At 73.3% G+C, this 57,671-nt stretch carries 46 protein-coding genes, 1 tRNA gene and 3 pseudogenes (2 of these 50 running past the window's edge); 24 read left to right on the top strand and 26 right to left on the bottom strand.

Going from position 1 to position 57,671, the window contains the following annotated elements; translation table 11 throughout:
• Positions 1–503, bottom strand: partial view of a hypothetical protein gene (locus ACZ6S5_RS10050; protein WP_465999635.1) — the 5' portion only. The gene continues 190 nt to the left of window position 1, outside the view; the window shows 503 of its 693 coding nt (coding positions 1–503); the start codon lies at positions 501–503; its stop codon lies off the left edge, out of view.
• A gap of 90 nt (positions 504–593) precedes the next feature.
• On the opposite strand from ACZ6S5_RS10050, the gene ACZ6S5_RS10055 reads away from it, so the two are divergent.
• A complete protein-coding gene (locus ACZ6S5_RS10055) occupies positions 594–1,286 on the top strand; it encodes an alpha/beta fold hydrolase (RefSeq protein ID WP_465999636.1) in 693 nt (230 codons plus the stop codon).
• 81 nt (positions 1,287–1,367) lie between these two features.
• On the opposite strand, the gene ACZ6S5_RS10060 is transcribed toward ACZ6S5_RS10055, so the two are convergent.
• Together ACZ6S5_RS10060 and ACZ6S5_RS10065 are read right to left on the bottom strand one after the other, a co-directional pair.
• The gene (locus ACZ6S5_RS10060) at positions 1,368–2,582 is read right to left on the bottom strand and encodes a tyrosine-type recombinase/integrase (protein ID WP_465999637.1); all 1,215 of its coding nucleotides are present in this window, start codon (positions 2,580–2,582) and stop codon (positions 1,368–1,370) included.
• A gap of 247 nt (positions 2,583–2,829) precedes the next feature.
• Positions 2,830–2,913: transfer RNA gene (locus tag ACZ6S5_RS10065), tRNA-Leu, on the bottom strand.
• A 94-nt stretch (positions 2,914–3,007) separates the two neighbouring features.
• Between ACZ6S5_RS10065 and ACZ6S5_RS10070 the strand changes: the two are divergent.
• The 7 genes and pseudogenes from ACZ6S5_RS10070 to ACZ6S5_RS10100 form a co-directional block, all read left to right on the top strand.
• Positions 3,008–3,319 (top strand): annotated as a pseudogene (locus ACZ6S5_RS10070) (hypothetical protein); the annotation flags it as partial.
• A 1,956-nt stretch (positions 3,320–5,275) separates the two neighbouring features.
• Entirely contained in the window at positions 5,276–6,202 is a 927-nt protein-coding gene (locus ACZ6S5_RS10075) for a fibronectin type III domain-containing protein (RefSeq protein ID WP_465999679.1), read from the top strand.
• Positions 6,203–6,352: 150 nt separating this feature from the next.
• On the top strand, positions 6,353–8,980 hold the full coding sequence (locus ACZ6S5_RS10080; RefSeq protein ID WP_465999638.1) for a fibronectin type III domain-containing protein: 2,628 nt from the start codon (positions 6,353–6,355) through the stop codon (positions 8,978–8,980).
• A gap of 29 nt (positions 8,981–9,009) precedes the next feature.
• Complete coding sequence (locus ACZ6S5_RS10085) at positions 9,010–10,005, top strand: AAA family ATPase (RefSeq protein ID WP_465999639.1); 996 nt, start codon at positions 9,010–9,012, stop codon at positions 10,003–10,005.
• 10 nt (positions 10,006–10,015) lie between these two features.
• Positions 10,016–11,212, top strand: a complete 1,197-nt coding sequence (locus ACZ6S5_RS10090; RefSeq protein ID WP_465999640.1) for a DUF58 domain-containing protein — start codon at positions 10,016–10,018, stop codon at positions 11,210–11,212.
• 110 nt (positions 11,213–11,322) lie between these two features.
• Positions 11,323–13,536, top strand: a complete 2,214-nt coding sequence (locus ACZ6S5_RS10095; protein ID WP_465999680.1) for a transglutaminase TgpA family protein — start codon at positions 11,323–11,325, stop codon at positions 13,534–13,536.
• Positions 13,537–13,566: 30 nt separating this feature from the next.
• Positions 13,567–13,824 carry a hypothetical protein gene (locus ACZ6S5_RS10100; protein ID WP_465999641.1) on the top strand — a complete coding sequence of 86 codons (258 nt, stop codon included), beginning with the start codon at positions 13,567–13,569 and terminating at the stop codon, positions 13,822–13,824.
• A 499-nt stretch (positions 13,825–14,323) separates the two neighbouring features.
• Here the strand turns inward: ACZ6S5_RS10100 and ACZ6S5_RS10105 are convergent.
• The 3 genes and pseudogenes from ACZ6S5_RS10105 to ACZ6S5_RS10115 form a co-directional block, all read right to left on the bottom strand.
• Positions 14,324–14,503, bottom strand: a pseudogene (locus ACZ6S5_RS10105) (IS5/IS1182 family transposase); the annotation flags it as partial.
• A 443-nt stretch (positions 14,504–14,946) separates the two neighbouring features.
• On the bottom strand, positions 14,947–16,050 hold the full coding sequence (locus ACZ6S5_RS10110) for a lactonase family protein (RefSeq protein ID WP_465999642.1): 1,104 nt from the start codon (positions 16,048–16,050) through the stop codon (positions 14,947–14,949).
• A 585-nt stretch (positions 16,051–16,635) separates the two neighbouring features.
• Positions 16,636–16,980, bottom strand: coding sequence for a VOC family protein (locus ACZ6S5_RS10115; RefSeq protein ID WP_465999643.1), 345 nt, complete (start codon positions 16,978–16,980; stop codon positions 16,636–16,638).
• Positions 16,981–17,241: 261 nt separating this feature from the next.
• Here ACZ6S5_RS10115 and ACZ6S5_RS10120 point away from each other — a divergent pair, with 261 nt between their 5' ends.
• Entirely contained in the window at positions 17,242–17,454 is a 213-nt protein-coding gene (locus ACZ6S5_RS10120) for a zinc ribbon domain-containing protein (protein WP_465999644.1), read from the top strand.
• 60 nt (positions 17,455–17,514) lie between these two features.
• Here ACZ6S5_RS10120 and ACZ6S5_RS10125 read toward each other — a convergent pair whose 3' ends face one another.
• From ACZ6S5_RS10125 to ACZ6S5_RS10145, 5 genes are all read right to left on the bottom strand, one after another.
• Positions 17,515–17,901, bottom strand: coding sequence for a VOC family protein (locus tag ACZ6S5_RS10125; RefSeq protein ID WP_465999645.1), 387 nt, complete (start codon positions 17,899–17,901; stop codon positions 17,515–17,517).
• The gene (locus ACZ6S5_RS10130; RefSeq protein ID WP_465999646.1) at positions 17,898–18,188 is read right to left on the bottom strand and encodes an ArsR/SmtB family transcription factor; all 291 of its coding nucleotides are present in this window, start codon (positions 18,186–18,188) and stop codon (positions 17,898–17,900) included. The genes ACZ6S5_RS10125 and ACZ6S5_RS10130 overlap by 4 nt, the downstream gene beginning before the upstream one ends.
• A 127-nt stretch (positions 18,189–18,315) precedes the next feature.
• Positions 18,316–19,212, bottom strand: coding sequence for an aminoglycoside phosphotransferase family protein (locus tag ACZ6S5_RS10135; RefSeq protein ID WP_465999681.1), 897 nt, complete (start codon positions 19,210–19,212; stop codon positions 18,316–18,318).
• 80 nt (positions 19,213–19,292) lie between these two features.
• The gene (locus ACZ6S5_RS10140; protein ID WP_465999647.1) at positions 19,293–20,090 is read right to left on the bottom strand and encodes an SDR family oxidoreductase; all 798 of its coding nucleotides are present in this window, start codon (positions 20,088–20,090) and stop codon (positions 19,293–19,295) included.
• Between the two features lies 1 nt (position 20,091).
• On the bottom strand, positions 20,092–21,072 hold the full coding sequence (locus tag ACZ6S5_RS10145; RefSeq protein WP_465999682.1) for an LLM class F420-dependent oxidoreductase: 981 nt from the start codon (positions 21,070–21,072) through the stop codon (positions 20,092–20,094).
• A gap of 160 nt (positions 21,073–21,232) precedes the next feature.
• On the opposite strand from ACZ6S5_RS10145, the gene ACZ6S5_RS10150 reads away from it, so the two are divergent.
• Positions 21,233–22,447, top strand: a complete 1,215-nt coding sequence (locus ACZ6S5_RS10150) for a low temperature requirement protein A (RefSeq protein ID WP_465999648.1) — start codon at positions 21,233–21,235, stop codon at positions 22,445–22,447.
• Positions 22,448–22,486: 39 nt separating this feature from the next.
• A complete protein-coding gene (locus ACZ6S5_RS10155) occupies positions 22,487–23,323 on the top strand; it encodes a DUF1028 domain-containing protein (RefSeq protein WP_465999649.1) in 837 nt (278 codons plus the stop codon).
• A 6-nt stretch (positions 23,324–23,329) separates the two neighbouring features.
• On the opposite strand, the gene ACZ6S5_RS10160 is transcribed toward ACZ6S5_RS10155, so the two are convergent.
• The gene (locus tag ACZ6S5_RS10160; protein ID WP_465999683.1) at positions 23,330–24,001 is read right to left on the bottom strand and encodes a maleylpyruvate isomerase family mycothiol-dependent enzyme; all 672 of its coding nucleotides are present in this window, start codon (positions 23,999–24,001) and stop codon (positions 23,330–23,332) included.
• 109 nt (positions 24,002–24,110) lie between these two features.
• Here ACZ6S5_RS10160 and ACZ6S5_RS10165 point away from each other — a divergent pair, with 109 nt between their 5' ends.
• A complete protein-coding gene (locus ACZ6S5_RS10165) occupies positions 24,111–24,560 on the top strand; it encodes a YbhB/YbcL family Raf kinase inhibitor-like protein (protein ID WP_465999650.1) in 450 nt (149 codons plus the stop codon).
• On the opposite strand, the gene ACZ6S5_RS10170 is transcribed toward ACZ6S5_RS10165, so the two are convergent.
• Entirely contained in the window at positions 24,561–25,448 is an 888-nt protein-coding gene (locus tag ACZ6S5_RS10170; RefSeq protein ID WP_465999651.1) for a phosphatase PAP2 family protein, read from the bottom strand.
• A gap of 84 nt (positions 25,449–25,532) precedes the next feature.
• On the opposite strand from ACZ6S5_RS10170, the pseudogene ACZ6S5_RS10175 reads away from it, so the two are divergent.
• Positions 25,533–25,767, top strand: a pseudogene (locus tag ACZ6S5_RS10175) (DUF3159 domain-containing protein); the annotation flags it as partial.
• A 280-nt stretch (positions 25,768–26,047) separates the two neighbouring features.
• Here the strand turns inward: ACZ6S5_RS10175 and ACZ6S5_RS10180 are convergent.
• Complete coding sequence (locus tag ACZ6S5_RS10180) at positions 26,048–28,945, bottom strand: glycoside hydrolase family 48 protein (protein ID WP_465999684.1); 2,898 nt, start codon at positions 28,943–28,945, stop codon at positions 26,048–26,050.
• Between the two features lie 858 nt (positions 28,946–29,803).
• On the opposite strand from ACZ6S5_RS10180, the gene ACZ6S5_RS10185 reads away from it, so the two are divergent.
• Complete coding sequence (locus ACZ6S5_RS10185) at positions 29,804–31,303, top strand: GH1 family beta-glucosidase (protein ID WP_465999652.1); 1,500 nt, start codon at positions 29,804–29,806, stop codon at positions 31,301–31,303.
• A gap of 51 nt (positions 31,304–31,354) precedes the next feature.
• On the opposite strand, the gene ACZ6S5_RS10190 is transcribed toward ACZ6S5_RS10185, so the two are convergent.
• The 3 genes from ACZ6S5_RS10190 to ACZ6S5_RS10200 form a co-directional block, all read right to left on the bottom strand.
• Positions 31,355–31,777 (bottom strand): roadblock/LC7 domain-containing protein, encoded by a 423-nt coding sequence (locus ACZ6S5_RS10190; protein ID WP_123239419.1) that lies wholly within the window; start codon positions 31,775–31,777, stop codon positions 31,355–31,357.
• The gene (locus tag ACZ6S5_RS10195; protein ID WP_465999653.1) at positions 31,774–34,401 is read right to left on the bottom strand and encodes a sensor histidine kinase; all 2,628 of its coding nucleotides are present in this window, start codon (positions 34,399–34,401) and stop codon (positions 31,774–31,776) included. Before ACZ6S5_RS10195 ends, ACZ6S5_RS10190 begins: the two co-directional genes overlap by 4 nt.
• Before the next feature lie 108 nt (positions 34,402–34,509).
• On the bottom strand, positions 34,510–35,913 hold the full coding sequence (locus tag ACZ6S5_RS10200) for an FGGY family carbohydrate kinase (protein ID WP_465999654.1): 1,404 nt from the start codon (positions 35,911–35,913) through the stop codon (positions 34,510–34,512).
• 259 nt (positions 35,914–36,172) lie between these two features.
• On the opposite strand from ACZ6S5_RS10200, the gene ACZ6S5_RS10205 reads away from it, so the two are divergent.
• Positions 36,173–38,092, top strand: a complete 1,920-nt coding sequence (locus ACZ6S5_RS10205) for a chorismate-binding protein (protein WP_465999655.1) — start codon at positions 36,173–36,175, stop codon at positions 38,090–38,092.
• A gap of 69 nt (positions 38,093–38,161) precedes the next feature.
• On the opposite strand, the gene wrbA is transcribed toward ACZ6S5_RS10205, so the two are convergent.
• The gene (wrbA, locus tag ACZ6S5_RS10210; protein WP_465999656.1) at positions 38,162–38,779 is read right to left on the bottom strand and encodes an NAD(P)H:quinone oxidoreductase; all 618 of its coding nucleotides are present in this window, start codon (positions 38,777–38,779) and stop codon (positions 38,162–38,164) included.
• A gap of 377 nt (positions 38,780–39,156) precedes the next feature.
• Between wrbA and ACZ6S5_RS10215 the strand changes: the two genes are divergently transcribed.
• Both ACZ6S5_RS10215 and ACZ6S5_RS10220 read left to right on the top strand, forming a co-directional pair.
• Positions 39,157–39,891 carry a YsnF/AvaK domain-containing protein gene (locus ACZ6S5_RS10215; RefSeq protein WP_465999657.1) on the top strand — a complete coding sequence of 245 codons (735 nt, stop codon included), beginning with the start codon at positions 39,157–39,159 and terminating at the stop codon, positions 39,889–39,891.
• A 108-nt stretch (positions 39,892–39,999) separates the two neighbouring features.
• Positions 40,000–41,103: a winged helix DNA-binding domain-containing protein gene (locus tag ACZ6S5_RS10220; protein ID WP_465999658.1), complete on the top strand. Its 1,104-nt coding sequence runs from the start codon at positions 40,000–40,002 to the stop codon at positions 41,101–41,103.
• 12 nt (positions 41,104–41,115) lie between these two features.
• On the opposite strand, the gene ACZ6S5_RS10225 is transcribed toward ACZ6S5_RS10220, so the two are convergent.
• The gene (locus ACZ6S5_RS10225; RefSeq protein WP_465999659.1) at positions 41,116–41,712 is read right to left on the bottom strand and encodes a nucleotidyltransferase family protein; all 597 of its coding nucleotides are present in this window, start codon (positions 41,710–41,712) and stop codon (positions 41,116–41,118) included.
• A complete protein-coding gene (locus ACZ6S5_RS10230; protein WP_465999660.1) occupies positions 41,709–42,821 on the bottom strand; it encodes an XdhC family protein in 1,113 nt (370 codons plus the stop codon). Before ACZ6S5_RS10230 ends, ACZ6S5_RS10225 begins: the two co-directional genes overlap by 4 nt.
• Before the next feature lie 71 nt (positions 42,822–42,892).
• Between ACZ6S5_RS10230 and ACZ6S5_RS10235 the strand changes: the two genes are divergently transcribed.
• From ACZ6S5_RS10235 to ACZ6S5_RS10245, 3 genes are read left to right on the top strand one after another with little or no spacing between them, the layout of a single operon-like run.
• A complete protein-coding gene (locus ACZ6S5_RS10235) occupies positions 42,893–43,435 on the top strand; it encodes a 2Fe-2S iron-sulfur cluster-binding protein (protein ID WP_465999661.1) in 543 nt (180 codons plus the stop codon).
• Positions 43,432–44,427: an FAD binding domain-containing protein gene (locus ACZ6S5_RS10240; RefSeq protein ID WP_465999662.1), complete on the top strand. Its 996-nt coding sequence runs from the start codon at positions 43,432–43,434 to the stop codon at positions 44,425–44,427. The genes ACZ6S5_RS10235 and ACZ6S5_RS10240 overlap by 4 nt, the downstream gene beginning before the upstream one ends.
• Positions 44,424–46,532 carry a xanthine dehydrogenase family protein molybdopterin-binding subunit gene (locus ACZ6S5_RS10245; protein ID WP_465999663.1) on the top strand — a complete coding sequence of 703 codons (2,109 nt, stop codon included), beginning with the start codon at positions 44,424–44,426 and terminating at the stop codon, positions 46,530–46,532. The genes ACZ6S5_RS10240 and ACZ6S5_RS10245 overlap by 4 nt, the downstream gene beginning before the upstream one ends.
• Positions 46,533–46,620: 88 nt before the next feature.
• Here the strand turns inward: ACZ6S5_RS10245 and ACZ6S5_RS10250 are convergent, their stop codons facing one another.
• From ACZ6S5_RS10250 to ACZ6S5_RS10270, 5 genes are all read right to left on the bottom strand, one after another.
• Positions 46,621–50,298 carry an NACHT N-terminal Helical domain 1-containing protein gene (locus tag ACZ6S5_RS10250; RefSeq protein ID WP_465999664.1) on the bottom strand — a complete coding sequence of 1,226 codons (3,678 nt, stop codon included), beginning with the start codon at positions 50,296–50,298 and terminating at the stop codon, positions 46,621–46,623.
• A gap of 123 nt (positions 50,299–50,421) precedes the next feature.
• On the bottom strand, positions 50,422–51,630 hold the full coding sequence (locus ACZ6S5_RS10255) for an ABC transporter ATP-binding protein (RefSeq protein ID WP_465999665.1): 1,209 nt from the start codon (positions 51,628–51,630) through the stop codon (positions 50,422–50,424).
• A 9-nt stretch (positions 51,631–51,639) separates the two neighbouring features.
• Complete coding sequence (locus ACZ6S5_RS10260) at positions 51,640–52,476, bottom strand: carbohydrate ABC transporter permease (RefSeq protein WP_465999666.1); 837 nt, start codon at positions 52,474–52,476, stop codon at positions 51,640–51,642.
• Between the two features lies 1 nt (position 52,477).
• Complete coding sequence (locus ACZ6S5_RS10265; RefSeq protein ID WP_465999667.1) at positions 52,478–53,473, bottom strand: carbohydrate ABC transporter permease; 996 nt, start codon at positions 53,471–53,473, stop codon at positions 52,478–52,480.
• Positions 53,470–54,759 (bottom strand): ABC transporter substrate-binding protein, encoded by a 1,290-nt coding sequence (locus ACZ6S5_RS10270; protein ID WP_465999668.1) that lies wholly within the window; start codon positions 54,757–54,759, stop codon positions 53,470–53,472. Before ACZ6S5_RS10270 ends, ACZ6S5_RS10265 begins: the two co-directional genes overlap by 4 nt.
• Before the next feature lie 225 nt (positions 54,760–54,984).
• On the opposite strand from ACZ6S5_RS10270, the gene ACZ6S5_RS10275 reads away from it, so the two are divergent.
• The 4 genes from ACZ6S5_RS10275 to ACZ6S5_RS10290 all read left to right on the top strand — a co-directional run bounded on the left by ACZ6S5_RS10275 (position 54,985) and on the right by ACZ6S5_RS10290 (position 57,387).
• Positions 54,985–55,563, top strand: a complete 579-nt coding sequence (locus tag ACZ6S5_RS10275) for a DsbA family protein (RefSeq protein ID WP_465999669.1) — start codon at positions 54,985–54,987, stop codon at positions 55,561–55,563.
• Between the two features lie 138 nt (positions 55,564–55,701).
• Positions 55,702–56,406 carry a VOC family protein gene (locus ACZ6S5_RS10280; protein ID WP_465999670.1) on the top strand — a complete coding sequence of 235 codons (705 nt, stop codon included), beginning with the start codon at positions 55,702–55,704 and terminating at the stop codon, positions 56,404–56,406.
• A 226-nt stretch (positions 56,407–56,632) separates the two neighbouring features.
• The gene (locus ACZ6S5_RS10285) at positions 56,633–57,064 is read left to right on the top strand and encodes a RusA family crossover junction endodeoxyribonuclease (protein WP_465999671.1); all 432 of its coding nucleotides are present in this window, start codon (positions 56,633–56,635) and stop codon (positions 57,062–57,064) included.
• 47 nt (positions 57,065–57,111) lie between these two features.
• Positions 57,112–57,387, top strand: a complete 276-nt coding sequence (locus tag ACZ6S5_RS10290) for a hypothetical protein (protein ID WP_465999672.1) — start codon at positions 57,112–57,114, stop codon at positions 57,385–57,387.
• A 112-nt stretch (positions 57,388–57,499) separates the two neighbouring features.
• Here ACZ6S5_RS10290 and ACZ6S5_RS10295 read toward each other — a convergent pair whose 3' ends face one another.
• Positions 57,500–57,671, bottom strand: the end of a protein-coding gene (locus ACZ6S5_RS10295; RefSeq protein ID WP_465999673.1) for an AMIN-like domain-containing (lipo)protein. It continues 539 nt past the right edge of the window; the window shows 172 of its 711 coding nt (coding positions 540–711); its start codon lies off the right edge, out of view — the gene reads right to left on this strand; its stop codon occupies positions 57,500–57,502.

Consider the following 57,671-nt stretch of genomic DNA (forward strand, 5'->3'; position numbering starts at 1 on the left):
GCTTCAATGATGGCGGTCTTGGGGCCCATAGAGATGTTCGGCCGAGGGATCCCGTGGCGCTCGAACCAGCCCGGCGGATCGGAGAGCAGCTTAAGCATTCGCACGTGAGTCGGGGTGAACCTGTCGATCATGTCGAAGAAGAGCTGCTGCGTGTCGATGTCCGGCGCGTCGGGCATCACGGAGTTGACGACCGAGTTGCGCAGCACCTCGAGCTTCTCGGCGCGTGAGGTGCGGTCGGCGATCTGCGCGGCGGTGGTCAGCGCATCCATGAACGCGTCCTCGCTGGTGAGCTTCGCGAAGTCACCGACCTGATCTTCGAGCTCGTGCACCTTCGCAGCGAGGTCGTTCAGCCAGCGGGTGCGCCGGTCGGCAAGGCGCCGGCCAGCGAGCTCGTTGAAGGCGACCTGGAGGACACTGCCCGCCACGGGCACGAACGAAATGGCCATCTCGGCGGACTTCGCGAGCCCTTGCCTTCGGTCGCTGTCCTCGGGGTACGGTTCCACGCTGGGCATGATGCCCCACTGCCGCAACCCTGGTCGGTAGGTAGGCGCTCGGTTGCCTGCCCGACCACCGGGATGTACCAGGATGGGATTGTGCTCGCCGAACCGACGATCCTCCTCGTCCACAGTCCGCTACTCACCTCGGCGACGTGGGACGCCCTGCGGCCGTACCTCGAAGCTGCGGGGTTGCGCGTGGCGGTACCGGACCTTCGCCCTTTGGTCGAGGCGCCGTCCTTCCATGCGGCGGTCTGCGCGGCAACGGCTGCCAGCGTCGCCCCTGGTACGCCCACCGTCATCGTCGGCCACAGCCGCGCGGGCGCTTACTTGCCCGGCATCGCCGACGCGGTCGGCAGCGGCCGGCTAGACGTCGTCTTCCTGGACGCCCGCCTGCCGCACCCGGGCACCAGCTGGATTGGGTCACTGCCGCCCGAGCGGGCCGCGTGGCTGCGGGAGATGGCGGTGTCGGGCCGGCTGCCGACGTGGGACACCTGGTTCCCCGCCGGCTCCCTCGACGATGTCCTGCCTGACCCCGATCAGCGGCGCCAGGTGTTGGACGGCCTACCCGAGCTGTCGTGGAAGGTCGTCTCCGAGGTGCTGCCCACGCCGGGCGGGGCGTGGGACTCCGCCAGGCACATCTACCTCCAGCTAAGCGCTGCGTACCGACCAACGGCAGGGCAGGCGGAACAATGTGGATACCGAGTCCGGCGCGTGCGCAGTGATCACCTGGCGATGGTCACGCAGCCCGCGATGGTCACAGATCTACTTCTGTCGGCTTTGCGGGCATAGCCAGCGATAGCTGAATCCAACACCGAGCCGACACGGCGGCGAGCCCCCCGCTGGCTCGCCGCCCGCTGCTGTGCGGGACCCCTACCGAGCGGCCGTCAGCTCATCAACGCCCAGGAAGCCCCCGACGATCTGCCGCACCGGCTCGTGGTGCCGCCGGGTCGCGTGCACGTACACGTTCATGGTCGTGGTCACGCTCGCGTGCCCGGCCATCGTCCTCAGCGCGGCCAAATCGACGCCCTCGGTGGCGAGCAGCGTCAGCAGCGAGTGCCGCAGCCCGTGCATGGTCATCCGGCGCGGCAGGCCCTTCTCCCGGGCCAGGTCGCGGATCTTCACCCACCGGTCCGTGTAGAAGTCCTCGTACCGCCAGTGGTTGCCGCGCGGCGCGACGAACACGAACTCGCGCGGCTTCGCAGCCCGGTCGGCGACCATCCGCATCACCGACGCCGGCAGCGGCACCTCCCGGTAACCCTGCTTCGTCTTCGGCTTGGGCTCGACCACCCACCGCCGGTTCACCTTCCTCAGGACCTGCACGATGGACACCGTGCCCCGGGCGACGCTCACCGCCCGGGGCGGCAGCGCCGACACCTCACCCCAGCGCAGCCCGGTCGACAGCTTGCACAGCAGCAGGTCCGCCGCCTCCGGGTCGACCGCGTACGCCGCCTCGAGGAACAGCCGAGCCTCGTCCGGGCTCTCCAGGATGTCCCGCTCGGCGCGCGGGCCCTCGGGCAGCGCCAGGCCGTCCATCGGGTTCGACGTCCGCACGGCGGGCTCGCCGTCCTCGCCGGGCCGGCACGCCGCCTTGAAAATCGGCACCACGCTCTCGCCCCGAATGTTGGCGATCGTCTTCGCCGACAGCCCGGCGTCGCGCAGGTCCTGCTGCCACTCGCGCATCTCCCGCCGGGTGATCTCGGCGATCGGTCGGTCGCCCACCCGCGGAAAGACGTGCTTCTCCAGGCGCTCCCGGTACTTGCGCACCGTCTCCGGGTGCGGCTTCACCAGCTGGCCCAGCCACTCCTCCGCGTACGCGCGGAAGGTCAGCGGCTGCTCGCCGGGCTCCGGCGCCGGGGCGGCCACGCCGGCGGGAAGGAGCTCGGCGAAGCCGGCCTCGGCCAGCTGCTCCGGCGTCGGCATCCGCTCCCCGGCGGACTCGACCAGCGTCCTGAACCGCTTGGCGTCGGCCAGGTACTCGAACGTGCGGCTGCTCCACGGGTTCTCGCGGCGGCCGCCCTCGCGCCACTTCACCCGCCACCGGCTGCTCTTGCCGTCCTTCGTGGTCCTCTTCTCGACTGATGCCACCGTTCCTCCACGTGAACGCGGCGGCCTCGCCCCGGGTCCTGCGGGCTCTGCCGCCGACGCACCTGTATGCGCAACAGTGGGACCGTAACCGTCTCGCCCGACCGGCACAAGATCGCCCCGGCTGCGGGGCTCGTCCAGGCCCGTGTTCCCACGGTGTTCCCACGGCGGCATCAGCCCAGGAAACGACGAAGGCCGCCAACCTGAGTAATGCCAGGTCAGCGGCCCAAAGCCTGCGTGTTCGATCTTGTGTCCGAGGGGGGACTTGAACCCCCACGCCCTATACGGGCACTAGCACCTCAAGCTAGCGCGTCTGCCATTCCGCCACCCGGACTTGCTCGTCCAGCCTACCCTGTCGGCCGAGGTGATCTTCTCACCGGTTCGGCCGGCTCGGCGGGCCGCACGGGGCATTACTGTACACGGCCCGGATGGATCATGCACATCGCCGCCCGCACCCCACGTTTCCCCAGTTCAGAGCGGTGGGAGGCAGACACTTCGTGACGGGCCGAACCGGATCCGCCGGCCCGGGTAGCGTGCGAGCACCCATTCCGGGCAGCATTGCTCACGTGTCACACCCCTCCCCCCTGACCGCCGCACAACACCAGGCCCTCGCCCTGCGCTCCGCGGGCGATCTGGCCACCGCCCGCCGCCTGCTCACCGACGCGATCGCGGCGGCCCGACCGGCGTACGGGGAGGACCATCCGGACGTGCTGGCCACCGGCCACATGCTGGCCCGGCTGCACCGGGAAGCCGACGACCCGGCCGCCGCCCGGCGGGTGCTGGAGGAGACGTACGCGGCCGGCGAGCGCCGCCGCGGCGAGGCCGACCCGCTGATGCTCGCGCTCAGCTTCGACCTGGCGGGAGTCGCGGAGGAGTTGGGCAACCGGCACGAGGCCCGCCGCAACTACTACCGCGTGGCCACCGCCGGGCCCGCGGTGCTCGGTCCGGATCACCCCGCGGTACGCACGGCCCACCAGTACCTCGGCGGCTCCGCCGCCGCTCCCGCTCCGCAGTCCGGCGCCACCGCCCTCTCCGGCCCGACGGTCTCCATGCCCGTCATGCCCCAGCCGCCGACGGCTCCCCCCGCGCCGGCCGCTCCGACCCCGCCCCGCCCGGCGCCACCGGCTCCGCACGGATCGAACGCCCCACACGCCGGGCCGCCGATGGCCGGCGCGCAGTGGGGCCCCCAGGCTGGACCGGCTCCGGTGCCAGGCCACGGGTCCCCCTGGGCGCCCCCGACCGGCGCGCCGGCGAACCCGCTGCCGCCGGCCGCCGTTCCCGGGCCGCCCGGGCCCGGGGCGACCTTCGCCGCACCTCCCCTTCCCCCGCCCCCGGTCATCCCGGCCCCGCACGCCGTTCCGCCGGCCTCCGGTCCGATGCCGCCCGCTCCCCCGCCCTCGCGGGTCGCGCCGCCGGCCGTTCCGGCGCCGCATCCCGCTGCCGGGCCGTCGCATCCCGTCGCCGGGCCGCCGGCCTCCGCACCGCGCGCCGCCGCGCCGCACGCCGCTGGGCGCCAGCCGATGTCCATGCCGTACCGGAGCGCCCCCGCTGACCCGGCGCAAGCCGCGAGGCCGGCCCCGCCCGTCGCGCCGCCGTTCTCCAATCCGTCCGCGGGCGCCCGCACGCCACACCCGGCGCCACCCGTTCCCGGTCCTCACCCCACGGTCCCGGGCCCGGCTGGACTGGCCCCCGCCCAGCCCGTCTCCGGGCCTGGCGCGCCGGCTCCGCCGCCGGCGGTGGCTCCGCACCCGGGCGCCACGTTCCCGCCGCTGGGGGCCGGAGCACCCGCACCGGCTTCGGCGCCCGCGCCGCCGCCGGCCGCGCCCCGTCCGACCGCTCCGCTGCCGCCGGCACCCGTGATTCCGGTTCCGGCGGCACCGAGCACCAGCGCGCCGGCCGACGCGGCCACGTCGTCTTCCCCGGCGCCGATCTCCGCCCCGCCGGCCGCCCGTACGCTCCCTCCGCCGCCGGTCATCCCGGCACCGCCGGCCCCGAACCCGGCACCGACCCCCGGGCCGCCCTCGGCCGCGCCCGTCTCGGCCGCGCCCGTCTCAGCGCCGCCCGTCTCTGCACCGCCGGCCTCGGTGTCCCCGGCCGCGCCCGGACCGGGACCGATCGCGCCGTCTCCGGCCACGGGCGGCGAGCCCGCCCCAGTGGACGGGCCGGAACTTTCGCCGTCCGGGTCGGGCCGGCAGGCCGATCCGGGCCGATCCGGCTCGTCCGACGAAGTGGTGTCCGCGCCGGCTGCCCCGGCGCCCGGCTGGGACAAGCCGACCATCCAGGTCCAGCAGATCGGCCCGCTGCTTCAGGAGGAGATGGAACGGGTCGCCGCGTCGCCGACCTCGGCCACCCCGGCGGACCTGACTGCGCCGGTCAGTGGTCCACCCGTGAGCGGTCCGCCGGCCGGTGCGGCGCCGGTCAGTGGCCCACCCGCCGGTGCTCCCCCCGCTCGCGGGCCGGAGCACGATGGCCACGCGGGCGAGGCGCCGCGGGTCGGCGGTGCCCCTGGGAACGCCGCGCCGGTGAGCAGGGCACCGGCGGGTGCGGATCCCGTCAGCGCGCCGGTGGCTGCACAACCGGTCAGCGGACCGCCGGTGACTTCCCCTGCGGCGGGCGGCGGGCCGTTCAGCGCGCCCCCGGTGAGCGGGCCGCCACAGAGCGGACCGCCCTACCAGGCGCCGTTCAGCGCGCCCCCGATGAACGCTCCGCCACCGAGCGGACCGCCCTACCAGGCGCCGTTCAGCGCGCCGCCCGTGGCGGGTCCGCCGACGCCGCCGGTCAGCGCGCCGCCGGCGCCCGGGTATCCGGTGAGCGGGCCGCCGTCGGCCGCGCCGGTGAGCGCGTCGCCGGTGCCGCCGTGGGGGTTGACCGCCCCGCCGTGGAGCAGCGTCGGGCCGTCGCAGCCGGTCGCCGACCGGCCGGTCGATCCGCGGCCGGAACCGCCGTCGGACGAGGGCGCCGAGCCGGACCGGGGCCCGGTCGACCCGACCATGCCGAAGGCCGACGAGCCGGCGGACGAGCGTCCCCGGTCGCTGCCGGTCTATGACGAGCTGCTGGAGTTCCCCGAGTCGGCGCAGCCCACGCCGCAGGTGTACCCGGAGCAGGGGGCGTGGCCGGCGGTGCCGGCACCGTTCCACCAGCCGCCCGCGTACCCGGTGGCCGAGGCGGAGCCGGAGCCGCGCGGCCGCAACCGGGCGGTGGTGGCCGTGGCGGTCGGCGCGGCGGTGGTCGCGGTGGCGGCGGCGGTGGGGGTGGGCGCGGTGGTGCTGAACCGCGACGCGGCGCCGCAGCCCGGGCCACCGCCCGCGACGGGCGGGGTGAAGCCGAAGGTGAGCGGCCCGCCGCCGGGTGACCTGAAGCTGCGGGACGACAGCACCACGATCACGGTGACCTGGACGGACCCGAGCAACGGCGGGGTGCCGTTCGTGGTGGCCGGTGGCCGGGCGGGGCAGAAGCTGGGCGTCATGGCCACAGTGGACGCCGGGACGACCACGTACACGGTGAACGGGTTGAGTCCGAAGTTGGACTACTGCTTCACGGTGCTGGCGGTCTACTCGACGGACACCTACGCCACCTCGGGTCAGGTCTGCACCGACCGGGAGCGGGGCACGACCACGAACTGACCAGTCGTCCACCGGCGACACGCTGGGTGTCCACAGCGGTGACGGTACGGGTTACCCGATCCTCGGCCGGCCCCTATGATGGCTCCCGGCTCTGGGGAGGGTCGACCACGCGAGGACGCCTCCCCCACCGACCTGGGGAGGCAGCCCGCTGTGGCAACCATCGAGGACGTCACGAGCACCGGGGCAGACGCGCCCCGTACCCGTTCCCAGCGAATGCGGGGCGGGCTGGTCACCATCGGCACCGTGGCGGCGCTGCTGGCCGCGATGGGGCTGACCGTGCTCGGGCTGGGCGCCGCAGACAACGCGGTGGCCAACTACGACGCCAGTTCCTGGCTGTGGAGCACCACCCGCAGCGAGATGGCCCGGGTCAACGGGGTCACCGCGCGGGTGGACACCCGGATGGAGGTGCCGGGGGCGCGCCGGCACCAGATGCAGGTCGCCCAGACCGACCGGCTGCTGATCCTGCGGGACCTGAACACCGGGCAGGTCAGCTCGCTGGACCTGGCCACGCTGCAGATCACCGCGACCACGCCGACCGCCCCCGGGTTCGGGGTGAGTGTGGCGTTGCACGAGGACTCGGCGTTCGTGGTCGACGCGGTGCAGGGCATCGTGCGGCAGCTCGACCCGCGCGCGTTGACCCCGGTCGGCGAGCCGGTCCACTACCCGCCGGGCATCACCGGCGGCGCGTTCGACGGGGCGGGCCGGTTGTGGATCGCGGTGCCGAGCGAGGGCACGGTGTCGGCGGTGACCGCCGCGGAGCTGCCGAAGACGCCGGGTGAGGCGCCGGCGGCCGGGCTGAGCCCGAAGCAGGTCGAGACGTACGAGGTGGCCGAGCCGAGCCACGAGCTGGTGGTGTCCACCCTGGACGACGGGGTCGCGGTGCTGGACCGCACCTCCGCCTCGCTGGTGACCGTGCAGGGCGGCCAGACGAAGCGGGCCAACCTCACCATGTCGGCCCCGGGCGCTCTCCCGGTGCGCACCAGCGGGCCGCAGGTGCCGGTGACGGTGCCCGACGAGCGGAAGGTGCACGTGGTGCGCGACGGCGCCGACGTGCGGCAGTTCACGGTGCCCGGCGCGGGTGACCGGCTCACCCCGGCGGTGGCATGGGCGGGCCGGTTCTACGTCGCCGACGAGGACACCGGCACCGTCTACTCGTTCGACGGCAACGGGCAGCTGGTGGACACCATCAAGGGGTCCGGCCGGCCGGGTCCGATGGAGCTGGAGGTCCGCGAGAACCACCTGTTCATCAACCCGCCGAACTCGTCCACCGCCCAGGTCGTCGACGACCAGAACCGGGTCCGCGAGGTCAACAAGTACGCCAACGACGTGCTCGGTGGTGACCCGCCGCCGGCGCCGCTGCCGCCGCCCCCGCCGAAGAAGCCGAAGGTGGCCAAGCCGGGGGCGCCGCGCAAGGTGACCGCGGCCGCCGGCAACGCGTCGGCGCGGGTGAGCTGGCAGCCGGCCGCGTCGAACGGCGCGGCGATCATCAGATACGTGGTGGAGGGCGGCGGTCAGCGGCGCGAGGTGGGCGCGAACCAGCGCGCGGTGGAGATCACCGGCCTGACCAACGGCGAGACGTACACGTTCGAGGTGCACGCGGTCAACGCCAAGGGCGACGGGCCGGCCCGCAGGAGCAACCCGGTCGTGCCCACCGCGGAGGTGCCGGACCCGCCGGCCAGCGTGACCGCGGAGGCGCGGCCGGACGGCACGGTGCTGGTGAAGTGGCCGGCCGCCAACGGCCAGGGCAACACCATCGCCAAGTACGCGGTCACCGCCACCTCGGCCGGCGCCACCGCCCCGGCCGGCGAGTCGGCGAAGACCGAGCTGGTGGTCCCGGCCGGCCAGCTGGAGTACGGCACCCAGTACGCCTTCACGGTCATCTCGGTGAGCGACAAGGGCGCCGGTTCGAAGGCGTCGCCGGTGAGCAACACGGTGGTGCCGTTCACCGCACCCGACGCGCCGACGGAGCTGAAGGCGTCCACGGTGGCTGACCAGCCAGGCACCGTGGCGGTGCAGTGGGCGCCGGCGGTGGAGAACGGCCGGCCGGTCACCAAGTACCTGGTGGACGTCGGCGGGAAGACCAGCGAGGTGACCGACACCCGCACCACGGTCGGCGGCCTCGGCAACGGGCAGAACGTCACGGTGAAGGTGAAGGCGGTCAACGAGGCCGGTCCCGGCCCGGAGGCCAGCACCACCGCGCGTACGGTCGCCGCACCGCGGGTCACGGTGACCGGTTCGTCGGCGGACACCACCTCGGTGACCGTGTCGTTCACCGTGGACGCGGGCGGCGGCAACGCCACCTGCTCGGCGGCCACCGGCGGCAAGACGGTCAGCGGCAGCTGCTCCAGCCTGCGGGTGACCGGCCTGACGCCGGGCACGGCGTACACGGTGACGATCACCGCGACCAACGCCGCCGGCAAGGGCACCGCCAGCCGCGCCCAGTCGACCGACCCGCTGTACGGCATCGCCACCTGCAACAACGGCTCCTCCGGGGCGGAGGCGACGTACTGCGACGCCGACGTGTCCGGCCGCAACGGCAACGAGATCTTCTCTATCCCGCAGCAGGTCAACTCGAAGCAGGTCGGCTGGGCGAAGCCCGGCACCCGGCTGCGGGCGTACTGCAAGAAGCAGGGCGAAGAGGTCTACGCCTACATCTACAACAACGACAAGCGCAGCACCTGGTGGGTGCAGGTCGAGTACTCCGGGAGGAACTACATCCCGTGGGCCTGGCTGAACCTGGAGGGCGGCGACAACATCAACCTCCTGCCCACCTGCTGACCCCGCCTGCCAGAGGAGCACCCGCGCACGTGAACACCCCGGAACCGCTCACCCAGCCGGAGGTGCAGGGCTTCGCCGCCCTCGCCGCCCGGCTGGCCGAGAACGTCAACGCGGTCGTGCTGGGCAAACCGCAGGTGGTCCGGCTGGCGCTGACCGCGCTGTTCGCCCAGGGGCACGTCCTGCTCGAAGACGTGCCCGGGGTGGGCAAGACGACCCTCGCTCGGGCCATCGCGGCGACCGTAAAGGGCCAGTGGCGGCGCATCCAGTTCACCCCGGACCTGCTGCCGTCGGACGTCTCCGGGGTGACCATCTTCAACCAGGCCACCCGGGGCTTCGAGTTCCACCCGGGCCCGGTCTTCGCCAACATCGTCATCGCCGACGAGATCAACCGGGCGTCGCCGAAGACCCAGTCGGCGCTGCTGGAGGTGATGGAGGAGCGGACCGTCACCGTGGACGGCGTACGGCACCCGGTGCCGCAGCCGTTCCTGGTGGTCGCCACGCAGAACCCGGTGGAGATGGACGGCACCTACCGGCTGCCGGAGGCCCAGCTCGACCGGTTCCTGGTGAAGCTCTCCGTCGGCTACCCGGATGAGGCGGTCGAGGTGGAGGTGCTGCGCGGCGCCACGGTCCGCTCCCCCGACTCGCTGAGCGCGGTCACCGACACCGCCACCATCGGGGAGATGGTGCGGATGGCCCGCCGGGTGCACATCGCCGAGCCGCTGTACGCGTACGCGGTGCGGCTGGCCGCGGCCACCCGCACCCATCCGCAGGTGCGGGTCGGGGTGAGCCCCCGTGGGGTCATCGCGCTGACCCGGGCGGCCTGCGCGTACGCGCTGATCGACGGGCGGGGCTGGATCATGCCGGAGGACCTGAAAACCCTCACCGAGCCGGTCTTCACGCACCGGCTGCTGCTCACCCCGGACGCGCAGGTGCGCGGGGTGACCGCCGCCGAGGTGCTGCGCCAGGCGGTGGCCACGGTGCCGGTGCCGCTGCCGTCGGGCCAGCCGGCCCCGGTGCACGGCTGACGGCAGCGGCGTGGGGATCACCGCCCGGGGCATCGGGCTGCTCGCCGCCGCCGTCGTGCTGCTCGGCGTCGGCTTCCGGTACGCGTACCCGGAGCTGACCGTGCTCGGCGCCGCGGCCGCCGTGGCGCTCGGCTATGCCCTGGTCACCGCCGCGTGGCGGCCCGGGCTGGCGGTCGAGCGGATGGCCGACCCGGACCGGGTGGCCCGCGGCGAGCCGGCCGCCATGACGCTGACCGTGCGCAACACCGGACGGCTACGGGCGGCGAACCTGGTCGCCGAGGACCGCTGCGGCGCCCGCCTGGTCCCGGTCCCGCTGCTGCGGCTGCGGCCCGGTCGGGACACCGCGGTCCGCTACGACGTGCCGACCCACCGCCGCGGGGTGGTGCCGGTCGGGCCGCTGCGGGTCACCCGCCGCGACCCGCTGGGGCTGGTCGCGCTGGCCCGCTCGTACGGCGAGCGGGTGCCGGTCTGGGTGCATCCCCGCATCCACCCGCTGCGGGCGGTGCCGACCGGGGCGGGCCGCAGCCTGGACGGGCGGACCGACAGCGTGCCGCACGGCTCGATCACCTTCGACTCGTTGCGCGAGTACGTGGTCGGTGACGAGCTGCGCCGGGTGCACTGGCGCACCAGTGCCCGGGTGGGCGAGCTGATGGTGCGGGAGAACGTGGACACCAGCCTGCCCCGGCTCGTGGTGGTGCTGGACAACCGGGCGGCCGCCCACCCGGAGCGGGTGGACGGGGTGGCCGAGTCGTTCGAGTCGGCGTGCGAGGCGGCCGCCTCGGTGGTGGCGGCCGCGGCCCGGGAGGACCTGCCGGCGAGCCTGCTGCTGGTGGCCCCGCCCGAGGAGGACGCCGCCGGCGACGGCGGCGCGGCGCGGCCCGGCGGCGTCCGGCCGGAGACGTCGAACGCGCCGCTGGACCGGCTGGCCGCGGTGGAGCTGACCGAGGGCGGGGAGGACGTGCTGCGTACCGCGATGAGCCGGCTGCGGCAGGACCGGCTCGGCGACACCCTGGTCTTCCTCACCGGGCCGGGCGCCCGGGGCGACCTGGGGCACGTGACCGCGCTGCGCGGCCCGTACCCCTCGGTGGTGGTGGGGGTGTTCGGCGCCGCCGAGCCGACGCCGGTCGGTGCGGCGGGCCTGACGGTGGTGGACGCCGCCGACGGCGCCGAGTTCGCCGCCGAGTGGGACGGGATCCGCCGGTGGTGACGCTGTCACCGGCACCGACCGGCACGGACGCGCCGGCCGGGCCGCCGCCACGGGAGCGCACGGTGACGCGCGCGCTGCGAGTCCTGGCGGTGCCGCTCGCGCTGGTCGTCATGACCTCGCTGGCCGGCGTGGCGCTGGGCCGGGTGTACGCCGGCCCGCTGCTGACCCGCCTGATGGTCGGCGCGGCGGTCGGCTCGGTGCTGGTCAGCGTCGCCGCCCGGCGACTGCCGTCCTGGCTGGTCGCGCCCCTGTCGGTGGCCGGTCTGGCCGGCTGGACGGTGCTGTCGCTGAAGCTGGCCGCCGACCACGCCACGCTGCCCGGCGGCCTCGGCGCGGTGGCCGCGGACGCCGCCCGCAACGCCATCCCCCGGCTGCTCACCGCGATGATCCCGGTCGAGCCGGCACCGGACACCGTGCTGGTGCCGCTGGTCGCCGCCTGGTTGACCGGGCTGACCGCCGCCGAGGTGGCGCTGCGCACGCGCCGGATGCTGCTGAGCTACCTGCCGCCGGCGCTGCTGTACGCGGGCGCGCTCTACGTGGTCGGTCCCAACGCGGACCCGGCGATCTGGCCGACGGTGCTGTTCGCCGCGGTCGCCGCCGCCGGGCTCGCGGTGCCGTCCGGGCGGCCGGACCGGCCGGCGTCGGCCGACCCGGCGGCCGGACTGGCCCCGGCGGTCCGCACGGCGGTGCGGCTGCGCCTGCTCGCCGCCCGCGCGGCCGGGGTGGCGGTGGTGGTGGCCCTCGCCGCCCTGCTCGCCCCCGTCGTCGCCGGTCAGGTGGACGACCGCCCGGTCGACCCCCGCCGGTACGTCGAGCCGCCGCAGGTCGAGTCGCTGGACGAGAACCCGCTGATCCGGATCTCCGGCTGGGCGCTCAACCCCGACCAGCAGCTCCTGGAGGTGCGGACCGAGGCGGGCGGGACGCCGCCGGACGCCCCCCGGATCCGGCTGGCCGTGCTCAGCGACTACGACGGGGTGACCTGGCGGGTCGGCGCCACCTACCGCAACGCCGGGCGGATCCTGCCCGCCACCGAACCCGCGCCGGGGGTCAGCACCGACACGGTCCGCCAGCAGATCACCGTGGCCGACCTGACCGGGCGGCTGCTGCCCGCCGTGCCGACCCCGCGCGAGGTGTCCGGAGCCCGGGTGGCGTACGACCCGGCGACCGGGACGCTGATCCGGCCCGAAGGGCTGGCCCCGGGACTGCGGTACACGGTCACCTCCGTGCGGGAGCAGCCCGACACGAATCTGCTCGCCACGGCGAACGTGCCGGCCGGTGACGCGGTCGCCCGGGTGCTGCGGGTGGCCGACGGGGTGCCCGAGCAGCTGCGCCGGCTGGCCGCCCAGCTCGCCGAGGAGAACGGCGCGCCGTACGCCCGGGCCACCGCGATCCAGGAGTTCCTCGCCGAGCACTACCGGGTGACCGCGGACGCGCCGAGCGGGCACGCGTACCCGAACCTGGCGTTCTTCCTCTTCGGACCGCGCAACGGCGGCGGGCAGCGGGGCACGTCGGAGCAGTTCGCGGCGGCGTTCGCGGTGCTGGGCCGGCTGGCCGGGCTGCCCACGCGGGTGGTGGTGGGCTTCGAGCCCAAGGGTGACGGCCCGGTCCGGGCCGCGGACGCGTTCGCCTGGCCGGAGGTGCTCTTCGACGGCCTCGGCTGGGTCCCGTTCGACCCGATGCCCCGGCCGAACGAGGAGCCCCGCCCGGTGGAGGAGGACTTCCGCCCGCAGCCGGACAACCCGCCCCCGTCGGAGGTGCCGGAGCCGACCATGGAGCCCAGCGCGACGCCCCCCGCGGCGGCCGCACCCGCACCGCACGTGCGACGCGGGCTCGGTACGCCGGTGCTGGTCGGCGGCGGCGTCGGCGGCCTGGTGCTGCTGGTCGGTCTGGCGCTGCTGACGTTGATGCTGCTGCGCCGCAACCTGACCCGGGCGCGGCTGGAACGGGGTGACCCCGGCGGGCGGATCGCCGGCGCCTGGCGGGAGCTGACCGACGCGCTGCGGCTGTCCGGCCACCCGGCCGGCGACGACCTGGCCGCGGCCGAGGTGGCCGCCCAGGCGCGCCGTACCCTGGCCGACGCCCGTGCCGCGCTGGCCCCGGGGAGCGGAGCGGAAACCGAGGCCGGGGTCCCGGGCGGCGAGGTCGGCGAGCTGGCCGCGCTGCTCAACCAGGTCGGGTTCGCCCCGGGCACCGCGACGCCGGCGCAGGCGGACCGGGCGGCGGCGCTGGCCACCGGGTACGCCGCCGCGCTGCGCGCCGCGCGCCCGCGGTGGCGGCGGCTGCTGTGGACGGTGCACCCGGGGCCGCTGCGCTGGCGCCGCTGACGGCTTGCGGGCCGCGCCTATCGTCGGGGCATGCCCGCACCCGTCTGGGCGGTCGTCGCCACCCTCACCGTCGCGCTCCTGGTCACCGCCGGCTGGCGGTGGCACACGCATACCCGCTCGGGTCGCGAGCTGACCCGGGAGGAGAAGCTTGCCGCGGCCCGGCAGGCGACACGTGGGCTCCGCAAGGACGCCCGCCGTGCCGGCCCCGGCCTGTCCGGTACCGACAGCGCCCACCCGGGCGAGAACTGGTCCACCTTTGCCGGCGGGCCACCGGGCGACGCCAACTGAACTGGGACCCGGGTAGCAGGGGCGTCAGGGACCAACGCTGCCGGATGGTTTGTCCGCCAGGCGTCCTGGTCGCCTTGCTGGGGATCGTCGCCGCGATCCCCCGCCGGCGCAGTTGGGCCCGGTTCCTTCGACGTGCACGCCCTGTCGGCCAGGACCCGGTCCGGACGGGTTCCCGGCCGACCGGTGGTCACCCGAGGGACGCGGATGGCGGCCAGGACCGGGAGCGCTGGTCGAGTCCACGGACACGTCCCAGGTGATCCGTCCGTGCATGTCGGCGAGGGCCTGCAGCACGGTGAGCACCTGCTGCCGGGTCCCGCTGCGCTGCCACCTGCGGAACGGGCCATACACCGCTGACCAGGACCTGTACTGCGGTGGCACGTCCCGCCACGGAGCGTGCTCGCCGGCCTGCTCGCTGCCGGAGCCGCCGCCCTGCTGATGCAGGAGCGTGAGGCGCGCGCAGAGCTGGCCGCTGCGCGCGATGCCGGGGAGGAGAGCAAGTGCCGCCATCGGCCATGACCGGCCGCCCGTCCAGCTTCTGGTCGGTACCGCTGCTGCGGTAGACGATGGTGTCGTTGCGGTTGCCCGGCTGCGGGTCGCCGACGGCGATGACCAATCGGGTGCTGGCGTCGATGGCTACCTGCAGGTTGGTGGAGTAGCGGTAGTTCTTGCTCAGGGCGGCCGCCGGAAACTGGGCCGGCTGCAGACCGGTGAACGGGAAGATCAGCTCCGGGCGGGCTGCGGACATCACCTACACCCAGGCATCCTCGATGATCGTCCTCATGGGACAACCACCGGGTTACGAGACGTCCCAAGGCAGCTTATGGGCCCCGGTCGGCTGATGTGGGGCTACAACTGTGGGTGCGTCGCCGTACTTTTGTGCCCTACGGCGACCAGGCCGACGGGGGCCCGAGTCGTCCTCACGTGGCGACTGGGCCAGCTAGTTAGGACGCGCACGTGCTTGACGTCTGGTTCGGGGGTTGACTAGACCAGCCCCGTTCCGAGGAGGAAAGGCACGTGCGCGTCCCTACGGCGGATGCAACCGCTTCTGAACCTGCCGGGTGCGGCTGAGGATCTTGGTCGCATTTGGGCCGGTTCCTTTGCGTCCGGCCCGACCTGCTGGTTCTAGTAGGCGGCCAGGCCGACGCGCCCGTTCGTCGGGGTGGTTCCGAGCGGCGTCAGAGAACCGTCGGACTCGACTCTGAAGCCCGCGATGAAGTTGCCGCCAGCGGCTGCCACGAGGGTGTACAGGAAGCGGCTGTTGTGGCTCAGTGCCGTGTCGGCGGGGGCGCCACCGGTGGTGGCCGCCACGCCGTTGAGCAGGGTAAGTGTTCCGTCTTGGCCAATCGCGAAGCTGGAGATGGTGCCGCTGCCGGTGTTCGTCACGAACCCGAAGCGGCCGTTCTTGGTCACCACCGCCCAGCACCCGGCGTTCTGGCCGGTCGGAACGTTCGGGCTGACCGTTGTGAGCGAGCTGTTCGGGTTGATGTGGTAGGACGCGGCACCGCTGGGGATCCCTGCGTCGGAGACGAACAGGGTGTCCCGCTTGGCGGGCGCGAACCCGAACGGGGTGGGCCCGGCGGAGGGATTCAGCACGCGCCCGGTCAGGGTACCGTCGCTCCTGACGATCCAGGTGTCGATCAGGTTGGTGCCCTTCTCGGTGACGACCAGTGTGTTTCCGTCGCGGCTGAAGCCGACCTGCGCCGGGTTGGTGGAGGGCCCGCTGAGCGGTCGTGTCGAGTTGGGGATCTGGGTCAGGTTCCCGTCGTTGCCGACGGTGAAGCCGGTGACGTTGTTCGGCACGCCGGCATTGAGCACGTAGAGCAGGCCGTGTCGATATGCCACGCTGATCGGCATCGTGCCGCCCGAGGGAGCGGTGTCGGCGAGCTGGAGGCCGCTCTTGCGGATCCGGAACGAGGAGACCGAGTTGCTTCCCGCGTTGACCGCGAACAGCCACTGGTGATTGTTGCTGACGATGACCGCGTTCTGCGATCCAAGCTCTCCACCGGTGCCGGCGCCGCCGGTCGGGAACGATCCAGCCGGTGAGAGCGAGCCGTCCGCGAAGCGCGTGTAGGCGAGTACGGCATTGCCCGCGGTGGCGTTCGTGAGCGTGTAGACCGCGCCCACGCCGCTGGGCGACGCGCTAGCGCTGGCGGGCGTGAAGATGGCTGCGGCGGCAGCCAGTACCCCTAGCGCGGCGACGATGCCGCGAGGCTTCCATCTGATCAAGATCGGCTTCCTTCCTATCTCGGTGGCACGTCTGTGGGGGTCCGTCTCGCCCACCGGGCCATGGCCTCACGGCGAGCCGGCTGATCGTCGAGAACGTCCAGTGCGAGACGCTTTCACCGTTCGGACCCACCGAACATGACGAACCGGGCATAAGTAGAAGAAGGGTACAGCGATCCTGCTAGTGGGGCGATGCGGACGCAGAACCTGGTAGGGGTGCCGGTGGCCTTTCAATGGCGGCGGTTCCTGTCGCCTGCAGGTGCCGCGTTCGACGCCTCCCCGCTGCTTCCTGAGTGGTCAAGCGAGTAGACGTACCGACCCGGCCCCGAACGTGTGGATCTCAGGCGAGGCGGGTGCCGACGGTCCGGTACGCAGGTCGCGAGCGTCGGCCGGCAGGTCGGGTGCCCCCGCTGGTGGGAGCCGGGTCGGTCGCACCAACGGCTCCGGCTGGGTGGCGGGGACTGTCAACACGCGCAGGGTTGCGGCCATCTGGTGGTACCTGGCCACGGTCTTTGCTCTGGGTTTCGCTGCCTTCTTACTGCCTGGGCCGCCCTTCCGTCGGGCTCGGCGAGCCGCCCAGCCGGCACGTCAGATTGCGACCGGGTGGCGCGGTTCGTAGAGACCGAGTTCGCCGCCACTGGGCAGTCGCAGCGCGGTTCGCAGCCCCCACCGCTCCTCGGTGACCGGGATCGTGAACTCGACGCCCTTCGCGACCAGATCGGCCATCGTCTCCGCGACGTCGTCGCACATGAGGAAGAGTTCGTGGGCCGGCTCGCCCTCGGTCGGGTGCATGGCAAGTTCGGCCGGCGGGAGCTTGAAAATGAGCCAGCCATGGCCGGCATCGACGTGGTGGTAGCCGAGCGTGTCCCGGAAGAAGGCGCGGTCCGCCTCTGGGTCGCGGCTGTAGATGATCACATGAGCACCATTGATCACTCACCGACCATAATGCTGAGATCCGACCTGGCAATGCCAATCTCGCTAGAAGCCGCCGCCGCCGCTCGCGCCGCCCCATCTAGCCGCTGCTGAAGGCCCGCCGCCGCAAGGAGGCCCGTTTCGCCGCCGATGCGAACCATCGCATTGCCAAGCAGATCGTGACCGAGGCCGAACGCGCCGGCCGCGGTGTCGCCCTCAAAACCTGGGCGGCATCCGCGACCGGGTACGGCTCCGACGGCCCCAGCGGGTCACACCGCATTCGTGGGCGTTTCGCCAGCTCGGCCAGTTCATCGCCGACAGGCGACACGGTCCGGGGTGGGGCTCGTCCATGTCGATCCGGCGTACACCTCGCAGGGCTGCTCCGCCTGCGGGCAGATCGCCAAGGCCAACCGTCCCAACCAATACACCTTCCGATGCAGCCAGCAGCACCGAGCACGACCTGCAAGCTCGGTCCCGTCAAGGCCGAGAAGCTGACCTGACACCGGACGGTGGACAGGTGGCCAGGTCCGGGGCAGTTCCGGCCCCTCGTATGAACTACTTGTGCTGGGCGATCTGGATCAGGTTGCCGCAGGTGTCGTCGAACACCGCGGTGACGACCGGGCCCATGTCGGCAGGCTCCTGGGTGAACAGCACGCCGAGCTGCCGCAGCCGGCTGTGCTCGGCGGCGACGTCGTCCACGGCGAACGACGTGAACGGGATGCCGTCGCCCATCAGGGCCTCCTTGAACGCCTTCGCGGCCGGGTGCGCGTCGGGCTCCAGCAGGAGTTCGACCCCGTCCGGCTGCTCGGGTGAGACGACGGTCAGCCACCGGTGTTCACCCATCGGCACGTCGTTCTTCGTCACGAAGCCCAGGACCTCGGTGTAGAAGCGCAGCGCCTTGGCCTGGTCATCGACCAGGACGCTGGTCAGGTTGATCTTCACGTCGGGTCTCCTGTCGGTGGTTGGGGCCGGAGCCATCGCTCGGCGATGGACTGCAACGGCCGGGTGTCCAGGTGGTGGAACTTGTAGCGGCCCTGCCGGCGCGTGGCGACCAGGCCGGCGGCCTCCAGCACGTCGAGGTGCTGGGAGATCGCCTGACGCGACGACGTGAGCTGGTGCTTGGTGGCCAGCCGGGCACAGATCTCGAACAGGGTCTGGCCGTCCCGGTCGGTCAGCTCGTCGAGGATCTTCCGGCGCGTGGGGTCCGCCAGAGCCTGGTAGACGTCCATGCGGACGACTATAGGCAAGTAACGGCTTGCCTGTCGAGGCGGACACCGGCCCGTATCCCGGCCGGCCGACGGTAACCGCCTCGGCCCGTTGCCGGCCGCATTCAGGCCGTCCGGTTCGGACGTGGGCTCAGGCGGGTGACCCGTCCGCCATGATGCGGGCCAGGGTGCGTCGACCCATCCGGCTCATGGCCGGGTTGCTCTCGACGTAGTACCAGACGGCGCCCATCGCCTGCTGGAAGGCCCACGCCTTGCCGCGTTCCCATTCGAGGTCGTCACAGCCGAGGTCCGCGCGGAGCGCCCGTCGCGGCCCCGCCTCGAGCAGATGCCAGGCACCGACGAGATCCAGGGCAGGGTCGGCCGGCCCGAGCCCCCCGGCGTCGAGAATCCCGGCCAGGCGCCCGCCGGACACCAGCACGTTGCCGGGGATGAGGTCGCCGTGGTTCATCACGTCCTCGGCGTCGCGCGGCAGGTTCCGCATGACCGCCCACGTCCGACGCAGGCGCGGTACGTCCAGGAGCCCTTCGCTGTTCCCGAAACAGGTCTCCATCCACCCGTCGTGGGTGCGGAGGTCGCCGCCGCGCCCCTGACCGCTGAACGTCCGACCGCGCGTGTCGATGGCGCGTACCTCGGTGATGAACTCGGCCAGGTCGTGCGCGAACGTGACCGACTCGGCCGGGTCGTCGTCGGTCGCCACCACGCCCGGCAGCCAGGTTTGCACCGACCACGGCAGGGGGTAGCCGGCCCCGGGTTCCCCGAGGGCGACCGGCTCGGGCGTCGGGAAGCGGATACCGCCGGCCAGCTCACGGGCTGCTTCCGCCTCCCCCTCCAGCCAGCGCCGCGCCGACTCGACCTCGCGGGGCTGCAGGGGAAACCGAGCCGCGAACCGGTCGCCGATGCGGAAGACGGCGTTGACCGTCCCGTCCGACGCAACGCGTCTGACGGGCAGGCCCCGCCACTCGGGGAACTGGTCGTCCACCAACGCCCGCACCGTCTCGACCGGCACGGCCAGCTGGTCAGCATGCATCTGCACGCCGGCAGCATCCCGCACCATGATCTTCGGCGGCAACCGAGATCAGTCGGCCCCGGCAGCCCGCGGCGGACGCCTCAGCCGGCGGCGCGCAGCTTGCGGACCAGCTTGCGCAGGCCGGCCTGCCAGCCGTCCGGATCCTCGGCCCGGCGGCGGGCGTACGTGGCGACCTCCGGGTGCGGCAGGATGAGGAACCGCTCCTCGGCCAGCCCGGCGATGGTGGCGTCGGCGACCTGGTCGGGGGTGAGCACGGCACCGGAGGCCGCGATCACCCGGGCGCCCAGGTGCCCGGCGGCGAGCCCGTCGGCCAGCATCGGGGTGTCCACACCCTGCGGGCAGAGCGCGCTGACCCGGATGCCCGCGTCCCGGTAGGTGATGGCGAGCCACTCGGCGAAGCCGACCGCCGCGTGCTTGGTGGCGGTGTACGGGGCGTCGCCGACCGCGGTCAGCACGCCGGCCGCCGAGCAGGTGAACAGCAGGTAGCCCTGGCCGCGCCGCAGCATCGCGGGCAGCGCCGCCCGGGCGGTGTGCACGTGGGCCAGCACGTTGACCTGCCAGGCCCGCTCCCAGTCGGCGTCGGGGGCGTCCACTCCCCCGCCGGTGGCCACGCCGGCGTTGGCGCAGAACAGGTCGATCCGCCCGTACCGCCGCTCGGTCTCGTCGACCAGCGCGCGGACCTGCGCCGCGTCGGTGACGTCCAGCCCGACGGCGTGCGCGACCGGCCCGATCTGCTCGGCCACCGCCCGGGCGGCGTCGGCGTCCAGGTCGGCCAGGACGACCACGGCGGCGCCCTCGGCGGCGAACCGGCGGGCGAGCGCCGACCCGATGCCGCCCGCCCCGCCGGTGATCACGGCCACCCGGTCGGTCAAATTCATCTCAGTTCCCCTTCCCGCTGCCAGGCCCGAGCCGGGGGATCAGCGCGGCCAGCGCGGCGGCGCCACCGCCGGCCAGCTCCGGGGTGGGCAGCAGCGCCAGCACGGGTACGTCCACCCCGGCGTCGGCGTACCGGCGGACCTGGGCGGCGCACCGCTCGGGTGAGCCGTGCAGCACCAGCGCGTCGACGACCTCGTCCGGTACGGCCGCCGAGGCGCCCCGCCGGTCGCCGGCCGCCCACGCCTCCCACATCGGGCCGAGCAGCTTGTCCCGGCCCAGCCAGCGGTGGAAGGCCGCGTACGCGGGCACGGTGAGGTAGCCGGTGATCAGCCGGCGGCCCAGCGCCCGGGCGTACGCGGCGTCCTCGGTGGGGCAGACGAAGATCCGGGCGGCGACCTCGAAGCCGGGGCGGCGCTCACCCAGCTCGGCAAGGGCGGTGGGCACGTCGTCGGCGGAGAGCCAGTTGAGGATCACGCCGTCGGCCTCGGCGGCGGCGAGCCGCAGCATCCCCGGGCGCAGCGCGGCCAGCAGCACCGGCGGGGGCACGGCCGGCGGGCGTTCCAGGGTGAACCGGCGGACGGTGAAGGTGTCGTACACCTCGTCGACGGTCTCCCCGCGCAGCGCGGCGCGCAGGAAGCGCAGCACGTCCCGGGTGCGCTTGAACGGCTCGTCGAAGCGGACCGCGTTCCAGTCCCGCACCAGCACCGGCGAGGAGGCGCCGATGCCGAGCGCGAAGCGGCCCGGGGCGGCCTCGGCGAGCGCGGCGGCGCTCATCGCGAGCAGTCCGGGCCCCCGGGTGAAGACCGGGGTGATCGCGGTGCCGAGGCGCAGCCGGGGCTGCCAGGCCGCGGCGAGCGCCAGCGGGGTGAACGCGTCGGTGCCGGCCACCTCCGAGGACCAGACGTCGGTGAAGCCGGCCCGATCGAGGGCCGCGTAGACGGCGGCGTGGTCGGCGAGCGGGATGCCGCTGAGCGGCACCGTCATGCCCCATCGATTCGTCACCGGTCGATCGTGCCCGCTCGCCGTCGCCCGGAGCAAGATCCGGGATCGCACCCGACCGAGTCGATACGAGCGATAAACACCGCTCCATCCGGAAATAGTGCTACCACTGCCAGATGAGCCGGAGCGACGGGGGGAGGCCAGCGTGACCGCCGCCGAGCCGCCAGGGCTGCTCCCGGTGGAGGAAGCCGCGAAGCGGGCGACGTTCCTGGAGCTCTTCTTCGACCTGGTGTTCGTCTTCGCGCTCACCCGGATCGGTGCCCGCGCCTTCGAGGACCTGGCGGTGGAGGCGGGACACGGCGGGGTGTGGAAGGCGGTCACCGGCGGCGGCAAGACCCTGCTGCTGGGGCTCGCGCTCTGGGCGATCTGGCAGGCCATCGCGTGGACGACCAGCCGGTACGACCCGTACCACCTCTGGATCCAGGCGATCGTGATCACCGCGCTGGTGTGCAGCATGGTGATGGGGGTGGCGATCCCGCGGGCGTTCAGCACGAGCGGGCTCGCGTTCGCCGTCGCCTACGTGGTGGCGCAGCTGAGCCGGCCGGCGATCCTGCTGATGGCGTTGGGCCCGCACCCGTACCGCCGGCTGAAGGTGCGCATGCTGATCACGCTGGGGTTCGCCAGCGTGCTCTGGCTGATCGGGGCGTTCCTGCCCACCAACCCGCGGGTGGTGCTCTGGACCATCGCCCTCGCCGTGGAGTACCTGGCGACGCGGACCGGCTGGCCGGTGCCCGGGCTGGGCCGTTCCACCATCTCCCGTTGGGACATCGCCGGGGAACACCTGGCCGAGCGGTACCAGCAGTTCTTCCTCGTCGCGCTCGGCGAGACGATCCTCGTCGCGGGCCTGGCCTACAGCGGGCATCGGATCGACCTGCCCCGGACCGCCGCCTTCGCCCTGGCGATCTTCACGTCGGTGCTGCTGTGGCGGATCTACGTGCAGCGGGCCGGGCAGATCCTGGCCGAGGCGGTGACCCGGGCCGCCCACCCCGCCAGCATCGGCCGCTCGGCCGCCGACAGTCACCTGGTGATGGTGATCGGGGTGGTCTCCACCGCGATCGGCTACGAGCTGGTCGCCGACCATCCGACCGGACACAGCCACGTCGCGTGGGCCGCGATGACCCTCGGCGGCCCGGCGATCTTCCTGGCCGGTCGGGCCCGCTTCGAATACGAGGTCTTCGGCCGGGTGTCGCCGTCGCGCTGGATCGCCATGCTGGTCCTGCTGGCGTCGATGCCGCTGCTGGTGCACGTGGCGTCGCTGGCCTCGGCAGCGACGGCCGTCGTGGTGCTGCTGGCAGTGGCGGTCGCCGACACCCGGCGGGCCCGCGGCCGCCCGCCCGAGGAGGCCGCCCCGCCGTTCTGACGGACCCCGCCACCCGGGTCCCGGCGCTAGGATCCGCCGGTGACCTTCTCGATCGTCGCCCGGTCCGCCGACGGCCGCCTGCACGGCGTCGCCGTCGCCAGCAAGTTCCTCGCCGCCGGCGCGCTGGTCCCGGCCGCCGAGGCCGAGGTCGGCGCGGTGGCCACCCAGGCGCACGTCAACCTGGCCTACCGCGCGCAGGGGCTGGCGCTGCTGCGCAGCGACGTGGCCGCGGCGGACGTGGTGGCCGGCCTCGTCGCCGCCGACCCCGGCCGCGACGACCGGCAGGTCGGCGTCGTCGGAACGACCGGCGACGGGGCCACCTGGACCGGCCCGCGCTGCCACCCCTGGGCCGGCGGCCAGGCCGGCGACGGCTGGGCCGCGCAGGGCAACATCCTCGCCGGCCCGCACGTCATCGACGCGGTCCGGGACGCCTGGCTCGGCGGCGCCGAACTGCCGTTCCCGCAGCGGCTGCTGGCCGCGCTGCACGCCGGCGACCGGGCCGGCGGCGACCGCCGGGGCCGGCAGAGCGCCGGCCTGCTGGTGGTGCAGCGGCGCGGCGGCTACGCCGGCACCGGCGACGAGCTGGTCGACCTGCGGGTCGACGACCACCCCGACCCGGTCACCGAGCTGTGCCGCCTGCTCGACATCCACACCATGCTCTTCGGCAAGCCCGACCCGGCCACCCTGCGGGACCTCACCGGGCCGCTGGCCGAGGAGGTCGCCACGCTGCTGGCCACCGCCGGGCACCCGGTTGGCGCGGCCGCCCTGGACGAGGCGCTCGCCTCCTGGGCCGGGGTGGAGAACCTGGAGGAGCGGATCGTCCCCGGCCGCATCGACCCGATCGTCCTGGACCACCTGCGTCGCACCGCCGGCTGACCCCGCTCAGCCGCCGAAGGAGAGCCACCGGAAGCCGGACTCCGCGAGCACCGCCCGCTCGCGGTCGGTGAGCGCGGACCGGCCGGTGGCCTTGCGGACCAGCGTCACCGCGTCCCAGCCGAGCCCGACAGGCGCCGGCTGGCCGCCGACCAGCAGGTCCGCCACCGCCTGCGCCGCCGTCGGGGTCAGCCACGGCCGCCGGTCCAGCGCGTCGGCCAGGTCCAGGCCGTGCACCCCGACCTCCACCACCCGGGTACGCAGGAACTCCGTCACTGTCATCGCGTCACCGTGCCGGGTGCGGACCAGCCGACCCGGCGGCTGTGCGGCGACGGCCGCGTCGGCGGCCCGCCAGGCCTGCGCGAAACCCTCCGCCACCTCGGGTGCGCCGTCCGGCGCGCGCGCCTCCCGCCGGGCGCTGTCGATCCGGTCCCGGTCCACCTCCGGGGTGAACTTGGCCGTCCCGAAGTAGCCGGCGGCGTCCACCTCCGCCCGTTCCGGGGCCGGCGCGGCGAGCATGTCCACCAGCCGTCCGGCGCCCGTACGCACGTGCGCGAGCAGGTCGCGTACCGCCCACGGTGGGCAGGGCGTGGGCCGGTCCAGGTCGGCCTCGGTCAGGCCACGCAGCACCTCCTCCAGCCGCCCGCACTCGTCGCGGAACGCCGCGCGCACCGTGTCCATCCGCTCCCCCGTCCGGTCCGTCCCGTGCTGCCGGACCAGCCTGCCACCGCCGTTTCGCCGTCCACCGGCCGGGTACGCGCCGGTGGTCGAGGAGAGGAGGGGCCGCACGATGGCTGGCATCATGCTCCGCAGCACCGCGTTCAACGACCACGACATGCTCCCCGGGCGTTTCACCCGGGAGGGCGGGAACGTCTCACCACCCCTGCAGTGGTCCCAGGTACCCGACGCCACTGAGCTGGTCCTGATCGTCGAGGACCCGGACGGCGGGAAGGTTCCCTTCCTGCACTGGCTGGTAACCGGCATCTCGCCCCGGTCGGAGGGGGTCGCCGAGGGCGGCGTGCCGTTGGGGGGCCGGGAATGGCCCAACGACTTCGGTACCACCGGCTGGGCCGGCCCGCACCCGCCTCAGCACGAGGACCCGCACCGCTATTTCTTCCGGCTCTACGCGCTGGAGCGCCCGCTGGAGTTGCCGGAAACGCCGCACGTCACGGACGTGCACGACGCGCTCACCGACAAGGAGTTCGCCAGCGGCACGATGGTCGGCACGTACTACCGCTGATCAGCCCTTGTAGCGGGGCACCAGGCGGTGCACCACCGCGAGGACCAGCGCGGCCACCACGGCCATCGTCCCGACGATGCCGGCCGCGCTGCCCGCGTACCCGATGAAGAGCGGACGGCGGGTGAGCTCGTCCGCGGGGGTGCCGGAGCGGGCGGAGAGCCAGCCGAGGGCGAGCCCGGACGCGACGAGGGCGACCAGTCCGGCCAGGCCGAGCACCGTGGCGGCCGGCCGGTGCGCGTCCTCCGGCGACACCTCCGCCCGTTCCCGCTGGAAGAACAGGAGCACCAGGCCGCCCACGGCCGCCCAGCCGCCGACGATCAGATAGGCGGCCACGGCGTCGCTGGGCCGGTGCCAGCCGGCGGAGAGGGTGGCCACCCCGGCGGCGGCCGCGTAACCGGCGCCGAGGAACGCGCCGAGCACCCGCAGCTTCGCCGGCAGCACCAGGATCAGCGCCACCGCGACCGACGCGGCCACCGCGGTGTGCCCGCTGGGCAGACTGTTGCCGGCGGCCGCCCGTTCCGGGTCGATGCCGAAGTCGGGGCGGACCAGGTAGTGCTTGAGCAGTTGGGTGCTCGCGTTGGCGCCGGCGACCAGCAGGGTGGCGGTGACGGCGAGCGCCTTGCGGCCCCGGATCAGCGCGATGAAGCCGATCGCCGCGGTGGCGACCAGCAGGGACACCACCGACATGGCGTTGAGGATGCGATCCACCGGCCCGTCGATGCGGTCCTGCCCGATCCGGTTGCCGGTCAACGCGACCGTGTCGAGCCACTGACCGGTCCTGGTGTGCACGGCGAACCGCCACACCAGCAGCAACGCGGCCGCCTGGGCCAGGGCCAGCACGACCAACCAGACCGCGGTCCAACCGCGCGCCGTCTCACGCACCCGCACACGGTAACGGCCACGCCGGCTCGCCGCTCGTTGGGCCGCCGGGCGGTCCCGTAGGTTGAGGACGCAGCCGGAAGGGGGTCGCGGATGACCGGCATGCCGGAGCGGGAGCGGCCGGCCCGGGACCGGCCCGAGTCGCTGGCGGACCTGCTCGGTGGCCGGCGCGGGGCGGTCGACGCGACGGTGCCACCGGTGGCGTTCGCCGTCGGTTGGCTGGTCGCCGGCCTCGCGGGCGGGGTGGTCGCCGCGGTGGTGGCCGGGGCGGCGGTGGCCGGGTGGCGACTGCGCCCGGGGGGACCGGCCGCGCTCGGTGCTGACCGGGGGGCTGCGTCATCCGGTCGCGCCGTCCGATCCGGACACCACTGCGGGAACATGAAAAGAGAGGCCGCCACGGGGGGAGCGGCCTCTCTTGGTGACGTACGTTACTCCGTTCCCGGCCGTCGTGTGATCCCTGGGGGCGGGATTTTCGCGTGTTTTCGCGGCAAGTTCGACTCCGGACGGATCGGTGGGCCGGTCCGTCCGCTGCGTCGGCCGGACGGCCCCTGTGCCCGGCCGACCGCCGCCACGGGCGGGAGCCGCCCGCCCGTGGCGGAGTCGTCACCTCACCCCTGCGGGAAGTAGGTGCCGTAGTCGGCGTACGCCATCGCGACGTCCGCCTGCGCCCAGAACCGGTGGTAGTTGAAGACCGGCTCGGCGCCGCCGTTCAGGTACGCCTGCACCTTCGGCCAGTCCGGGTCGTTCTTGTAGAACGACCGGATGTCCAGGAAGCTCTTGCCGGCGGCGATGGCGTCGCCGTTCGGCATCTTCCCGGTCCAGCCGGCGGGGATGTAGAGGCCCTGGCCGTCGGTGGCGTTGTAGACGTCGTCGAAGCGCTTGTAGTCGCCCCGCTTCTCCGGCATCGAGACGCCCTTGGCGTCGGCGGCGGCGGAGAGCGCGTCCAGCAGGCCCTTGGCGGTGGTCTTCGCCGCGGCGTTGCCGGACTTGGCGGCGTACGCGATCAGGGTCCGGGCGTAGGCGGCGGCGACGCCGACGTCCTGGCCCTTCACCGTCACCTCGACGTGCAGGTTGGTGTTCGGCTGCGGGTTGGCCGGGTCCCAGTTGTTGGGCTGGCCGGTCCACTTCATGTCCGACGGGATCGACCAGTTGGTGCCCAGCGTGGTGTTGGCGATGGCCCATGGCACCCACTTGTCCAGCAGCGCCTTGGCCTTCGCGTTGCCGGTCTGCAGGTACAGCTCGGCGATCCGCTGCATCGACCAGGCCTGCATGCCGAACCACTGGTTGGACGGCGGGTCGTTGTAGACCGGGTCGACGTCGTAGAACATGCCGTAGAAGTTGGCGGTGCCGGCCGGCGGCTGGGCGTAGCTGCCGTCCCAGCTGTTGGTGGCGCCACCGGCGATGCCGCCCTCGGCGGACTGGAGCCAGGCGTAGAACTCCAGCTGCCGGTCGAAGCTCTTCTGCCAGTCGGAGACCGCGGTCGGCGACTGCGGCTTGAGTTCGGGGGTGTTGGTCAGCGCCCAGGCCGCGAAGGGGTTCTGGTAGCCGAAGTGGTTGTGGCTGGAGCCGATCCGCCAGGACCAGTTCTGCGAGGTGTCGTACGCGCCGCCCCAGGCGTAGTACCAGGAGAGCAGGTAGTGCGCCGAGTCGCGGCCGGTGCCGGCCGGGCAGGTGGAGGCGCCGACGCAGTTGCCGATCTTCTTGAAGTACTTGTCGAACATGGCATACCGCAGGTAGTCACCCATCTTTGCGGCCTTGGCCACGGTGGCCGCGACGTCGGCCGCCTTGCCCTGGGCCTTGGCCCAGGTCAGCGCCCAGTACGCGGCCTGCACGGCGCGGGCGTCGGCGTCCGGGGCGTTGGTGTACTTCCACTGCTTGGCCGGGGCGCTCGACTCCTTTACGAACAGGTCGAGGTAGCCGTACTGGCCGCCGTGCTTGAAGGTGTCGCAGGACGGCTGCGGCACGGTCTCCCACACCGACTCCTGGGTGCCCCGCTGGAAGGTGTTGATGTACGCGGGCCGGGTGGTGCCGTCGCCGCAGTGGCCGTAGCCGTAGGTGTTGTCGACGTCGAGCAGCCAGTGCATGCCGTAGATGTCGCCGGTGCCGTAGGTGGACTGCAGCTCCGAGCGGAGCGGGTCCTGGCCGACCGGGACGCTCGGTTGCAGCTGGGACGGGTACTGGCTGGGCTGGTTGTACTCGGCGGCGTACTGCGGGGTGCCCGGCGCGCCGGCCGTCGCCTGGTCCGAATGATTCGGAATAATATACTTTTCCATCACGGTCCAGGCGTTGTTGAACGGGCTCCAGTTCTGGGTGACGCGGCCGTACTGCGCCTCCAGCCAGAGCCAGAAGCTGAACGCCTCCGAGGTGGTCTCGTGGCCGTAGTCGGGGGCCTCGACGATCAGCGTCTCGACCGAGTGGTACGGCACGCCCTCCGGGCTGAAGTAGCGCGAGTTCTTGATCTTGCCGTACTGGTCGAGGAACTTCTTGAGGTACGCGTTGTTTCCGCCTGGAGCGTCGTTGTCGATCTCGGTGGCGGTCACCGTGAGGGGCGCGTATCCGGTCGCCGAGGCGGTGACGGTGGCGGTGCCGCCGACGGTGTCGGCGTCCTCCGCGGCCGCGACGACGGCGGTGACCCCGGTGCTCCAGTTGCTCGGCGTGAGGGTCAGCGTGGTCGGTGACACGGTGATGTCGCTGTCCCCGGTGACGGCGAGGGTCACCGGGACGTTGGCGGTCGGCGCGGCGGTGAGGGTGTACCGCACCGTGCCGGTGGCGCCCTCGTCGACACCCACCGCGGTCGGGGTGGCGACCAGTTGCGGGCCGGTCGCCGGGTTCACGGTGAAGGACTTCTCGGCGATCGCGGTGGCGTTGGCGTTGTCGTACGCCTTGGCCTGCACGGTGTAGCTGCCGGCGGGCAGCCCCAGCAGGTCGTACTGGTACGGGGCGGTGGTGTCGGTGTTGACCAGCAGGCCGTTGCGGTAGAACTCGACCTTGGTGACGGTGCCGTCCGGGTCGCTGGCGGTGGCGGTCAGCGGCACGTCCGCCGGCGCCTGGAACGGGCCGGCGGGGACCGCGAGGGACACGGTCGGCGGCTGGTTCGCGGGCGCGCCGTTGCAGGCCACGCCGTTGAGGGTGAACGCGGTCGGCTTCGGGTTGCTGCCGGTGAAGGCGCCGTTGAAGCCGATCGTGGTGGCGGCGCCGGTGGCCAGGCTGCCGTTCCACGACTCGTTGGTCGCGGTGACCTCGGTGCCGGACTGGCTCCACCTGGCCGACCAGCCCTGGGTCACCTGCTGGCTGGTGTTCGGGAAGGCGAACTTGAGGGACCAGTTGTTCAGGGCGTCGCCGAGGTTCTTGATGGTGACGGTGGCGGTGAACCCGTTGCTCCAGTCGCTGGTCACGTACTGGACGTCGCAGGCCGGGGCGGCCTGAGCGGCGCCGGCCGGCAGGGCCACCCCGCCGATGGCGAGGGCGGTGGCGGCGAACATCGCCGTGCGGCGACGTCTGGCCATGAGTCTCATGTGCGCGGTGTCTCCTCGGACCGGGCCGGGACCGCAGGCCCCGGCGGGGCGCCTCGCCCGCGTCGACGGGACGTACGCGGGGGGACGGAGGCGCCCGGAAAGGTGGTCGACCCGGCCGTGCCGGGGATCGGGGCGCCGCACCGGCAGTACCGGGTGCCCTCGGCGGCCCACGCCTCGCGCGAGCTGGCTCCGCGTCGCGATGAATTGAGAGTGTGCCATGGAAGCGCTCCCACCACAACGGGGAGGGATGACACACAGGTCGATGTTTCGATCTCGTGTAGGGGCGTTGACAAACGGGTGACGGGCGTTACAGTCACAAGCATCGCCGATGGGAGCGCTTCCATCGACGGAGATGCACGTACGAGATCGTCGGGGACACCCGTGTGCCCGACACCCCAGCCCCGGAGGCTGACGACGGGCCAGCCCGGACGCCGCCGTCAGCCATCACCCACCGACATCGGAGGGAGGTGGAACCAGAGCCACTCGCGTGGCCCGGCTCCCGCGCGACACGCACGGCAGGACGCCAATCCACATGTGCGTGTGTGCATCACAGGTGGGGACGGGGGTTGCCCTCCCCCGTCCCCACACTAATCCCCCGTTGTCGACGGGAAAAGAGGCCGACGGGACAGGCGCGACGCGCCGCCCGGCCGGCCTCCTTCGCTTTCTGCCCCACCCCTCGCCGCTCGCCCTGGCCCCCGAGCGACACCCGCCCACCCCACCTCCGGCCGCCCGCTCGGCCGGGCCGCGCGCACCACCGGCCCGCCCCACGGAACGTGGCCGGCCGCGTCCCGCCTATGCTGGGAGCGCTCCCGTTCGGCGGGGCGGCCAGTCACTCCGAGGAGAACATCCATGTCGCTACTCACCCGACGGCGCCTGCTCCGTCCTGCCGCCGCATCCACGACCGTCGCGGGCGCGGCCCGGACCGGGCTCGCCGGCGCCGCCGCGGCGGGGATCGCCGCCAGCTCCGCCACCGTCGCCGGCTGCGACGACGCGCCGGACACCGCCCCGGCCAGCGCGGACTCGCCGCACGGGCCGCTGCGGTTCCCGCCCGGCTTCGGCTGGGGCGCGGCCACCTCGGCCTATCAGATCGAGGGCGCGGCCAAGGAGGACGGGCGGGGCGAATCCGTCTGGGACACCTTCAGCCACACCCCGGGCCGCACCCGCAACGGGGACACCGGGGACGTCGCCGCCGACCACTACCACCGGTACGCCGAGGACCTGGACCTGATGCGCGACCTGGGGCTGCGCAGCTACCGGTTCTCCATCTCCTGGCCGCGCATCCAGGCCGACGGCTCCGGCAAGCCCAACCAGCGCGGCCTCGACTTCTACCGCCGGCTGGTCGACGGGCTGCACGAACGGGGCATCGCGCCGATGGCCACCCTGTTCCACTGGGACCTCCCCCAAGCCCTGCAGGACGCCGGCGGCTGGGAGAACCGGGACACCGCCGAACGCTTCGCCGAGTACGCCGACGTGATGTTCCGCGCCCTCGGCGACCGGGTGCCGGCGTGGCTGACCATCAACGAGCCGAAGACCGTCGTGCAGAACGGCTACCTCTGGGGACACCACGCGCCCGGCCAGCAGGACCCGGCGGCCGCGTACCTGGTCGCCCACCACCTCCAGCTCGCCCACGGCCTCGCCGTCCGGGCGCTGCGCGCCAGCGGCCTGCCGGGCCGGATCGGGCCGGCGCTGAACCTGCACCCCTGCTACCCGGCCGACGACACCGCCGAGGCCGCCGCGGCCAGCCGACTGTACGACGGCTACGAGAACCGCCTCTACCTCGACTCGATCCTCAAGGGCGCCTACCCGGAGGACGTGCTGGCCGACCTGGGCCCGGACAGCCGCATGGTCCGGGGGATCCGCGACGGCGACCTGGCCGTCATCGCCAGCCCCGTCGACCTGCTCGCGGTCCAGTACTACACGCCCATCTACGTCACCGGCCAGGGCGACACGGTGCGCAAGTGGCCCACCTCCGAGGCCGAGTGGCAGCAGATCTACCCCGAGGGGATGTACGACATCCTGACCCGGGTCACCCGTGACTACGGCCGGATCCCAATCACCATCACCGAGAACGGGCTGCCCTGCCCGGACCGGCTCGCGGCCGACGGCACCGTCGACGACGCCGCCCGGATCGACTTCCTGCGCGACCACTTCGCCGCGGCGCACCGGGCGATCCGGGACGGGGTGCCGCTGGAGAGCTACCACGTCTGGTCGCTGCTGGACAACTTCGAGTGGGCCGAGGGCTACGAGCAGCGCTGGGGCCTGGTCTACGTGGACTACCCGACGCAGCGCCGGGTGCTCAAGCGCAGCGCGCACTGGTACCGCACGGTAATCCGCGACAACGGCCTCTGACCCGTCCGGGCCCGGCCGGCGGCGCGCCACCGCCGGCCGGGCCGTCCGCGCTCAGCGCGGCAGCGCCTGCTGCAGTTCCGCCCGCAGCGCCGGGGTGAGCATCTCACCCGCCTGCTTCGCCAGCCGGGCCATCTCGTAGCCGACCACGCCGATGTCCGCCTCCGCCGCGGCCAGGGTGGCCAGGATCGAGCCGTCCCGGATCTGCATGACCAGGAAGTAGCCGCGCCCCATCTCGACCACGGTCTGCTTGACGACGTCCCCGTCGAACATCTGGGCCGCGCCCGCGGTGATGCTCATCAGCCCCGAGGTCACCGCCGCCAGCTTGTCCGCGTGGTCCCGCGGCAGGTGGGCGGAGATCGCCACCAGCAGGCCGTCGGAGGAGACCACCACTGCGTGCGCCACCCCGGGGACCCGCTCCGCGAACGCGTTCACCAACCAGCTGAGATCGCGGGCCTCCTGGCTCAACGTCGTCACTGTCGTCGTCCCCCTTCGCTGCGCGGCAAGTACATCTCTCTGGTTTCCTCGGCCTCGGCCCGGCGCACCCCGCCGTAGAAGCGGGACAGCATGCCGCCGACCGCGTCCGGATCCGGATCCTGCCGGGGCGCCGGCCCGGCCGGGCGCGCGGTTTCGGTCACCGCGGCGAGCTGGGCCATCGGTACGCGCACCGGCAGCCCCCGTTCGTTGGTCCCTGCAGTGACCGGCGTCGCGGCCGGCGGCGGCGTCACACCGAGCATCGAGGACGACGGGCCCTGCCGGGAAAACCAGCCGCCGGCCGACCCTGCCGGGGTCAGCACGCTCTCGGCCCGGACCGGCGGCCGGTGCTGCCGGGGCACGGCCGTCCCGCCGGGTGTGCCGGAGTGCACGGGGGGACGGCCCACCACAGGCGGCGGCGAAGCGGGCGACGCGGGGGCACCGCCACCGAGGGGGAGCCCAGTCAACGGCGACACCGGCAGCTCGGCCGGAGGTGCCATCGGCCGTCCCACCACTGGCAGCTCGGTGGTCGCCGCGCGGAGCGGGCCGGCGCCGGGCGCGAGGCGGGACGCCGCGGCGACCTGGGTGGTCAGCATCCGCGGCGAGGCGAGCTGGTCCAGCCCAGCGGGCGCATCGGCCAGCAGCTCCGCCGGGATTCGGATCTGGGCCACCAGGCTCTCGTGGCCCGCGTGCAGCCGTACCTGCACCCCGTGCCGCGCGCCGAGGTGGCTGACCACGAACAGGCCCATCCGCTCGGAGGCCGCCACGTCGGCCGCCGGCGGCTCGGCCAGCACCGCGTTCGCCTCCGCCAGCGCGGCCGGGCTCATCCCGAGCCCCTGGTCGATGATCTCCACCACCGCGCCGGTGCCCTCGGCCCGCGCGAGCACCCGCACGACGGTGTCCGGGCGGGAGAACGCGGTGGCATTCTCCAGCAGCTCGGCGAAGAGGTGCACCAGGTCACCGACGGCGTGCCCGACCAGGTGCAGGTCCGTCCGCGACTCGTGGCGCACCCGCTGGTACTGCTCGATCTCGGCGCTCGCCGCGAGCAGCACCGCACCCAGGCCCACCGGCCGGTTCCAGCGCCGGCTGGACTCCGTGCCGGCGAGCACCAGCAGGCTTTCGTCGTTGCGGCGCATCCGGGCGGCCAGGTGGTCGAGCTTGAACAGGTTCTCCAGCTGGTCCGGGTCGCTCTCCTCGCGTTCCAGCTCGTCGAGGAGTTCCAGCTGCCGCTCGACCAGCACCTGGCTGCGCCGTGCCAGGTTGACGAACATGGCGTTGACGTTGCGCCGCATCAGCGCCTGCTCGACCGCGACGTCGACGGCGCTGCGGTGCACCGCCACGAACGCCTCGGCCAGCTCGCCGAGCTCGTCCTGGGAGGTGATGATCGCCGGGGCCACGTCGATCGCGCCGACCGAGCGGTTCACCGCGCGCAGCCGGTCGAGGGTGAGCGGCAGCTCGACCTGGGCGATCCGCAGTGCCTGGCCGCGCAGCAACCGCATCGACCGGGCGACCGAGCGGCCGACCAGCAGCGAGATCAGCACGGCGACCAGGAGCACCGCGACGATGCCACCGACCACCAGCAGGGTGTTCCGCAACTGCCCCGCGCTGGCGTCGTCGGCCCGGCTCACGGCGTCCTCGAGCACCTCGCGTTCCACCTGGCGCAGCAGCTCCTGCCGCTGATCGCTGGCGGCCCACCACTGCGGTGCGGGCAGCAGCGCCGGCTCGGCGGCGCCGTTGGGGAGGGTCGTCTCCTCGAGTTTGGTGGCCGACACGAATGCCGGGTCCAGCGACGTCTGGTCGTACCGGCGGATCTGCTCGGTGGTCGCCGCGACCCGGAACGCGCCCAGCGCGGTGAGCTGCTGCGCCCGCAGGTCGGCCAGGGTGACCTGGTCGTCGGGGTCGTACCGGCCGGCGCGGGCGGCCGCGTAGAGCTCGGCCCGGATCCGGGACGACAGCTCCTTGACCCGGGAGAGCTGCACGTAGCGCAGCACGGCATCGGTGAGCGCCGGCTGGTCGTCCCCGGGCGACGGCTCGGCCAGCAGGTCGAGCAGGGTGGCGATGGCCCGGTGGTAGTTGCTCAGGATGGTGTCGCTGCTGAGCACCGCCGGCGGGATCGCGGCGCGGATGTAGACGACCTGGTCGTACGCCTCCAGGACCTCGGCGTACGCGACCCGCCAGGCGGCGCCGGCCCCGGCGAGCGGCTCGGCGGCGTCCCGCAGCTCGGACATCGCCTGGTCGGACGCGGCCTCCAGCGGCTGGAGCGCGGCGATCGCCGCGTCCCGTTCGGGGCCGCCGCCGGCCCGCCGCAACGCGGCCAGCTCGCCCGCGGCGCGGTCCCGCTCCTGCTGGAGCCGGTCCACCGCGGTGGTGATCTGCCGGCCGATGCCCACCTGCCGGGCGAAGTCGCTCAGCGCGGTGGTCTGCCCCACCAACCCGCGGGTCTGCACGCCAGCCAGCACCAGGAAGGCGAGCGACGGGATGACCAGCACGGTGGCGAGCTTGGTGCGGATCCGCCAGTCCCGCAACCGGAGCATCGAACGCCGCCGGGGCGCCGCCCGCCGGTCCCAAGCCGGACTCCGGCGCGGCCGCGCGGCCGCGCCGCCGGCCGGGTCGGGACCTGCGCCCACACTTGCCTCCTCGGTCCCCCGTCGGCTCCGCCAAGACGGGGAGCGGGGTCCATCCAACCAGGCCCCCGGGCGGTGTCAACGGGTTGTCCGGCCCCGCGACCAGGAAGGTCAGCGCGGCGGGTCGACAGCTACGGTGTTCGGCGGGCCGGGCTCGTCCGTCCGGCCGATCCCGCCGAGGTGCGCCGCCTCGGCGATCCGCCCCGTGGCCACCAGGGCGGCGCCGGTCGCGCCGACCTCCGGGTTGCGCTGGTAGCGCACCGCCCGCGGGGCCAGCGCGTCGGCGAACGCGCCGCGCCACCAGGCGGAGGCGGCCATCGCGCCGCCGCCGAGCACCACCTCGGTCGGGCCGTCCACGCCGGACTCCAGCACGGCGAGGTCGTCGGCGACCAGCCGGCACAGGCCGGTCATCAGCCCGGCCAGGAGATCCACGGCGGTGGTGCCGAAGCTGAGCCCGCGCAGCTCACCGGAGCCGGCGGGCGCGACCCCGGGCGGTCGGTCCCCGCCGAACCGGGGATTGGCCCGCACGCGCAGGTCCGCGGCGGCCCGGGCGAGCGCCGCCTCCAGCTCGGACCCCTCGGGCAGCCGCAGCGTCCGGGTGGCCCAGGCGTACAGGTTGCCGCCGCTGGAGTAGGCCGCCCCGGTCACCACGTGCTCGTGGTCCACCCGGTAGCGCCAGATCGCCTCGGACAGGGGCGGCGGCTCCGCCCCGGCGGGAAGCGCCTGGACCAGGCGTACCGCGGCGGACGTGCCGACGGTCACCGCCGCCCGGGTCGGGTCCACGCAACCGGAGCCGACGTTGGAGGCGGCGCCGTCGCCGACCGGGGCGGCCCACCGGGCCCCGGCCAGCTGCGGCCAGCGCCGGGCGTGCTCGGGACGGAGCCGGCCGTGCCACCCGCGCGGGGCCAGCGCCGGCAGGTCCTCCGGGCGTGCGCCGGCCAGCTCGCACGCCTCCACGTCCCACTCCAACCGGCGCAGGTCCAGCAGCCCGGTGCCGGAGGCCATCGACACGGACATCGGCGCCTCGTCCAGCAGCGCGCCCAGCACGTACTCGACCAGCCCGACGAACCGGCCGACCGGGGCGCCGGCCCGCTCCTGCAACCAGGGCAGCCGCACCGACCAGTAGCAGCGGTGCCACCAGGCGCCGGTACGCCGGTGGAACGCGTCGGGGTCGACCGGGCCCCGGGCACCGGGCAGCGGCTCCGGCCGGGTGTCCATCCAGGTCAGCACCGGCCCCAGCGGCGCGCCGTCGGCGCCCAGCGGCAGCACCGAGTGCCACTGCGCGGAGGTCGCGACCAACTCGACGTCGCGCAGGTGCCCGCCGGCGGCCAGCTCGTCCAGGCACTCGACCAGGCAGGCCAGGTAGGTCGGACCGTCCAGGGTGCCGGTGCCGTCCTCGCCGGCGCTCAGGTGCACCTTCCGGCGGGCCAGCGCGCCGGGACGCGGGGTGGCGTCCGCGTCCAGCACCAGCCCGCGTACGGACGACGTGCCCAGGTCGAGAGCGAGGATGTCCATCGTCGGCCAACCTACCCGCCGGGGGCGGGCCTGAAGCCAAGATCCGGGGGCGGGCGCGGCGATCGGGTTCCGCGGGACCGCGCCGTCGCGTACAGTGATCGTCATGCTCGCGCACCTGACCTGCTGGTGGCCCGCCGACCCGGCGGCCCACCCCCGCGCGTAGCTTCCCGACGCGGCCGCCCGACGAGGCGGCCGCCGGTCTCTCCCGGCGCACCGGGTCGCCCCGCCGGCGGCCACCGGCCCACCGAGGAGACCTCCGATGACCCGCCCGACCGACCCGCTGGCCGCCGTCGCCGCCGGCCTCGACCCCGGCCCGTTCGCGCTCGTCCGCCGCGCCGACGCCGACCACCTGGAGCTGTTCACCGGCACGGTACGCACCGCCGACCGGCTCGCCGACCTCCCGCTGCCTGAGGGCGGGGCCGGGCCGCGCACCCTGGCCCTGGTGCCGTACCGGCAGATCGCCGAACGCGGGTTCGCCTGTGTGGACGACGGCACACCGCTGGAGTGCCTGGTGATCGCCGAGCACCGGCGGCTGCGGATCGACGAGGTGGTGGCCGCGCTGCCCGACGTGCCGGTGGTGACCCGGGACGCCGCCTTCGACAGCACCGACGCCGAGTACGCGGACACGGTCGGCCGGGTGCTCGCCGAGGAGATCGGCCACGGGGCCGGCGCCAACTTCGTCATCCACCGCACCTTGCGCGCCACCGTGCAGGGGCCGCCACTGGTGGCGGCCCTGGCGGCGCTGCGCCGGCTGCTGCTGCACGAGCGCGGGGCGTACTGGACCTTCGTCGTGTACACCGGCCGCCGCATCCTGGTCGGGGCCAGCCCGGAACGGCACGTCAGCGTCGACGACGGCCTGGTGATGATGAACCCGATCAGCGGGACCTTCCGGCACACCGGCGCGGCAGCCGACCGGGACGAGCTGCTGCGTTTCCTCCACGACCCGAAGGAGGTCGAGGAGCTGTACATGGTGCTCGACGAGGAGCTGAAGATGATGGCCACCGTCGCCGAGCACGGCGGCCAGGTGGTCGGGCCGTACCTGAAGGAGATGGCGCACCTGGCGCACACCGAGTACCTGCTCGCCGGGCGGAGCACCCGGGACGTGCGGGAGGTGCTGCGGGAGACCATGTTCGCCCCGACCGTCACCGGCAGCCCGATGGAGAACGCCTGCCGGGTGATCGCCCGGCACGAGCGCACCGGCCGCCGCTACTACGCCGGGGTGCTCGCCCTGCTCGGCCGGGACGCCGAGGGCCGGCAGACCCTCGACGCGCCGATCCTGATCCGGACCGCCGAGCTGTCCCCCACCGGCGAGCTGCGGGTTCCGGTCGGGGCGACCCTGGTGCGGCACTCGACCGCCGAGGGCGAGGTGGCCGAGACGCACGCCAAGGCGGCGGGCGTGCTGGCCGCGTTCGGCCTGGGCCCGGAGGCCCCGCGAACCGGCGCGCAGGCCGGGCCGCGTCTGGCCGACGACCCGGCGGTACGCGCCGCGCTCGCCGCCCGCAACGCGCCGCTGGCCCGGTTCTGGCTGGACCAGCGCTCCCCGGGCGCGACCGCGCTGCCCGGTCTGGCCGGCCGCCGGGCCCTGATCGTGGACGGGGAGGACACCTTCACCGGGATGCTCGCGCACCAGCTGCGCGCGCTCGGGCTGGCCGTGGCCCGCCGCGACTGGCACTCCCCCGACCCGGTCGACGGGTACGACCTGGTGGTGGTCGGTCCCGGCCCGGGTGACCCGAACGACCTCGCCGAGCCGAAGATGGCGGCGCTGCGCGGGCTGCTGGCGCAGCTGCTCGCGGCGGGCCGCCCCACCCTGGCCGTCTGCCTCGGCCACCAGTTGCTGGCCGGGCTGCTGGGGCTGCCGCTGCACCGTCGGGACGCGCCGTACCAGGGGCTGCCGCGGGACGTCCCGCTGTTCGGCGAGACCCGCCGGGTCGGCTTCTACTCCAGCTTCACGGCCCGCGCGGACGCGGACCGGCTGGCCACCCCGCACGGCCCGGTCGAGTTGTCCCGGGACCCGGCGGACGGGGCGGTGCACGCGCTCCGCGGCGCCGGCTTCGCGGGCGTGCAGTTCCACCCGGAGTCGGTGCTGAGCCGGGACGGGATGGTGGTGCTCGCCGACCTGCTCGGGCACCTGCTGGCCCGGCCCGCGCTGACCGGGCATGGATCGGCCGAACGGGGGTAGGGCGATGAGCGGCCGGTGGTCCGGGCGGGCCGAGAGCCCCCGTCCGGCCACCGGTCGCCACGTGCCGGGTCAGCCGGCGAGACCCCGCTTCAGAGCCGCGCCCATCTGCACCGCCCGCTTCGCGGTCAACGCGGCCGCGGCCAGGGCCACGTGGTCCGGCGGGATCTCCCCGTTGTTGCTGGTGTGCGACGCGCCGTACGGGTTGCCGGCGACGAACTGGCTGGGGTCGGTGTAGCCGGGGGTCACCACGATCCCGCCCCAGTGGTAGAAGACGGTGTACAACGACAGCAGCGTCGCCTCCTGGCCGCCGTGCACGGTGGCGGTCGAGGTGAAGCCGCTGTAGACCTTGTTGGCCAGGACGCCCCGGGCCCAGAGCGGTCCGGTGGTGTCGATGAACTGCTTGAGCTGGGCGGCGATCATGCCGTAGCGGGTGGGCGCGCCCATCAGCACCACGTCGGCCCAGGCCAGGTCGTCCGGCTCGGCCTCCATCACGTCCTGGGTTTCCAGGCGGTGGGCCTGCCAACCGGAGTTCGAGCGGATCGCCTCGTCGGGCGCCAGCTCACGCACCTTGCGCAGGCGCACCTCGGCTCCCGCCTCACCGGCGGCCTCGGACGCCGACTGCGCCATCTGGTAGGTGATACCGGTCGCGCTGTAGTAGATCACCGCGACCTTGACCTGGCCGTCCATCAGACGATTCCTCCTCGATTCCGGGTCAGCTCCGGCGACTACCCGTTGCTTGCGGCGTCAAACGCCGGAGGGCTCACGCGCACCGCAAAGGCGTTCACCAGGATCGATCACTTGCCGTGGCTCAAGATTTGCGCAAGTTCCGCGCGCGGCCGGCCCCCGGAATCCCGGCACCGGGGATCCTGTTCGCACCGGTGCCGGCACAGGCTGCCGCCCCGCACCGGGCACCTGAACGGGGGATCGCGCTCCGCCGGCGACGTGGCTGGCGTAGCGCGATCAGGGGCCTTGTGCTCCTGCTCCTCCTATTCGTCCGGCTTCCCCGGCATGCCGCCCCCCGGCACGGGGATCCTCTCGGTGACCCGCGAGAGGAAGGACGAACCATGCGCCTCACCGAACAGCAGGTCCGTTCGCTGTACGGGCAGGACGTCCAGGACCGCTCGGGCGCGACGATCGGCAGCGTGGGCCAGGTCTGGGCCGACGCCGCCGGCGAGCCCACCTGGGTCAGCGTACGGACCGGCGCCGGGACGCACGACGAGTCGATGGCCCCGCTGCACGCCGCCCGGCTGCAGGCGGGCCGGGTGCGGCTGCCGTACGACAAGGCGACCGTGCGCGGCGCCCCCGCCGTGGACAGCAGCACCGACCAGCCCCTCGGCGTCGATCAGCTCACCCTGCTCTATCGGCACTACCAGTTGCCCGGGCAGGGCGCGGTCCGGCAGCCGCAGCAGCCACCGCAGCAGGCGGCCGGCACGTCCCCGGTCGTCCGCTCGGAGGAGCGGGCGCGATTCGGCACGGCTCGCGAGCCGGTCAGCACGGCGCGGCTGCAGAAGCACGTGGTGACCGAGAACGTGCAGGGCAGCGTGCCGGTCGCGCACGACGAGGTGACCGTGGTGCACGAGCCGATCACCGAACCCGCCCGGGCTCCCGGCGACCTCGGGGAGGATCAGCGCGAGATGGTCCTCTACGCCGAACGTCCGGTGGCGGTCAAGGAGCGGGTCCCGGTCGAACGGGTCCGGCTGGTCCGGGACGAGGTCGTCGAGGAGCGGCCGGTCCACGCCCAGGTCCGCCGGGAACTCGTCGACGCGGACGTACCGCACGGGGCGCGCCGCGACCGGTGACATCCCGGGCGGGTGGGGGCTGGCTCCCCACCCGCCCGGTCACGCCTCGACCCCGAATTGTCGGCCCGGGCACCTATGCTGGCCGTCCACGATCGACGGGAGGCGGCCGTGCCGGTACGGCTCACCGGCGCCGAGGCGCTGGCGCTGCGCATGACCAGCCTGCTGCTGCGCCCGCACCCGGTGGCCCGCCCCGAGGGCGTGGCCGACGTGGTGGAGTGGTTCGGCGCCATGCAGGCCCAGGACGTGGCGAGCGGCGAATGGTCGCTCGGCGTACGCCTGCCCGGCCGCACCCACGCCGACGTGCGCGCGGCGCTGGAGCGGCGGGAGGCCCTGCGGACCTGGCCGATGCGCGGCACGGTCCACCTGGTGCCCGCCCGCGACGCGCACTGGATGCTGGCGGTGACCGGGGTGCGCACCCTCGCCGGCGCCGCCACCCGGCGGGCCCAGCTCGGCCTCACCGAGACCGACGCGGATCGGGCCGTCGACGTGCTGGGCGAGGCGCTGGCTGGCGGTGGCCGGCTGACCCGCGCCGAGTGCCTGGCCACGCTCAACGCCGCCGGCCTCGACACGACCGGCCAACGCGGCTACCACCTGCTGTGGTTCGCGAGCCAGCGCGGTGTCACCTGCATCGCCCCGCAGGTCGGCAAGGAGCAGACGTTCGCCCTGCTCGACGAGTGGGTGCCCGACCCCCACCGGCCCGACCGGGACGAGGCGCTCGGCCTGCTCGCGCTGCGCTACGTGCGCGGCCACGGTCCGGTCACCGCGCACGATCTGGCCCGGTGGACCGGGCTGACCGTCACCGACGCCCGGCGTGGCATCGCGGTGGCCGGTGACGCCCTCGCCCCGGTCGAGGTGGACGACGTCGGGGCGCTGGTCGACGCCGCGCTGCTGGACGCGCCGCGCGCGCCGGTCGACGACCTGCACACGCTGCCCGGCTTCGACGAATACCTGCTCGGCTTCAAGGACCGCGCGCTGATGCTCGACCCGGCGCACGCGGCCGCCGTGGTCCCCGGCAACAACGGGGTGTTCCAGTCCACCGTGGTGCGCGGCGGCCGGGTGGTCGGCACCTGGAAGCGGACGGTCGGGAAATCCGCCGTCACGGTGACCGTGCAGCCGTTGGTCCCGTTCGACGCCGCGCTGCGCTCCCGGGTGGAGTCGGCGCTGGCCGGCTACGCGGCCTACCTCGGCCTGCCGCTGCGCCACCCCTGGTGAGGGGTGCGCCGGTCACCGGTGATTCGCGGCGCCCGGGGCCCTGCGGTGTCGGGCCAGGTCGGTCGGGGTGTCCAGGTCGGCCGGCGAGCCGGCGCCGTCGCAGGGGACCCGGGTGACCAGGTCGGGCCGGGCCCGCAGCAGGTCGCGGGCTCCCCGGTCACCTGTGGCGTACCGGGCGAGCAGTGGCCACGTGGCGCGGCCCAGCAGCACGGGATGCCCGATCCGCCCGGCGTAGGTGGCGACCGCGACCGGCGCGCCCGCCGCGTGGGCGGCGCACACCCGGCGTACCGCCGTGGGGTCCAGCGCGGGCTGGTCGACGAGCACCACCACCGCGGCGCCGACGTGCCCGGGCAGCGACGCCAGGCCGCGGCGCAGCGAGCCGCCCAGTCCCTCCCGCCAGCGCCGGTTGACCACCGGCACCGCCCCGGCAAGCTCCGGCAGCGCGTCGGCGCCCGCGCCGACCACGACGTGCACCAGGGGAAGTCCGCCGGCCTGGAGCAGGCGTATCCCGCGGTGGACGAGCGGCTCCCCGTCCAGCTCGACCAGCGCCTTGGGCCGGCCGAGCCGGCGTCCGGCTCCGGCGGCGAGCAGCAGCCCGGCGATGGTCACCGCAGGGCCGTGGCCGGCCGGTGGTCGCGCTCCGCGGCGCGGTGGATCGGACCGGTCAGCCCGTACAGCGCCCGGCCGGTGCCGTCGTTGCGCCCGGCCACCATCTCGGCGGCGATCGCCAGCGCGGTCTCCGTCGCGGTACGCCCACCCAGGTCCAGCCCGGCAGGCGCCCGCAGGCGGGCGAGCTGGACCGGGGACATTCCGTCCGCCCGCAGCCGGGCGAGGCGGTCCGCGTGCGCGCTCCGGCTGCCCAGCACTCCGATGTAGCCGGCCGGGCTCTCCAGCGCCGCCCGCAGCAGTGGGATCTCGTACCGCGGGTCGTGGCCGAGCAGGCAGAGCACCGTGGCCGGGTCGACCGGGGCGTCGGCCAGCCAGCGGTGCGGCCAGGCCCGGTGGACCTCGTGCGCGTCCGGGAAGCGGCCGGCGCCGGTGAACGCCGGTCGCGGGTCGCAGATGGTGACCCGGTAGCCGAGCGCGGCGCCGATCCGGCTGAGGGCGGCGGCGACGGGGGTGGCGCCGAACAGCATCATCCGCGGCGGGGCCGGCACCGCCTGCACGAGCACCCGCAGCGCGGGCCGGCCGGGCCGCCGCCGCACCTCGGTCCCGCCGCCGGACCACAGCTCGGTTGCCTGTGCGGTGCCCCACGCGTCCAGCGCCGGGTCGCCGAGGGTGCCCTCGGTCCGGTGGGGCCGGACCACGAGCTGGGCGCCGAACGGGGCGGGGCCACCGACCACGGTGACCGTCGCGAGCGGACCGGGGCCGGCGAGGGCGGCGAGGACGCGCCGCGCCGCGCCGTCCGGCGTCACCCGGGTCAGCAGCACCTCCAGTACGCCGGCGCAGCCGGGCCGGGCCGGCCACGGGCCGTCGCCGCCGACGGCGTACCGGGCGAGCCGGGTGCGGCCGGTACGCAGCGTCTCGGCCGCCGCGTCGAGCACGGCCGACTCGGCACAGCCCGCCGGAATGCCGCCGCGCACCTCGCCCGTGGGGTCCACGGCGAGCAGGTCGCCGGGCCGGGTCACCGCGCCCGCGGTGCTTGCCACCACGGTGGCCAGGCCGAACGGGACGCCGCGCCGGCTCCAGCCGACCAGCGCGGCCAGTACGTCGCGCATGCCGCCGACCCCACCCTCACCGTTCGCCCGGATTTGTCCGCATATGGTCCGTCCAACGGTAGTCTGGCCCGGTGCGGGAGAGCAGGGAACCGGCAGAAGACGGACGCTCGTCCACCGTCACCCTCACCGTCAACGGCACCGGTCACCACCTCACGCTGGACAACCGGACCACCCTGCTCGACGCGCTGCGCGAGCGGCTCGCCCTGACCGGCAGCAAGAAGGGCTGTGACCACGGGCAGTGCGGTTCGTGCACGGTCCTGCTCGACGGCCGGCGGGTGAAAAGCTGCCTGATCCTGGCCGTCACCCTGGACCGCCGGACGGTGGTCACCGTGGAGGGACTCGCCGGCCCGGCGGACCTCTCCCCGCTCCAGGCGGCCTTCATCGCGCGGGACGCCTTCCAGTGCGGCTACTGCACCCCCGGCCAGCTCTGTTCCGCCCGGGGCATGCTCGACGAGGCGGCCCGGGACTGGCCCAGCGCGGTGACCGAGGACCTGACCGCGCCGGTCGACCTGACCGACGCGGAGATCAGGGAACGAATGAGCGGCAACCTGTGCCGCTGCGCCGCGTACCCGAACATCGTGGCCGCGATCCGGGACACGGCGGCCGTGCGGTGAGGGCGTTCCGCTACCACCGGCCGGCCGACGTCGCGGAGGCGGTCGCGCTGCTCGACGGCGAGCCGACGGCCGCGTACCTGGGCGGCGGCACCAACCTGGTGGACCTGATGAAGCTCGGGGTGCAACGGCCGGACCTGCTGGTGGACGTCACCGGCCTGCCGCTGGACACGGTGGAGACCCTCCCGGACGGCGGGCTGCGGATCGGCGCCACCGTGCGCAACAGCGACCTCGCCGCACACCCGGTGGTCCGCCGCGACCATCCGCTGATCTCCCGGGCGCTGCTCGCCGGCGCCTCGGGCCAGCTGCGCAACATGGCCACCACCGCCGGGAACCTGATGCAACGCACCCGCTGCGTATATTTCCAAGACACCGGCAAGGCGTGCAACAAGCGCGAGCCCGGCACCGGCTGCGCGGCCCGGCACGGGCAGAACCGCGACCTGGCCATCCTCGACTGGTCCGAGTTCTGCGTGGCCACCCACCCGTCCGACCTGGCGGTCGCCCTGGTCGCCCTCGACGCCGTGCTGACGGTGCACGAACCGGGCCGGGGCGCCCGGGACGTCCCGCTGGTCGAGCTGCACCGGACGCCCGGGGAACACCCGGAGCGCGAGACCACCCTCCCCCGGGGCGCGCTGATCACCACGGTCCGGGTGCCGCCGCTGCCGTTCGCGCGGCGCTGCGCCTACCTCAAGGTCCGCGATCGGGCCACGTTCGCGTTCGCGGTCGGCTCGGTGGCCGCGGCGCTCGACCTGGACGGGGACACCGTCCGCGACGTCCGGCTGGCGTACGGGGCGGTCGCGCACCGGCCATGGCGGGCGTACCGGGCGGAGGAGGCGCTGCGCGGCCGCCCGTTCACCGCCGAACTGGCCGCCCGGGCCGCGGACGCCGAACTCGCCGCGGCCCGTCCCCTGCCGGACAACGGGTTCAAGGTGCCGCTCATCCGCAACCTCACGGTCCGCGCGTTGACCGGGCTGGCCGGGACGGCGCTCCGGTGAGCGCACCACCCGTCGGCGCGGTGGGCCGGGAGCACCCGCGGCTGGAGGGCCGGGACAAGGTCACCGGCACCGCCCGGTACGCGGTCGAGTACCCGACGGACGACGTCACGTACGGCTGGGTGGTGGCGGCGACCGCTACCCGCGGGCGGATCAGCCGGGTCGACGTGGCCGAGGCGCTGGCCGTGCCCGGAGTGCTGGACGTGCTGCACCACGCCAACGCGCCCCGGCTCGCCTCCGGGGTGGACCCGACCCTGTTCCTGTTGCAGGAACCGCAAGTGCACTACCGGGGGGAGTTCGTCGCGGTGGTGGTGGCGGAGACCATCGAGGCGGCCCGCGAGGGCGCCCGGCTGGTCCGCATCGACTACGACGCCGAGCCGCACAGCGTCGTCCTCACCGAGCACCACCCGGGCCTGTACCGGCCGGAGAAGGTGAACCCGAGCTACCCGACGGACACCGCCGACGGCGACTTCGACGCCGGGTACGCGGCCGCCGAGGTCCGGGTGGACGCCACCTACCGGACCCCGGCCTACCACAACAACCCGATGGAGCCGCACGCCACCACCGCCCGCTGGCAGGACGGCCGGCTGCTGGTGCACGACTCCAACCAGGGCTCGTCCCCGGTGCAGGCCACCCTGGCGCAGCTGTTCGAGCTGCCACCGGAGGCAGTCCGGGTGATCGCCGAGCACGTGGGCGGCGGCTTCGGCAGCAAGGGCGCCCCCAAGGCGGCGGTGGTGCTCGCCGCGCTCGCCGCCCGACACGTGGACCGGCCCGTCCGGCTGGCCCTGACCCGGCAGCAGCTCTTCGGCCCGATCGGCTACCGCACGCCGACCATCCAACGGGTCCGGCTCGGCGCGGACGCCGACGGGCGGATCGAGGCGGTGTGCCACGACGCGATCAGCCAGACCTCGACCGTGCACGAGTTCGCCGAGCAGACCGCCGTCTACACCCGCAGCATGTACGCCGGGCGGCACCGGCGCACCACCCACCGGCTGGCCCGGCTCGACGTGCCGACCCCGTTCTGGATGCGCGCGCCCGGCGAGTGCCCCGGCGCGTACGCGCTGGAGTCCGCGCTGGACGAGCTGGCCACCGCGTGCGGCGTCGACCCGGTCGAGCTGCGGGTGCGCAACGACATCACCGTCGACCCGGACAGCGGGCACCCGTTCAGCAGCCGCAACCTGGTCGCCTGCCTGCGCGAGGGGGCCCGGCGGTTCGGCTGGGCCGACCGCGACCCGACGCCCGGGGCACGCCGCGACGGGCGGTGGCTGGTCGGCACCGGGGTCGCCGGATCCAGCTACCCGGCCCGGTCCCGGGCCGCCGCCGCGGCGGCCACCGCCGCCCCGGACGGCACCTTCGAGGTACGGATCAACGCGACCGACATCGGCACCGGCGCCCGGACGGCGCTGTGGCAGGTGGCCGCCGACGCCCTGGCCGTGCCCGCCGAGCGGGTCGCCATCCGGGTGGGCGACAGCGCCCTCCCGGCGGCGGGGGTGGCCGGCGGTTCGATGGGCACCGCCTCGTGGAGCTGGGCGGTCATCCGGGCCTGTGAGCGGCTGCGCGAGCGGGTCCGGGACGCGCCCGGCGCCGGGGTGCCGGCCGACGGCCTGACCGTCGAGGTGAGCACCGCCGACGAGATGGGCGGGCAACGCCCGCTGGCCCGGTACGCGTACGGCGCCCACTTCGTGCAGGTGCGGGTGGACGCGGACACCGGCGAGGTCCGGCTGGACCGGATGCTCGGCGTGTTCGCCGTCGGCCGGGTGGTGAACCCGACCACCGCCCACAGCCAGCTCATCGGCGGCATGACCATGGGGCTGTCGATGGCGCTGCACGAGGAGGGCCTGCTCGACGAGCGGTACGGCGACTGGGTCAACCACGACCTCGCCACCTACCACGTCAGCGTCTGCGCCGACGTCGAGCGCATCGAGGCGTACTGGCTGCCGGAGGAGGACCCCGAGCTGAACCCGGCCGGGGTGAAGGGGATCGGTGAGATCGGCATCGTGGGCAGCTCCGCCGCGGTGACCAACGCGGTGCACCACGCGACCGGCGTACGGGTCCGGGACCTGCCCGTCCGGCTGGACAAGCTGCTGGCGCACCTGCCGGCACGCTGAGGGGTCGACGCCGCCCGCCACCGGCCCCTGTCGTCCTCTCGATCAGTCGGCCAGCGCCCCGCCACGCCCCTCGTGCGGCACCGGTCCCTCACGCACCGATGTACTCGGAAATCTCGAAGGGATCCGGGAACGGATCATGGTTGACCGTCAGCCGCCCCGCCGACCGCGCCTTGAGCGCTTCAACCATGTCCTCCGTCACGCCGGGAACGCCGCCTTCCATGCTGAGGTATGCCAGCCTGGGCAGGTCCCCCAGGACGCTCACGTCGATCAGCCGCTGACAGCCGTTGAGATAGAGACGACGGAGGCTGATGCAGCCGGCCAGGAAGTCCACATCCGTGATCATTGACCCGCTGAGGTCCAGGACCTCGAGGGCGCCGAAGCCGTCGAGTGCCGCCCCGGACTTCACCAGGTTCCTGCAGTTCGGCAACACCAGATGGGTCAGTTGACCGAACACGGGAACAGCTCTCAGGTCGAAGAGGTCCCGCACCGCGTCGGCTCTGAGCCGGCGCATGTCGGCGGCGGACGCCAGCGCCGCCAGATCTGCGACCGACACCGAGCCGGTGAGTTCCACCTCTCGGAGGCCGGAGCTCATTGCCGGAAGGGAGGGCCGCCGGGCCCCGGAGAGCCCGAGCCTCATCCGGCGGAGATTCCGGCAGGCGCCGAGCTGACGCGCGTCGTCCACGCCGGATCGGGAGCGGATCCGGATTGTCCGCAGCTCAGTCAAGGTCGAACAGAAGTCGAGGTCGGACACGTAACACCCATCGAGGGAGAGCGTGCGGAGGCTGGTCAACGACGACAGCCAACCAAAGTCATAGAGCTGACGGCAGCCGTCGAGGTTCAGGATGCGGAGTGAGATCACCTCACGGAGGCGAGCGATCTCCTCCGGCGGCAGGGCCACCGCGCCGCCCAGGTGGAGTTCCTCAAGGTGCGACAGCCGGGTGAGTTCGTCCAGTTCCACCAGCTCCGCCTTGTCGCTGAGGTTCAACCGGCGCAGTTGTCGCAGCTCACCCAGCCCTCGGGTGCTCTGCAGGTGCGGCAGCCCGCTGCAGTCCAGCTCGATCAGGTCCGGCAGTCCACGGATGCTCGACAGATCGACCAGATCCTCGTTCACCTTGACGCACAGGGCGCGCACGCCGGAGACGTGCGGCACGGCCGCCAGCTGGGCGGCGGTCCGCACAGTCAGCAAGTGGTCCCGCAGCTGCAGCCCGGCGAGAACCTGCCGCGCGTACGACTCCGCATCCTCGAACTCGTTCCACGCCCGCAGCAGCGCGTCGACAACGGTCGGGTCGGCGTCCGGATGGCTGTACTGGGAGATGGTGTTGATAGCCGCCGGACCGCCGATCCGGGCGGCTGCGGCGATGCACGCACAGATTATCTCCGGCGACCGCTGGGAGTGGCCGTCCAGCCAGGTCAGCAGCTCCTCACCGATGCCGGACAGCGAGCGCGCCTCGTCGGGTGACCGAGGTGGCAGGACCTCGCCGACCAGCGCTTCGGCACGAACGGCGACCGCCGGTTCCACGCTCCCCGCGGCAGTGATGCACTCGGCCGCCAGGAGAAGGATCTCGCGTCGCTCAGGCCCGGCCGCATCCGCCCTGTCCAGGATGCCGGAGACCAGCAGCGAGGCAGCGCTCTCCTGTACCGGCGCTCCCGCGGCGAAGACGATCACCCGGCGCCAGTCCGGCTGCGTCACCCGGGCGACGAGTGACTCGATCTCGTTGTACGCGTACGCCCACCCGGCCAGGAACTCCTGGATCGAACGGTGGGTGAACTGCGCCTGGTTGTGGGCGACCTTGTAGAAGACGACGCTTCTCTCCAGCAGATGAGCGAGGGCCTCTCGCGGCGTGATGTGCGTGTTCACCATGCCGCGGAGTTGGGCTGCCACGATTTCCTGGGCCGTCCTCGCCAGCACGTCCCGCCGGGCGTTGCTGCCGGGCCGGGACAGGTGATGCTTCCGCAACTCCCGCAGTGGCTCGATCCGGATCGTCGTCGTCGAGCTAGCGGTCATCTGCTTCGCGATGGCCTGCAGCAGCAGGAGCTTCTGCTTGTAGCTCAGGCCGATCGGCGAGGTGTCCCCACCCTCTTTCCCGGACTCGCGGAAGTGGATGAGCGCGGCGACCACACGTTCATACAGTTCGGCCCTGCTTTCCGGAGCGCCGTCCGACAATTTGTGCGCGTAGAAGGCGCACAGCATCGCGCACAGCAGCGGCGTCTCGCTGAGGTCACGAACGGTGGGCCGGTTCTGGAAGTCGTACACGAGTTTCGCGTGCTGATGGCGGTACTCGACGATCTTCTCCGCGTCAGAGGTCCCGCTTATCAGCGCGTCGAACCATCGGTTGATGCACTCCTCCGCCTCGTCGTCGTTCATCGGCAGGAGCTGCAGGGTGACGAACTCCCGACGCCGGAACCAGCGGTTGTCCAGCACGTCCGGCCGGGAGGTGACGAACACGTGCGCCTTCGGGTGTTCGTCCATCAGCTTGTCGATCCAGGTGAGCGCCCGGTTCCGGTCATGTTCGGACAACTCGTCGAAGCCGTCGAAGATCGCCACGGCGTCGCCCTTGGTCAGGCAGTCCGCCACCCACGAACCCGGCACGGTCGATCCGCGGTACATGGCCGCACGGATCATGTCCTGGTACTCGGGCTCGACATTCGCCTTGAACGCGTACCTCAGCTGCGTGACCAACGGCACGCAGTCCGTCCAGGCGGCCATGGCCTCGGGCAACTTGCGCTGCGCCATCGCGATGGCGAGCCACTGACTGATGGTCGTCTTGCCGGAACCGGCCGAACCGGTGAGCAGGATCCGTGTGCTCTTCCCTCGGCTCTTGCGGGCGCTCGCCACCTCGCCGATGGCCGAGTCGACCTTCGGGTCCACCTCCAGCGGGCCGAGGGTGCCGGCGCCGGCGGCGTCCGGGGTCCCCTCGTCCGGCAGGGTCCGGAGCCTGATGTACGTGACGTCGACCGGGTGGCGCCTCAGTTCGACGGGCAGGTTGAGCCCGAACAGGTCCGTGTACTTGTAGGTGTTGGTGATGTCCGATCGGTAGCCGGCCTCGAAGCGGCTGACCTCCTGGGGCAACCCGGGTCGGAACTTGGGCAGCACCACACTCGTGATTCCGCGTTCGAGGATCGCCTCCAACTTCTTCGTGTTGACGTACGTCTCCCAGGCCACCCTGCTGTCGAAGCCGGGTAAGTCGTGGACGAGGGCGGAAATGTAGGCGGCGGCCTCCGTGAGATAGAGGCGTCCGTAGGCCTGGGCGTCGTCGCTCAATCGCTCCGACTGCCAATGGAGCACAGCGGCGGGCTCGAGGACGGCCCTCAACTGCTCGGTGGTGATGGCGTCCTGAACGATGTCGTCGGCCGAAGGATTCAACGTCGCCATGGCGTGCTCGACGCCCGTGATCGCCAACGACCTTTCTGCATCGGCCAGGTCGGCGAATTCGATCTCCTCGATGCGCCCCAGACGGGCGGATATCCGGTCCGAGGCGTCCTCGAGACGCCGCGGCAGGGCACGTGCCTCCAGACTTGCGGCGTCCAGACCCTCGATTGCCGAAACGACGTCTTCGAAGGCCTGAATGCGCTCGCCTGCCGAGGGAAACAGGATCTTGAAGGCCGAAATGATGATGCGTCTCGCGACGCCGTCCCGCTGCCCTGCCGATGTCATCACACGTCCCCATCGATAGGCTTCGGCTTCCGCACTCCACAGTGTATTGATGGCGCCACGTTCGGTGCGCCGGCGGAAGGTACGCCCGACCGGGGCCGATCCGCCGATCACCCATCAGCAAGCCGGCATCGGAATGCGACGGTTCGGCGACGGCACAAGGTCGTCCGGTGTGCGACCGACACGGCGCGGGGCCGGAGGAATCAGTTGCCTCCAGCCCCGCCAGGTGAAGGGGGCTCAGTCGGCGAGCGCCCCGGCCGATCGCCCCTCGTGCAGGGTGAGGTTGCGACCCGTCGACGGGTCGAACAGGTGGATCTTCTCCAGGTTGAACCAGACCCGCCGGCTCTCGCCCTCGCGGACCGGCGACTCCGCCGACAGCCGGGTGACCAGGCTGGATCCGGCGCCGGTGAAGTCGGCCGCGCCCGCATCGGCGGCCAGTTCCTCCAGCTCTGCGGCGCTGGCCCGCTCCCCCTCGACGGTGAGGTAGACGTACTTGTCGGAACCCATCGACTCGACGATCTCCACCGGCGCCTCGAACTCCATACCCCGGCGGCGGGTCTCCTCGTCGATCAGCTCGGCGTCCTCGAAGTGCTCGGGGCGGATGCCGAGGATCAGCTCGCGCGGCGCGTCACCGCCGTCCAGCTGGCGGCGGATACGGTCGCCGATCGGCACGTCGCCGAGGGCGGTCCGCACCCGGCCGTCCTCGACCGCGGCGGGCAGGAAGTTCATCGACGGCGAGCCGATGAACCCGGCGACGAACAGGTTGCGCGGATGGTCGTAGAGCTCCTGCGGCGGGCCGACCTGCTGCACCGCGCCGCCCCGCATGATCACCACGCGGTCGCCGAGGGTCATCGCCTCGGTCTGGTCGTGGGTCACGTAGACCGTGGTGGTGCCGAGCTGCTTCTGCAGCCGGGACACCACCGTGCGCATCTGCACCCGCAGCTTGGCGTCGAGGTTGGACAGCGGTTCGTCCATCAGGAACGCCTTGGGCTGGCGGACGATCGCCCGGCCCATCGCCACCCGCTGCCGCTGGCCGCCGGAGAGGTTGGCCGGCTTGCGGTCAAGCAGCGGGGTCAGCTCCAGGACCTTCGCCGCCTCCTCCACCTTGGTGTCGATGGTCTCCCGGTCCAGCTTGGCCAGCCGGAGCGGGAAGGCCATGTTCTCCCGCACGGTCATGTTCGGGTAGAGCGCGTACGACTGGAACACCATGGCGATGTCCCGGTCCCGGGGCGCCCGGTCGTTGACCCGCTCCCCCGCGATCCGCAGCTCCCCGGAACTGATGTCCTCCAGCCCGGCGATCATGTTGAGCGTGGTGGACTTTCCGCAGCCGGACGGGCCGACCAGGATCACGAACTCGCCGTCGGCGATCTCCAGGTCGACGTCCCGCACCGCCATGGTCCCGTCCGGGAACCGCTTGCTCACCTTGTCGAGCACGATGTCAGCCACTGTTACCACCTATCCCTTGACCGCGCCGGAGGTGAGGCCGGACACGATGCGGCGCTGGAAGAAGAGCACGAAGAGGATGATCGGAATGGTGATCACCACGGCGGCGGCGCAGATCGCCCCGGTGGGGTCCTCGAACTGCGACGCGCCGGTGAAGAACGACAGCGCGGCCGGCACCGTACGCGACCGCTCGGTGGAGGTCAGCGAGATGGCGAACAGGAAGTCGTTCCAGCAGAAGATGAAGACCAGGATCGCCGTGGTGAACACCCCCGGCGCGGCCAGCGGGGCGATCACCCGCCGGAACGCCTGGCCCTGCGTGGCGCCGTCCATCTTCGCCGCCTTCTCCAGGTCCCACGGGATCTGCTTGAAGAACGCCGACAGCGTGTAGATCGCCAGCGGCAGCGCGAAGGTGATGTACGGCAGGATCAGCCCCGGCCAGGTGTCGAAGAGGCCGAGCTGCCGCTCGATCTCGAACAGCGGCGACACCAGCGACACCTGCGGAAACATCGCGATCAGCAGGGAGACCCCGACCAGCAGCTTCTTGCCGGGGAAGTCCAGCCGCGAGATCGCGTACGCGGCCATCGCGCCCAGCACCACCGCGACCAGGGTGGCGATCAGCGCGATGCCGATCGAGTTGACCAGGGCCCGGACGAACTGGTCGGTCGCGAAGATCGTCCGGTAGTTGTCCAGCGTCCACTCCCGCGGCCAGAACTTCCCGTCGGTGAGGGTGCCCGGGGTCTTGAACGACAGCGAGGCGATCCAGAGCACCGGGACCAGCGCGAACACGACGACGATGACGTCCAGCAGGCCCCAGCGCAGCTTCGCCCGCGTGGTGGTTTCGACTGCCATCTCAGCGCCTCTCCCCATCGTCGCTGCCGGGCGCAGCGGTGCCGAACAGCTTCACGAAGACGAACGCGATGATCGCCACGGCGAGGAAGATCAGCACCGACATCGTGGAGCCGATGCCGAGGTTCAGCCCCCGGATCAGGTTGTTGTAGGCGAGCATCGACACCGACGAGGTCTCGTTGCCACCGGCGGTGAGCACGAAGATGTTGTCGAACACCCGGAACGCGTCCAGGGTGCGGAACAGCAGGGCGACCAGGATCGCCGGCTTCATCACCGGCAGCATCACCTTGGTGAACCGCTGCCAGGCGGTCGCGCCGTCGGTGGAGGCGGCCTTGAGCAGGTCCTCCGGCACCAGCGCCAACCCGGCCATCAACAGCAGCGCCATGAACGGGGTGGTCTTCCAGATCTCGGCCAGCATGATGATCGCCAGCGAGCTGGCCCGCTCGGTGAGCGGAGCACTGCCGTCGAAGAGGTTCGCCAGGTAGCCGGTGCCCGGCGTCCAGGCGTACCGCCAGGAGAAGGCGGCCACCACCGTGACGATGCCGTACGGGATCAGCGCCGCGGTGCGGACGATGCCCCGGCCGACCAGCGTGCGGTGCATGATCAGCGCGAGGACCATGCCGAGCACCAGCTCGACCGCCACGGTGACCACCGTGATCAGCGCGGTCACCCCGAACGCGGTCCACCAGAACTGGTTGGTCAGCACCGTCGCGTAGTTCTCCAGCCCGACGAACTCCCGCTGGTCGGGGAAGCGCAGATCGAAGCGCTGCAACGACAGCCAGACCGAGTAGAGGATCGGGTACGCGGTGACCAGCACCATGACCAGCGCGGCCGGCGCGCAGAGCAGCCAACCGAGCCGGCGCTCGGCCCGCTTGTTCTCGCTCAGCGGCGGCTTCGTCCGGCGGGCCCGCTGCCGCGGCACGGCGGCGTGCCGACCCGGCCGGACGGCCGTCTCGTCGGCGGCGACATCGGCGCCGGCCGGAGTGGCGTTGACGCTCACGGCAGGACCCCCTTCGACTCGAGGGCGTCGGCGATGGCAGTGCGCAGCTCGTTCGCGGCCTGCTCGGGCCGGATGCCCGACGGCGGCGACAGGAGCGCCGACATCACCGTGGAGATGCTCTGGTACGCCGGGGTCAGCGGCCGGACCGCCGGCTCCTTGAGCTCCTCCAGGATGGTCTCCTTCATCGGGTACGCCTTGTCCATCTCGGGGTCGTCGTAGACGGCCTCGATGGTGGGTGGCACCCCGTCGTTGATCGCGGAGAACTTCTGGTTCTTGGCGTTGCGGATGCACTTCGCGGCCTCGAAGGACTCCTTCGGGTGCTTCGAGTAAGCGCTGACCGCCATGTTCACCCCGCCGATGGTGACCTTGCTCGGGGTGTTCGCGTCGATGCCCGGCACCCGGGCCCACTTGACCTTCTTCGCCAGGTCCGGGTTCGCCTCCTGCATCGCCGGATACACGAACGGCCAGTTGACCTGGAAGGCGCCGGTGCCGGACTGGAACTCCAGCCGGACCGGGTCCTCGGTGGCGTTGCTGAACGACGGCGAGGTGACGCCCGACGTGGCGAAGTTCTTCAACTGTTCCAGCGCGCGGACGGTGCCGGCGTCCATCACGGCCTTCTTGCCGTCGTCGCTGAGGATGTGCCCACCGGCGCTCTCGGCGAGCGTGTTGTAGAGAACGACCAGCCCCTCGTACTGGGCGCCCATGGTGAGCACCTGGTACGGCTTGCCCTGCTGCTTCAGCTCCTGGGCCGCCTTGATCATGTCGTCCCACGTCTTCGGCGGCTCCTGCACCAGGTCGGTGCGGTACCACAGCAGCTGGACGTTGGTGTTCTTCGGCGCCGCGTACAGCCTGCCGCCGTAGCGGGCGGTGTCCAGCGGGCCGGCCAGGGTGCCCTGCTCCGCCTCGGCCTTGTCGGCCCCGGTCCACTCCCGGATCCAGTGCGCGCTGGCGAACTCCTGGGTCCAGGTGACGTCGAGGCCGAGCACGTCCATCCCGCTGTCCTGCGCGGCGAGCCGGCGCACCAGCTGCACCCGCTGATCGTCGGCCTGCCGGGGCAGCACCCGGTAGGCGATCTGGTAGCGCCCCTGCGCCTGGGCGTTGCAGTCGTCGACCACCTTCTGCAGGTTCTGCTCCGGCGGGTAGTAGAGGTTGATCGTCGGCGTACCGCCGTCACCACCACCGGAACCGCACGCGGCCAACGGCGCCACCAACGCCAGTGCGGCGGCTGCCGCCGCCGCACGTCTGGCTGGCCGCCGCCGGTCGGCCCTGTCGGGGTCTGTCGTCATCGCCCTCCCCCTTTCTTCGGCGAGAGCCGGGGGAAGTCACCCGTGCCCCGGCGCACGGCGAGACGCTCGGGACGCCGACCACGACGGGGCCGCCCGCGCCCCGGGCGTTTCGTGGGCCTGACAGTGCCCGACCTGCGACGTTGCGAAACCTGACGGTCACGGAACGGTCACCACGGCGGAAATCGCCGTGCTGCGGGTCGGCGGGCCCGGTCCTACGCTCGGGCCATGGACGCGACCTTCTTCTTCGATCCCGCCTGCCCGTGGACCTGGCGTACCTCCCGCTGGCTGGTCGCCGTGGCGCAGGCCCGCGGGCTGCGCGTGGAATGGCGGGCGTTCAGCCTGGCCATCCTCAACGAGGGCAGGGTCGCCCCGGAGTACGCCGAGCCGCTGGCCGCCGCAAGCCGGGCGCTGCGCCTGGTCGAGGCGCTGCGCGCCGAGGGCCGGCACGACGACGTCGCCACCTTCTACGCGGAGCTGGGCGCGCGCAGCCACGACGCCGGCAACCCGCTCTCCGACAAGATCGTGGACAGCGCCGTCGAGGCGGCCGGCCTCGCCCAGGCGGCACCGGCGCTCGATGACGAGCGCTGGGACCGGGCGGTCCGCGAGTCGCACGCGCTGGCGTACGCCTCGGCCGGCCCGGACGTCGGCTCGCCGGTGCTGATGGTGCCGGGCGCCCGCCGGGGCGTCCACGGCCCCATCCTCACCGAGGTCCCGGGCACCGACGACGCCCTGACCATCTGGGATTCGCTGCTCCCCCTCATCCGCCTGGAGACCTTCCACGAGGTCAAGCGCGCCCGCCACTGACTCCCCCACGCCCCGCCCGTGGGCCCTGCTTCACGGGAAAGAGTGGCTGTTCCGCGCAGGATGGCCACTCTTTCCGTCGTGAAACAGGGCGGAACCTCGGGGCGGCCGGACGTCACAGCCGGGCGGCATGATGGCCGGATGATCGCGCGCCTCAAGGACCTGTGCATGGACGCCGCCGACGCCCGCCGCCTCGGCGCCTTCTGGGCCGGCATCCTCGACGGGGAGCTGGTGGACACCGGCGACGGCGACGCCCGGGTCGATCCCCGCGCGGCCACCTCCACGGCCGAGTCGATCTGGGTGAACACGGTGCCCGAGCCGCGTGCCGGCAAGACCCGGGTCCACCTGGACCTGCGGCTGGCCGAGCCGGAGCCGGCCGCGCTGCTGGCCGCCGGTGCGCGGCTGGTCCGCGAGCCGGACGCGGAGATCAGCTGGTGGGTGCTGGCCGATCCGGAGGGCAACCAGTTCTGCGCGTTCCCGCCCCGGGAGGGCCGGCGGCCCGCCGTCTTCGAACTGGTCGTCGACAGCGCCGACCCGACGGCGCAGGCCACCTGGTGGGCCGGGGTGGTGGGCGGCCGGGTGAAGACCACCGCCGCGGGGGCCGCCTCAGTGGTCGGCGCGGCGGGCTTCCCGTGGGACTACTGGGTCTTCGATCCGGTGCCCGAGCGCAAGCGGGTGAAGAACCGGGTGCACTGGGACGTCGAGCTGACCGGCCGGGACGCCACCGCGCTGATCGCCGCCGGGGCCACCCTGCTCGCCGAGCCGACCGAGGCGGCCCGCTGGTGGGTGCTGGCCGACCCGGAGGGCAACGAGTTCTGCGCCTTCGCCCCGCGCACCGCGCAGTGAGCGGCCTGGGCCGACTGGCCGGCCGTCCCAGTGGGTGGGCGGCGAGGCTACCCACCGCCCGGCGGGTGGACTAGCGTCAGGTCAGCTCCGCAGCCAGCGCGTTCGCCGTCGATGTCGATACGCCTCCGGCCGACCCCAGCCCGTCCGATCGGTTGGTTCTCGCGCGAACGTCCCTCTGCGGTCCCACCGGTTGGGCAGGATCAGAGCCCAACGAGGAGGTGCCGTCGTGCAGGACACCCGCGCTCTCGCCCTGACGTTCGAGGTGAGCGGCCTGCCCCCGGTCAAGACCGAGGCCCTGTCGATCTTCGCCGCCGGGCACCGCCAGGCGGCCCGGGTCCGTGCCCTGCTTCAGGCGGCCTGCACGGCGGCCCAGCACACCGGCTGGACCCCGCTGGACGGGCCGGTCGAGGTGGACGTGATCCTGCGCTGCCCGCCCGGGCACCGCACCTCCGACGCCAGCACTCTGCTGGGCGGGGTCTGCGCCGTGCTGCAGGACAAGAAGCGGGTGGCCAACATCGGCCTGGCCCACCTCGGGGTGCTGGTCGACGTCGCCCTCTACGGCGACGACCGGCAGATCCGCCGGCTCTCGTACGCCGAGGAGCCGGCGGAGGACTTCTCGTACCAGGTCCGGGTGGCCGCCGTACCGGCGGTGGTTTGACCGACGGCCGCGGTGGGGTACCGCAGCCGCCGACGAAGGGAGCACCGATGTCGGAGCCACATGTCACGCTCGACCCGAGCGGGCTGGACCCCGTGCAGCAGAAGCTGCGCGGCCCGCTGGAGGAACAGCTGACCTCGGCCCTGCAGGCGGCCACCGACCGGATCCGCGCCAGCTACGCGGGTGAGCCGGTCGAGGATGTCTGCCGTCGGCTGCTCGACGAGACCCGCGCCGGCCTGCACCCGGACATCGCCGCCGGCTTCAATCCGGACATGGACGAGTTCTGCCGGGTGGCGGTGGCGATCGTCCGCGGCGAGGTCTCCTGAGGCACGCCGGGTCCGCCGACAGCTCCAGCTCGGCGCGTCTGACGCCACGCCGCGACCTGGAGCTGTCGCGCGTCGGCCGTTCGGTCGGCGCGGTCGGTGCCGTCCGCGCCGGTCAGCTCCGCGGTACGTCCAGAGAGACGACGTGGGTGCCGTCCGGCCGGGTCGACTCGCCCAGCCGCACCGGCAGCCGCGCGCCCGAGGTGCGCAGCCCGAGCCCGAAGCTGACGTACCCCTCGAAGTCCCCGGCGGGCGCCCAGCCGCGCAGCGTCGGGTAGCCGATGGTC

This window comes from Micromonospora sp. NPDC051924, assembly GCF_055586005.1.

Bases quoted from the DNA above. Each gene is read 5' to 3' on its own strand.
- ACZ6S5_RS10275 (WP_465999669.1), top strand. From the start codon at position 54,985: ATGGACGCGACCTTCTTCTTCGATCCCGCCTGCCCGTGGACCTGGCGT.
- ACZ6S5_RS10100 (WP_465999641.1), top strand. From the start codon at position 13,567: ATGCCCGCACCCGTCTGGGCGGTCGTCGCCACCCTCACCGTCGCGCTC.
- ACZ6S5_RS10270 (WP_465999668.1), bottom strand. From the start codon at position 54,759: ATGACGACAGACCCCGACAGGGCCGACCGGCGGCGGCCAGCCAGACGT.
- ACZ6S5_RS10140 (WP_465999647.1), bottom strand. From the start codon at position 20,090: ATGAATTTGACCGACCGGGTGGCCGTGATCACCGGCGGGGCGGGCGGC.
- ACZ6S5_RS10260 (WP_465999666.1), bottom strand. From the start codon at position 52,476: ATGGCAGTCGAAACCACCACGCGGGCGAAGCTGCGCTGGGGCCTGCTG.
- ACZ6S5_RS10130 (WP_465999646.1), bottom strand. From the start codon at position 18,188: ATGGACGTCTACCAGGCTCTGGCGGACCCCACGCGCCGGAAGATCCTC.
- ACZ6S5_RS10185 (WP_465999652.1), top strand. From the start codon at position 29,804: ATGTCGCTACTCACCCGACGGCGCCTGCTCCGTCCTGCCGCCGCATCC.
- ACZ6S5_RS10145 (WP_465999682.1), bottom strand. From the start codon at position 21,072: ATGACGGTGCCGCTCAGCGGCATCCCGCTCGCCGACCACGCCGCCGTC.
- ACZ6S5_RS10095 (WP_465999680.1), top strand. From the start codon at position 11,323: ATGACCTCGCTGGCCGGCGTGGCGCTGGGCCGGGTGTACGCCGGCCCG.
- wrbA (WP_465999656.1), bottom strand. From the start codon at position 38,779: ATGGACGGCCAGGTCAAGGTCGCGGTGATCTACTACAGCGCGACCGGT.
- ACZ6S5_RS10290 (WP_465999672.1), top strand. From the start codon at position 57,112: ATGTCGGAGCCACATGTCACGCTCGACCCGAGCGGGCTGGACCCCGTG.
- ACZ6S5_RS10135 (WP_465999681.1), bottom strand. From the start codon at position 19,212: ATGCATGCTGACCAGCTGGCCGTGCCGGTCGAGACGGTGCGGGCGTTG.
- ACZ6S5_RS10165 (WP_465999650.1), top strand. From the start codon at position 24,111: ATGGCTGGCATCATGCTCCGCAGCACCGCGTTCAACGACCACGACATG.
- ACZ6S5_RS10215 (WP_465999657.1), top strand. From the start codon at position 39,157: ATGCGCCTCACCGAACAGCAGGTCCGTTCGCTGTACGGGCAGGACGTC.
- ACZ6S5_RS10280 (WP_465999670.1), top strand. From the start codon at position 55,702: ATGATCGCGCGCCTCAAGGACCTGTGCATGGACGCCGCCGACGCCCGC.
- ACZ6S5_RS10180 (WP_465999684.1), bottom strand. From the start codon at position 28,945: ATGGCCAGACGTCGCCGCACGGCGATGTTCGCCGCCACCGCCCTCGCC.
- ACZ6S5_RS10230 (WP_465999660.1), bottom strand. From the start codon at position 42,821: ATGCGCGACGTACTGGCCGCGCTGGTCGGCTGGAGCCGGCGCGGCGTC.
- ACZ6S5_RS10205 (WP_465999655.1), top strand. From the start codon at position 36,173: ATGACCCGCCCGACCGACCCGCTGGCCGCCGTCGCCGCCGGCCTCGAC.
- ACZ6S5_RS10160 (WP_465999683.1), bottom strand. From the start codon at position 24,001: ATGGACACGGTGCGCGCGGCGTTCCGCGACGAGTGCGGGCGGCTGGAG.
- ACZ6S5_RS10075 (WP_465999679.1), top strand. From the start codon at position 5,276: ATGAACGCTCCGCCACCGAGCGGACCGCCCTACCAGGCGCCGTTCAGC.
- ACZ6S5_RS10200 (WP_465999654.1), bottom strand. From the start codon at position 35,913: ATGGACATCCTCGCTCTCGACCTGGGCACGTCGTCCGTACGCGGGCTG.